Annotated in this window: 49 protein-coding genes (1 of these 49 running past the window's edge); 13 read left to right on the top strand and 36 right to left on the bottom strand. The window is 64.7% G+C overall.

From position 1 onward, the window contains the following. Positions 1 to 273 precede the first annotated feature (273 nt). A complete protein-coding gene (locus AC1DVS_RS24135) occupies positions 274 to 1,950 on the bottom strand; it encodes an ArnT family glycosyltransferase (RefSeq protein ID WP_478027041.1) in 1,677 nt (558 codons plus the stop codon). Between the two features lie 28 nt (positions 1,951 to 1,978). Here AC1DVS_RS24135 and rfbF point away from each other — a divergent pair, with 28 nt between their 5' ends. Both rfbF and rfbG read left to right on the top strand, forming a co-directional pair. Next, positions 1,979 to 2,752, top strand: coding sequence for a glucose-1-phosphate cytidylyltransferase (gene rfbF, locus AC1DVS_RS24140; protein WP_478027042.1), 774 nt, complete (start codon positions 1,979 to 1,981; stop codon positions 2,750 to 2,752). Further along, a complete protein-coding gene (gene rfbG / locus AC1DVS_RS24145) occupies positions 2,749 to 3,828 on the top strand; it encodes a CDP-glucose 4,6-dehydratase (RefSeq protein ID WP_478027043.1) in 1,080 nt (359 codons plus the stop codon). The genes rfbF and rfbG overlap by 4 nt, the downstream gene beginning before the upstream one ends. On the opposite strand, the gene AC1DVS_RS24150 is transcribed toward rfbG, so the two are convergent. From AC1DVS_RS24150 to AC1DVS_RS24195, 10 genes are read right to left on the bottom strand one after another with little or no spacing between them, the layout of a single operon-like run. After that, positions 3,786 to 4,742, bottom strand: a complete 957-nt coding sequence (locus tag AC1DVS_RS24150; RefSeq protein WP_478027044.1) for a class I SAM-dependent methyltransferase — start codon at positions 4,740 to 4,742, stop codon at positions 3,786 to 3,788. The genes rfbG and AC1DVS_RS24150 overlap by 43 nt on opposite strands. Beyond that, entirely contained in the window at positions 4,739 to 5,155 is a 417-nt protein-coding gene (locus AC1DVS_RS24155) for a GtrA family protein (protein WP_478027045.1), read from the bottom strand. Before AC1DVS_RS24155 ends, AC1DVS_RS24150 begins: the two co-directional genes overlap by 4 nt. Beyond that, the gene (locus AC1DVS_RS24160; protein WP_478027046.1) at positions 5,152 to 6,972 is read right to left on the bottom strand and encodes a thiamine pyrophosphate-binding protein; all 1,821 of its coding nucleotides are present in this window, start codon (positions 6,970 to 6,972) and stop codon (positions 5,152 to 5,154) included. The genes AC1DVS_RS24155 and AC1DVS_RS24160 overlap by 4 nt, the downstream gene beginning before the upstream one ends. After that, positions 6,969 to 7,982, bottom strand: coding sequence for an NAD-dependent epimerase/dehydratase family protein (locus AC1DVS_RS24165; RefSeq protein WP_478027047.1), 1,014 nt, complete (start codon positions 7,980 to 7,982; stop codon positions 6,969 to 6,971). Before AC1DVS_RS24165 ends, AC1DVS_RS24160 begins: the two co-directional genes overlap by 4 nt. After that, complete coding sequence (locus AC1DVS_RS24170) at positions 7,979 to 9,277, bottom strand: hypothetical protein (protein ID WP_478027048.1); 1,299 nt, start codon at positions 9,275 to 9,277, stop codon at positions 7,979 to 7,981. Before AC1DVS_RS24170 ends, AC1DVS_RS24165 begins: the two co-directional genes overlap by 4 nt. Beyond that, positions 9,274 to 10,257 carry a glycosyltransferase family 2 protein gene (locus tag AC1DVS_RS24175; RefSeq protein ID WP_478027049.1) on the bottom strand — a complete coding sequence of 328 codons (984 nt, stop codon included), beginning with the start codon at positions 10,255 to 10,257 and terminating at the stop codon, positions 9,274 to 9,276. The genes AC1DVS_RS24170 and AC1DVS_RS24175 overlap by 4 nt, the downstream gene beginning before the upstream one ends. Next, positions 10,254 to 11,369 (bottom strand): capsule biosynthesis protein, encoded by a 1,116-nt coding sequence (locus tag AC1DVS_RS24180; RefSeq protein ID WP_478027050.1) that lies wholly within the window; start codon positions 11,367 to 11,369, stop codon positions 10,254 to 10,256. Before AC1DVS_RS24180 ends, AC1DVS_RS24175 begins: the two co-directional genes overlap by 4 nt. Then, the gene (locus AC1DVS_RS24185) at positions 11,366 to 13,243 is read right to left on the bottom strand and encodes a polysaccharide biosynthesis/export family protein (RefSeq protein WP_478027051.1); all 1,878 of its coding nucleotides are present in this window, start codon (positions 13,241 to 13,243) and stop codon (positions 11,366 to 11,368) included. Before AC1DVS_RS24185 ends, AC1DVS_RS24180 begins: the two co-directional genes overlap by 4 nt. Then, positions 13,237 to 14,067 carry an inositol monophosphatase family protein gene (locus AC1DVS_RS24190; protein WP_478027052.1) on the bottom strand — a complete coding sequence of 277 codons (831 nt, stop codon included), beginning with the start codon at positions 14,065 to 14,067 and terminating at the stop codon, positions 13,237 to 13,239. The genes AC1DVS_RS24185 and AC1DVS_RS24190 overlap by 7 nt, the downstream gene beginning before the upstream one ends. A 6-nt stretch (positions 14,068 to 14,073) precedes the next feature. Then, entirely contained in the window at positions 14,074 to 14,883 is an 810-nt protein-coding gene (locus tag AC1DVS_RS24195) for an aldolase/citrate lyase family protein (RefSeq protein ID WP_478027053.1), read from the bottom strand. Between the two features lie 138 nt (positions 14,884 to 15,021). Here AC1DVS_RS24195 and AC1DVS_RS24200 point away from each other — a divergent pair, with 138 nt between their 5' ends. From AC1DVS_RS24200 to AC1DVS_RS24220, 5 genes are all read left to right on the top strand, one after another. Further along, the gene (locus AC1DVS_RS24200; protein ID WP_478027054.1) at positions 15,022 to 15,669 is read left to right on the top strand and encodes a M23 family metallopeptidase; all 648 of its coding nucleotides are present in this window, start codon (positions 15,022 to 15,024) and stop codon (positions 15,667 to 15,669) included. Between the two features lie 98 nt (positions 15,670 to 15,767). Then, entirely contained in the window at positions 15,768 to 16,280 is a 513-nt protein-coding gene (locus AC1DVS_RS24205; RefSeq protein WP_478027055.1) for a sigma-70 family RNA polymerase sigma factor, read from the top strand. A 32-nt stretch (positions 16,281 to 16,312) separates the two neighbouring features. After that, entirely contained in the window at positions 16,313 to 17,269 is a 957-nt protein-coding gene (locus tag AC1DVS_RS24210) for a FecR family protein (RefSeq protein ID WP_478027056.1), read from the top strand. A 19-nt stretch (positions 17,270 to 17,288) separates the two neighbouring features. Further along, entirely contained in the window at positions 17,289 to 19,679 is a 2,391-nt protein-coding gene (locus tag AC1DVS_RS24215) for a TonB-dependent receptor (protein ID WP_478027057.1), read from the top strand. Positions 19,680 to 19,831: 152 nt separating this feature from the next. Further along, positions 19,832 to 20,767 (top strand): HPr kinase/phosphorylase, encoded by a 936-nt coding sequence (locus AC1DVS_RS24220; RefSeq protein ID WP_478027058.1) that lies wholly within the window; start codon positions 19,832 to 19,834, stop codon positions 20,765 to 20,767. Positions 20,768 to 20,779: 12 nt separating this feature from the next. Here AC1DVS_RS24220 and AC1DVS_RS24225 read toward each other — a convergent pair whose 3' ends face one another. From AC1DVS_RS24225 to AC1DVS_RS24240, 4 genes are all read right to left on the bottom strand, one after another. Then, complete coding sequence (locus AC1DVS_RS24225) at positions 20,780 to 22,555, bottom strand: asparagine synthetase B family protein (RefSeq protein WP_478027059.1); 1,776 nt, start codon at positions 22,553 to 22,555, stop codon at positions 20,780 to 20,782. 62 nt (positions 22,556 to 22,617) lie between these two features. Then, a complete protein-coding gene (locus tag AC1DVS_RS24230; protein WP_478027060.1) occupies positions 22,618 to 22,908 on the bottom strand; it encodes a PqqD family protein in 291 nt (96 codons plus the stop codon). Positions 22,909 to 22,920: 12 nt separating this feature from the next. Beyond that, a complete protein-coding gene (locus AC1DVS_RS24235; protein WP_478027061.1) occupies positions 22,921 to 23,073 on the bottom strand; it encodes a hypothetical protein in 153 nt (50 codons plus the stop codon). A 35-nt stretch (positions 23,074 to 23,108) separates the two neighbouring features. After that, positions 23,109 to 28,502: a beta strand repeat-containing protein gene (locus tag AC1DVS_RS24240; RefSeq protein WP_478027062.1), complete on the bottom strand. Its 5,394-nt coding sequence runs from the start codon at positions 28,500 to 28,502 to the stop codon at positions 23,109 to 23,111. A 198-nt stretch (positions 28,503 to 28,700) separates the two neighbouring features. Between AC1DVS_RS24240 and AC1DVS_RS24245 the strand changes: the two genes are divergently transcribed. After that, entirely contained in the window at positions 28,701 to 29,033 is a 333-nt protein-coding gene (locus tag AC1DVS_RS24245; RefSeq protein WP_478027063.1) for a DUF6481 family protein, read from the top strand. 34 nt (positions 29,034 to 29,067) lie between these two features. On the opposite strand, the gene AC1DVS_RS24250 is transcribed toward AC1DVS_RS24245, so the two are convergent. From AC1DVS_RS24250 to AC1DVS_RS24290, 9 genes are all read right to left on the bottom strand, one after another. Next, entirely contained in the window at positions 29,068 to 29,694 is a 627-nt protein-coding gene (locus tag AC1DVS_RS24250) for a TetR/AcrR family transcriptional regulator (protein WP_478027064.1), read from the bottom strand. A 9-nt stretch (positions 29,695 to 29,703) separates the two neighbouring features. Next, positions 29,704 to 30,834: a hypothetical protein gene (locus AC1DVS_RS24255; protein WP_478027065.1), complete on the bottom strand. Its 1,131-nt coding sequence runs from the start codon at positions 30,832 to 30,834 to the stop codon at positions 29,704 to 29,706. Beyond that, entirely contained in the window at positions 30,831 to 31,967 is a 1,137-nt protein-coding gene (locus AC1DVS_RS24260) for a DSD1 family PLP-dependent enzyme (RefSeq protein ID WP_478027066.1), read from the bottom strand. The genes AC1DVS_RS24255 and AC1DVS_RS24260 overlap by 4 nt, the downstream gene beginning before the upstream one ends. Continuing rightward, complete coding sequence (locus tag AC1DVS_RS24265; protein WP_478027067.1) at positions 31,967 to 33,226, bottom strand: D-arabinono-1,4-lactone oxidase; 1,260 nt, start codon at positions 33,224 to 33,226, stop codon at positions 31,967 to 31,969. Before AC1DVS_RS24265 ends, AC1DVS_RS24260 begins: the two co-directional genes overlap by 1 nt. Then, positions 33,223 to 34,395 carry an SO2930 family diheme c-type cytochrome gene (locus AC1DVS_RS24270; RefSeq protein ID WP_478027068.1) on the bottom strand — a complete coding sequence of 391 codons (1,173 nt, stop codon included), beginning with the start codon at positions 34,393 to 34,395 and terminating at the stop codon, positions 33,223 to 33,225. The genes AC1DVS_RS24265 and AC1DVS_RS24270 overlap by 4 nt, the downstream gene beginning before the upstream one ends. An 8-nt stretch (positions 34,396 to 34,403) precedes the next feature. Next, positions 34,404 to 35,624, bottom strand: coding sequence for a parallel beta-helix domain-containing protein (locus AC1DVS_RS24275; protein ID WP_478027069.1), 1,221 nt, complete (start codon positions 35,622 to 35,624; stop codon positions 34,404 to 34,406). 22 nt (positions 35,625 to 35,646) lie between these two features. After that, the gene (locus tag AC1DVS_RS24280; protein WP_478027070.1) at positions 35,647 to 38,037 is read right to left on the bottom strand and encodes a TonB-dependent receptor; all 2,391 of its coding nucleotides are present in this window, start codon (positions 38,035 to 38,037) and stop codon (positions 35,647 to 35,649) included. A gap of 312 nt (positions 38,038 to 38,349) precedes the next feature. Next, a complete protein-coding gene (locus AC1DVS_RS24285) occupies positions 38,350 to 40,401 on the bottom strand; it encodes an NAD(+) synthase (protein WP_478027071.1) in 2,052 nt (683 codons plus the stop codon). 43 nt (positions 40,402 to 40,444) lie between these two features. After that, complete coding sequence (locus AC1DVS_RS24290; RefSeq protein WP_478027072.1) at positions 40,445 to 40,960, bottom strand: homogentisate 1,2-dioxygenase; 516 nt, start codon at positions 40,958 to 40,960, stop codon at positions 40,445 to 40,447. Between the two features lie 138 nt (positions 40,961 to 41,098). Between AC1DVS_RS24290 and AC1DVS_RS24295 the strand changes: the two genes are divergently transcribed. Then, entirely contained in the window at positions 41,099 to 42,499 is a 1,401-nt protein-coding gene (locus tag AC1DVS_RS24295; protein ID WP_478027073.1) for a M20/M25/M40 family metallo-hydrolase, read from the top strand. Positions 42,500 to 42,547: 48 nt separating this feature from the next. Here AC1DVS_RS24295 and AC1DVS_RS24300 read toward each other — a convergent pair whose 3' ends face one another. The 3 genes from AC1DVS_RS24300 to AC1DVS_RS24310 all read right to left on the bottom strand — a co-directional run bounded on the left by AC1DVS_RS24300 (position 42,548) and on the right by AC1DVS_RS24310 (position 44,349). Next, the gene (locus AC1DVS_RS24300; RefSeq protein WP_478027074.1) at positions 42,548 to 43,414 is read right to left on the bottom strand and encodes a hypothetical protein; all 867 of its coding nucleotides are present in this window, start codon (positions 43,412 to 43,414) and stop codon (positions 42,548 to 42,550) included. Next, on the bottom strand, positions 43,414 to 43,623 hold the full coding sequence (locus AC1DVS_RS24305) for a helix-turn-helix transcriptional regulator (RefSeq protein WP_478027075.1): 210 nt from the start codon (positions 43,621 to 43,623) through the stop codon (positions 43,414 to 43,416). The genes AC1DVS_RS24300 and AC1DVS_RS24305 overlap by 1 nt, the downstream gene beginning before the upstream one ends. Before the next feature lie 90 nt (positions 43,624 to 43,713). Then, positions 43,714 to 44,349 (bottom strand): TetR/AcrR family transcriptional regulator, encoded by a 636-nt coding sequence (locus AC1DVS_RS24310; RefSeq protein WP_478027076.1) that lies wholly within the window; start codon positions 44,347 to 44,349, stop codon positions 43,714 to 43,716. A 90-nt stretch (positions 44,350 to 44,439) separates the two neighbouring features. Between AC1DVS_RS24310 and AC1DVS_RS24315 the strand changes: the two genes are divergently transcribed. Further along, positions 44,440 to 45,102 carry an O-methyltransferase gene (locus AC1DVS_RS24315; RefSeq protein ID WP_478027077.1) on the top strand — a complete coding sequence of 221 codons (663 nt, stop codon included), beginning with the start codon at positions 44,440 to 44,442 and terminating at the stop codon, positions 45,100 to 45,102. 247 nt (positions 45,103 to 45,349) lie between these two features. Here AC1DVS_RS24315 and AC1DVS_RS24320 read toward each other — a convergent pair whose 3' ends face one another. After that, complete coding sequence (locus tag AC1DVS_RS24320; RefSeq protein WP_478027078.1) at positions 45,350 to 45,952, bottom strand: TetR family transcriptional regulator C-terminal domain-containing protein; 603 nt, start codon at positions 45,950 to 45,952, stop codon at positions 45,350 to 45,352. Between the two features lie 91 nt (positions 45,953 to 46,043). Between AC1DVS_RS24320 and AC1DVS_RS24325 the strand changes: the two genes are divergently transcribed. Together AC1DVS_RS24325 and AC1DVS_RS24330 are read left to right on the top strand one after the other, a co-directional pair. After that, entirely contained in the window at positions 46,044 to 47,318 is a 1,275-nt protein-coding gene (locus AC1DVS_RS24325) for an aromatic ring-hydroxylating oxygenase subunit alpha (protein ID WP_478027079.1), read from the top strand. After that, positions 47,315 to 48,931: a phytoene desaturase family protein gene (locus tag AC1DVS_RS24330; RefSeq protein WP_478027080.1), complete on the top strand. Its 1,617-nt coding sequence runs from the start codon at positions 47,315 to 47,317 to the stop codon at positions 48,929 to 48,931. Before AC1DVS_RS24325 ends, AC1DVS_RS24330 begins: the two co-directional genes overlap by 4 nt. Before the next feature lie 7 nt (positions 48,932 to 48,938). Here AC1DVS_RS24330 and AC1DVS_RS24335 read toward each other — a convergent pair whose 3' ends face one another. Further along, complete coding sequence (locus tag AC1DVS_RS24335) at positions 48,939 to 50,186, bottom strand: alpha/beta hydrolase (RefSeq protein ID WP_478027081.1); 1,248 nt, start codon at positions 50,184 to 50,186, stop codon at positions 48,939 to 48,941. Between the two features lie 6 nt (positions 50,187 to 50,192). Continuing rightward, on the bottom strand, positions 50,193 to 51,191 hold the full coding sequence (locus AC1DVS_RS24340; protein ID WP_478027082.1) for an acyltransferase family protein: 999 nt from the start codon (positions 51,189 to 51,191) through the stop codon (positions 50,193 to 50,195). Positions 51,192 to 51,395: 204 nt separating this feature from the next. Here AC1DVS_RS24340 and AC1DVS_RS24345 point away from each other — a divergent pair, with 204 nt between their 5' ends. Next, positions 51,396 to 51,806: a surface-adhesin E family protein gene (locus AC1DVS_RS24345; RefSeq protein ID WP_478027083.1), complete on the top strand. Its 411-nt coding sequence runs from the start codon at positions 51,396 to 51,398 to the stop codon at positions 51,804 to 51,806. An 81-nt stretch (positions 51,807 to 51,887) separates the two neighbouring features. Here the strand turns inward: AC1DVS_RS24345 and AC1DVS_RS24350 are convergent, their stop codons facing one another. The 6 genes from AC1DVS_RS24350 to AC1DVS_RS24375 all read right to left on the bottom strand — a co-directional run. Then, complete coding sequence (locus AC1DVS_RS24350) at positions 51,888 to 53,891, bottom strand: SPFH domain-containing protein (protein ID WP_478027084.1); 2,004 nt, start codon at positions 53,889 to 53,891, stop codon at positions 51,888 to 51,890. Between the two features lie 135 nt (positions 53,892 to 54,026). After that, on the bottom strand, positions 54,027 to 54,707 hold the full coding sequence (locus AC1DVS_RS24355; protein WP_478027085.1) for a hypothetical protein: 681 nt from the start codon (positions 54,705 to 54,707) through the stop codon (positions 54,027 to 54,029). 132 nt (positions 54,708 to 54,839) lie between these two features. After that, a complete protein-coding gene (locus AC1DVS_RS24360) occupies positions 54,840 to 55,451 on the bottom strand; it encodes a hypothetical protein (protein WP_478027086.1) in 612 nt (203 codons plus the stop codon). Between the two features lie 92 nt (positions 55,452 to 55,543). Then, a complete protein-coding gene (locus AC1DVS_RS24365) occupies positions 55,544 to 56,824 on the bottom strand; it encodes an APC family permease (RefSeq protein ID WP_478027087.1) in 1,281 nt (426 codons plus the stop codon). A gap of 67 nt (positions 56,825 to 56,891) precedes the next feature. Next, on the bottom strand, positions 56,892 to 57,413 hold the full coding sequence (locus tag AC1DVS_RS24370) for a GFA family protein (RefSeq protein WP_478027088.1): 522 nt from the start codon (positions 57,411 to 57,413) through the stop codon (positions 56,892 to 56,894). Beyond that, positions 57,410 to 57,671, bottom strand: the 3' portion of a protein-coding gene (locus tag AC1DVS_RS24375; RefSeq protein WP_478027089.1) for a VOC family protein. 101 nt of this gene lie beyond the right edge of the window; only the last 262 of its 363 coding nucleotides appear in the window; its start codon lies beyond the right edge, outside the window; its stop codon occupies positions 57,410 to 57,412. The genes AC1DVS_RS24370 and AC1DVS_RS24375 overlap by 4 nt, the downstream gene beginning before the upstream one ends.

A 57,671-nucleotide genomic window follows, 5' to 3' on the forward strand; every position in this document is an offset into this window, starting at 1 on the left:
GCAAGCGGCAAGCGCGGGCCCAAGCCCAAAGCCGCTTAGGGGTTACCGCACCTTTTTGTCGCACCCGCCGATCTGTACAATGTTCTGTACAGATCCCCCCGATACCCCCGACAGGCATGACAAAATTCTCCAACACGTCAGACGCCATTTCGCGCATTCCCCCTCGTGAAACTCCAACGCGACCGCCCAAACCCCACCTGAATTATGTCACACGTCCAACATCGGCCTCGATCGCCACGTGGAATGCGGATTGACCGGGGTCCCGCCCCCAATTCACTTCCGCCGGCCTATGGGCGGGTGCACTTGCCCTCGAGACAATTCCACGATCCGCACCACCGGTCCCGTCCGCGCGCCGGGTATCGGTCGGATGACGGCGAGCAGTCTGCCCCCGCGCAGCAGGTGTGCGTACCGGTCCAGTTCGGCGGGGAAGTGCACGGCATCGGCCCGGTAGCCGTCATAATGGGTGAGGACCGCAATATCGGCGCGGCAGGTTGAAAGCTGCGCCACGTCCACATGCGCCAGGTCGACCACGGCCCGCCCCGATCGCAACACCTCCACGCGCGAATAGCGGATTCGTTTGGACAGGATGTCGCGCGCATCGACGCATCCGGCCGAGCCGAGCGGGAACAGGAAGCGCCACGGTCCTCCGAGCAGATCGAAGGCGGCATGCTCCACCACGATGCTTTTCCCAGGCGCGACATTGGCGCGCACCCACGCACTCGCGACCTGGCGCGTGTCCTGCGCGCGCTCGATAGCGCTCGTGCGCGTTGCCTGGAGCATCGGGATCATCAGCAGGATCGCCGCCGCCGCTTCGAGAAAATGCAGCGGACGCTTCAGATGCACGCGCAGGCGATCCGCCAACCAGCAGATCGCCGCCCCCGCTGCGAGCGCTGCGAACGGCAGCATCGGCACGATCCAGCGCTCCCACAGCAAGGCCTGTGCTCCGATGACGATCAGGAAAGCGATCACGCCGGGCAGGATCGCCATCGCCGTGCGCGGACGGGTCAGCGTGCCCAAAGTTCCGGCCACGACCAGCGCGAGGCCCAGCGCGCCGAACGACACCAGCAGCGGATGAGCGACGTACCAGCCAAGATTGACGAGGAAGCCTCCGCCCGTTGCGCCCGGATGGACCGAACGGGCTTCCCCGCTCAGGTTGCGGATCACCGTCGGGTAGTCGAGCAACAGATAGGGCGATGCGATCAGGAGCGCAGCGAGCGCAGCGGCGGGGAGCAGTGCCAGGCGGCGCCATTCGCGCCGATCGAGCGAGACCCGGTACAGTCCGGCGCACAAGGGGTTGAGCACGATGATCGCCGCGGGCCATTTGGTCGCGCAGGCGAGGCCGGCCCAGAGGCCCGCGAGCAGATAGTCGCGCGGGCGTCCATCCTGCACGATCGCCACCGCCGATCGCGTGCACAGCAGCATGAAGACGGTGGCCTGCACATCGGTGCGGATGATCTGCGAGTAATGGATGTGGACTGCATTCACCGCCAGGAACGCTGCGGCCATGAGCCCCAGCCTCACGCCGCCGAGTTTCCTGCCAAGCGACCAGGTGAACCAGACGCAGCTGACGCCGCATGCGACAATGAACAGCCGTCCCGGCAGGAATATGATGCCGGGATCGGCATAGGCAGCCACCATCAGCGCATGACCGTCGGCGAAGTGCCCCGTGGCGATGCCGAGACCGCCTACTGCAAGGCTGATCAGTGCGAGACAATAGAGCGTCGTCGTGCCGGGATGGCCGAACCAGCCCGGATTGAGGCTGTGGTTCCGGAGCATCTCGAGCGCGGTCATCACGAACAGCGGCTCGTCGGGATCGTTGAGCGCCGGCAGGCCGAAGCCCACGCCGTAGATACGCAAGCCCGCCGCCACCCCGAGAATCAACAGCAACGTACCGTATTCGGCCCATCGGAGGGGTCGCCCGTTACGGGCCTGGGCGATCGATTTCGTCATGCTATCGAAGACATGACGTGGAGCGACGATGCAAACCGTAATCCTGGCTGGCGGATTGGGCACCCGGCTCGGCGAAGAAACCAATGTGCGGCCGAAACCGATGGTCGAGATCGGCGGCATGCCGATCCTCTGGCACATCATGAAGATCTATTCCGCGGCCGGATTCAACGACTTCGTCATTTGCCTCGGGTACAAGGGCTATCTGATCAAGGAGTATTTCGCGAATTATTTCCTGCACACCTCMGACGTGACGATCGACCTGCGCGGCGGCAACGGCATGGAGGTGCACTTCGCCCGCAGTGAGCCGTGGCGCATCACCCTGGTCGATACCGGCGCCGAGACAATGACCGGCGGCCGGCTGGCGGCGATCCGCCACTATCTCGATCCCGATGAGCCGTTCTGCCTCACCTATGGTGACGGCGTGGCGGACATCGACGTCGGCGAGCTGGTGCGCTTCCACAAGGCGCATGGCCACCGGGCCACGATCACCTCGGTCACGCCGCCCGGCCGCTTCGGCGCGCTCGAATTCGATGGCGACCTTGTCACCGACTTCCGCGAGAAGCCGGCCGGGGACGGCGGGCGGATCAACGGCGGCTTCTTCGTCGCTGATCCTTCGGTGCTCGATCTGGTCGATGGGCCGGAGACGGTGTGGGAGTCCGGGCCGCTCGAGCAGCTGGCGCGGCGCGGGGAGCTGATGAGCTACCGGCATGACGGTTTCTGGCAGCCGATGGATACGCTGCGCGACAAGATCCATCTCGACGAATTGTGGAGGGCCGGAAACGCGCCCTGGAAGCGCTGGTGAGCGGCGCCTGGACTGGCCGCCGGGTCCTCGTCACGGGCCACACCGGCTTCAAGGGCAGCTGGCTCAGCCTGTGGCTGAACGCGATGGGCGCTGAGGTTACCGGCTTTGCGCTGGCGCCGCCGACCGAGCCGAGCCTGTTCGAGGCGGCACGGATCGCGAGGATCATCCGGCACGTAGAAGGCGATGTGTGCGATCTGGCGGCCGTCCGCGCAGTGGTCGACGCCGCTCGGCCCGAGGTGATCTTCCATCTCGCCGCGCAGCCACTGGTGCGACTGTCCTATGCCGAGCCGGTCGAGACCTATGCGACCAATGTGATGGGTACGGTGCACCTGCTCGAGGCGGCGCGGCACACGCCGGGCGTGAAGGCGATCGTCTGCGTCACCAGCGACAAATGCTATGAGAACCGCGAATGGATCTGGCCCTATCGCGAGAGCGACCCAATGGGCGGACATGATCCCTATAGCAGCAGCAAGGGCGCGGCCGAGCTGGTCGTGTCGGCGTGGCGCCGGTCCTTCTTTGCGGATGGCGGCCCACTGCTCGCCTCGGTCCGCGCGGGCAATGTCATTGGCGGCGGCGACTGGGCGACCGACCGGCTGCTCCCCGATCTGGTCCGCGCGTTTGAGGCGGGCGTCGCACCGCTGATCCGCGCGCCCGATGCGGTGCGGCCGTGGCAGCATGTCCTCGAGGCGCTGGGCGGCTATCTGATGATCGCGGAGCGGCTGCTCGCCGGTGAAAGGCAGTTCGCCGATGCCTGGAACTTCGGCCCGTCCGACGACGACGCGCGGCCGGTATCGTGGATCGTCGAGCGGATGCGCGCGGCCTGGGGCGGCGGGGCTGAGGCATTGCGCGACACTGGTCCACGCCCGCACGAGGCGGGGTTGCTGCGGCTCGATTGCTCCAAGGCGCGGGCGGCGCTTGGCTGGCGTCCCAGCCTGACGCTCGACCAAGCGCTCGACTGGATCGTGAGCTGGCACAAGGCGGTTGCAGGCGGCGCGGACGCGCGGGTCGTCACACGCGCCCAAATCGCCGCCTATCAAGCCATCGCAAGCAGGTCCGGCACCCGTTCGGCCGCCTGAGCGGGCGCGCGCGCCAGGGTCAGCATATTGCCAAGGCGCAGGCCGATCGAAACCGCAGGCAGCGGCATGCGGTTCAACCTCACGCCGACCGTCCATGCCGCCTGGCGCGCGAGGAAGTCGATCGGGAAGTGGTTGCGGCTGCGTTCGACCGCGACATTGGCGTAACCGGCCCGGGCGAGCAGCGCACGCATCGTCGCCGGATTGTAGAGCTCGGGATGCTGCAGGCAGAAGGGCGGCCAGCGCACGCCCATCAGGCGGCGGAGCAGCGACTGTTCGTCATGCGTGACGATCATCAACGTGCCGTCCGGGCGCAGCTTCGCCCGGATCTGGGTGAGGATCGCGAGCGGATCGAGCAGATGGTCGAGCACATGGACCATGACCGCCAGGCCGACCGAGCCGTCCGGCACGGCGGACAGATCGTCCATGTCGGGCAGCACGGTGGCGGGTCGGCCGTCCGCCGCGGCGCGAAGTCGGTCATGGATCGCGCGGTTAGGTTCGAACAGCCAGAAATGGTCGAAGCTGCCCCGCCGCGCTGCCTCCGCCACGATATAGCCGATGTCCGGCCCGATCTCGAGATAACCGCCGTCGAGGGGTGTCTCGGCTGCTGCCGCCTCGAAATAACCGCGCTGTGTGGCGGCGATCGCGTCGCTCGCGACGAGATCCATATTGGGCGCCATGCTCGAATAGAGATCGGCAAGCTGCGGACCATCGAAGAAGATCGGTGTGTAGAGCAGCCCGCACGCGGTGCAGCGATGATAGGAGAAGAAGCGTTTCTCCTTGAACAGCCCGGACCAGAAGGGCCGCAGCGCATCGAACCGCATGTCCTCGGCCCGCTGCCGGCTATGGACTTCGGCGCGGGCATCATGGCTGCCGCAAAGCGGGCAGGGACGCTGCAGAAAGGCGGGCGCGGTCATGCGCTTTCTCCCGTCCGACGAAAGGTGACGTGATTGTGCCAGAACCAGCTGCCCACGATCAGGATTGCGGTGAAGCCGAGCTGCGCGAGGACCGGCGGCAGGCCGGCAAGCTCGACCAACAGCGGCAGCGCCGCCCAGTTGGCCGCGAAGTTGAACAGGTAAAAGCTGGAAAAACTGCCGAATTCGCGCGCGAAATTGCCGCGAGTCCTGAAGACGCCCAGCTTGTAGGTGGTGAAGGCGAAGCACAGGCTGATGGCCTGCGCGATGCCCAGCGCAAGCAGGTAATGGCGGTGCAGCGCATCGGAGCTCCACAGCAGCAGCGGGTAGATGCCAAGGCCGAACGCGGTGTTCGCCGCACCCGCCACAAGGAAGCGCAGCGGGCGCCGGGCGCTGCCGACCATGGCCGCCGTCATGAGTCTTCCCATAACGGTATCCGCATATTCTCGCGCAGCACCTCGCGCGGCAGAAAGGGCGACAGATCCTCCAGCGCGGGCGAGGTGATCCGGCCGTCGGGGTGGGCCTTGGCGCCGAGCTTGGGTGCAAACGATACATTCTCGTCGACGAACAGCTCGCACAGCACCGGGCCCTCGGCGGCGAGCGCCGCGGCGATGGCGCCGGGCAGTTCGTTGTGCGTCTCCGCCCGGAAATAACCGAAGCCGAACGCACCAGCGACCTTGGAGAAATCGGGGAAGGTCACATCGCTCTTGGGTCCGCCGCCCACTTCGACGCCGTCGAAGAAGTTGCGGTGAGTCTGGAAGATCGAGACATAGCCGCTGTTGTTGATCAGGAAGATCTTCACCGGCAGCTTGTATCCGGCGATGGTCTGCAGCTCCTGCAGGTTCATCATGATGCTGCCGTCGCCGGCAATGGCGATCACCCGCCGTTTGCCGCCGGTCGCCGCGCAGACGCCGATGGCGGCGGGCAGCTCATAGCCCATCGTCGCACAGCCCGAATTGGTCCACAGGCGCTGGCCGCGCTTGATCTCGGCCGTCTGGAAGCTGACCACACAGGCGCTGCCATTGCCGGTGACGACCAGATCGTCCTCGCCGAGCTGCCGGAACAGCGCATCCATCGCGACATAAGGGTGCAGAAGCGGCCCATGGTCGTGATATTCGGGCAGCACGACCGGAAAGCGGCGGACGCGCTCGCGTGCCCAGTCCATCCATTCCTCGTGCTCGGCACTGGGGCCGGCATAGGGATGGTCGAGCATAGCCGGAATCAGGTCGGCGAGATCCGCCACCACCGGCATATCGGGCACGACATTGGGTTTGCGCAGCTCCACCGGGTCGATGTCGACCCAGATCTTGAATGCCTCGCGCGCGAAGCTCTGCCAGTTGTAGCTGACCTGGCGGATGTTGAGCCGGCTGCCGAGCACCAGCAGCAGATCAGCGCTCTGCGTGACCATATTGCCGGCGCGGTCGCCGACCGTGCCGGGGCGGCCGGCATAGAGCGGATGGTCGTTCCAGAGCACGTCATGCGCGTTCCAGCCGGTCACGACGGGAATGCCGAGCTTGTCGACCAGCTTCAGGAAATCGTCATAAGCGCCGGATAGCCGGACGCCGCCGCCGGCGAACACCACCGGCCGTTCGGCGCCGCGGATCAGGTCGAGGATCGCGCCCGCGGCGGCCGTGAGGTCGGTGTCGGTACAAGGTTCGTCCAGCTCCGCAGGGTCGAAGCCTGGCAGTGTATCGGGATCGATCTTCGTGGCCTGCACATCGAGCGGGATGTCGAGCCAGACCGGGCCGGGCCGACCGCTGGTCGCGAGGTGGAGCGCCTTTTCGAGATGGTAGCGGATCGTCTGTGGATCGTTGACCATCGTCGCATATTTGGTGATCGGGCGGATCAGCTCCTCGATGTCGAGCTCCTGGTCGCCATATTGCCGCAACGGCAGGCCCGTCGCGCGCACGGTGGTCTCGCGCTTCACCTGGCCCGACAGCACCAGCATGCCGATCGAATCCACCCAGGCGCCGTACACGCCGGTGATCGCGTTGGTGCCCCCTGGCCCCGAGGTCACGTTCACCACCGCCAGCCGGTTGGTCAGGCGGTAATAGGCCTCGGCCGCCATCGACAGCGCCTGTTCGTGATGGGTGAAAGTCGTGGCGAGGCCCGGATGGGTGCCGAGCGAGTGGTTGAGGTGCATCGCGCCTCCGCCCGTGAGCATGAAGACATGCTGGATGCCGTGCCGGGCGAGCCGCTCGGCCACCCAGTCGGAGAGTTTCATCAGAGTCATGGTTTCCATCCGTTCCAGAGCGCGGTGCGCCGGATCGCCTCGTCGAGGCCGATCGTGGGGGAGAGGCCGAGCGCACCGCGCATCGCCGCGGTCGAAGGCACATAGCGGCCGGGGTTCCAGCCGGGATCGGGCTTGCCGAGGATCTCGACATCTGGCGCACCGAGCAATGCGGCAGTGCGCTGCGCCAGTTCGGCGATCGAAACGGCCTCTTCCGATCCGACATTGAACACCGCGCCGGGCTGGCCGCTGATCAGCAAGGTCCAGAGCCAGACCGTCAGGTCGGCAGGGTAGAGATAGGAGCGCACGGCAGTGCCCGCGCCGTCCACCCGGATCGCCCGGCCGGCGATCGCGTCGCGGATGAAATTGCCCGCGGCGAAGTGGATATCGAGCGAGAGGAGCGGACCGAGCAAGGCGAAGATGCGGGCGTTGACGACATCCAGCCCGAACTGCTTGCCATAGATGGCGCAGAGCATCTCGGCGGCGCGCTTGCCCTCGCCATAAGCCGAGCGCGGATCGCGTGGGTCCGGGCCGCCCATCCAGTCTTCGGTCACATGGGTGAGCTCCCAGGGCTGAGGGCCATAAACCGCGCCGGAGCTGAGGAAGAAGAAGCGTTCGACGCCGCGCTCGACGGCGAAGTCGAGCGCGTGGCGGGTGCCGGTGACGATCGTGTCGAACATGCGCCGCGGATCATTATTGTTGAGTGCAGCGCTGGCCTCAGTGGCGGCGTGGATCACATGGGTGAAGCTGCCGCCCGGCGGCGCGAAGCCGGTGATGTCGCCCTTGATCAGCTGAAAGCGCCGGGCGAGATGCGGCGCCCTGGCGGTGAACGCGGCCGGATCGCGGCTCAGGATCGTCACCTCGATCTCGCTATCCGCGCGGGCTAGTGCCTCGAGCATCCAGCGGCCGATGAATCCGGTGCCGCCGGTCATGAACACGCGCGCTCCGGACAGCCGCCACCAGAGCGGCGCGAGTGCGGCTTGCACTGCGTCGAGGTCACGTTCGAGGATCATGCCGGCATCAGCCCGAGCGAGGGGCGGTACTGCTTATGCGCGCTGACCACGCGGGCGATGCTGTCGAGCGCGAGCGACCAGAGGATCAGCGCGACCAGTCCGGGCCGGACGAAATGCCCGATGGCGAGGCCGAAGCTCGGGCTCACCGGCCGGCCGCCGAGCCAGCTTTCGAGCGAGAGGTCGAGCACCGTCGATAGCGGCCAGTCGACAACCAGGCAGAGCAGATAGGCGCAGACGATCGCGGTGATCGGGCCAACGCCGCGCCATGGCTCGAGCAGTACGAGGAACAGCAGGAAGGTCTGGGTATAGCCGCCTGGCGATTGGGTAACGAGAAAGACGCCGAGCAGGATCGTCGCGATGCGATGCGGCGGCAGGGCACGCGGTTGCAGCCACGCGGCCGCCAGCGCCAGTGCGGCCACACCCTGGCTTGCGCGGATCAGGAGCGGCACGAGCCACTCGATCCTTTCGACGGTGCGCGAGGGCACGAAGTCGAGCAGCGGGATCTGTGCGGTGCGCACCTGGAGCAAAGGCGCGTAGCTGGTCGAGTAATGGATCTCGTTCCACACCTGTCCGCCCTGGAAGGTCACCCAATTGGCGGTATTCGCTGCGATCTCCCCCGGCGTGCCGCTGCCGACGAGCGCCAGCGTGACGAGATAGAGCGCGATGGTGGCGAGCCCGGCCAGTTCGAGCGCTCGCCAGTCGCGCTTTATCGCTTGGGCCAGCACCGGGAGCAGCAGATAGGGTTTGAAGTTGATCGTCGCCGCGGCAGCGAGCGCTCGCCACACGCCCGAGCGGACGAGAGGGCCATGCGCGACGATGAAGCAGGGCAGGGTGACCAGGATCAGGTTGCCGCGCTCCAGCGTGAACAGCAGCGGCAGGCCTAGTCCAAACGCAACCGCGCGCATCGGCGCGGTGCGGGGATCGGCACGGTGGAAACTCCACCAGACTAATACGACGTCGAGCAGGTAGAAACCGACGATTGTCGCGCGGCTAAGCCAGTCGCAATCGCGGGCATAAAAGGGCGACTGGAGATAGCAGCCCGGCAGGCTGAACAGGTCGAGGAAGATGAAGGAGAGGGGCGGATAGACCGTCCGCCAGACCGAAAAGGCGCCGGGATGGTTTGCCCAATAGGCCGTGTTGAACCAGTCCATGAAGGTGTCGTTGGTATCGAACACGAAGGGCTGGGGAAGGAACCCGGTCGCGCGAAACTGCACGGCCGTCCAGGTGACGCTTGCCACGACGGCGAGTGCCAGCGCGATCTCGGGCACGAGGGAAAGGCGTGTGCGCGTGCTCACGGGCGGCGGACCAAAGTCCGGCCCGCCGGCCGGCTACGGCCTGTGGGGAAGTTCAGCCGCTCGCGTTCGATAACCAACGGAACGTTGCGGCTGCGTTCCGCCAGCATGCGAATCTGCTCCCCGATCAGGCCGAGGAACAGCAGGAGGATCGCGAACATCGCAGTGCCAACAGTCAGGCCGAGCAGCGGCCAGGCGCTGCCGCCCAGGATTGCCGCGACCACCGTTCCCGCCCCAAGCGGCACGACTGCGGCTGCCGCCAGAAAGGCAAGCGGGATCGGCAGGCGCAGCAGCGATTTGGCCGATCCGGCGAGGCCGGACAGGGCGAAGGAATAGAGCGCGGCGACATTATTCTTGGTCTCGCCGGCTGCCCGCTCAGGCCGGTCGAACGGCACGATCGCCATGCGAAAGCCGCTCTCGACCAGCATGCCGCGAAAAAAGGGTTCGGGCTCATTCCACGCCGCAAGCGTGTCGACGACCTGCCGATCGTACAGGCCGAACCCGGTCGCGCCGGGGATCACCGGATAGTCGCCATAGCGGCCGAGCAGGCCATACCCCAGCCGCCGTGCGACCGTCAGTAGCGGTGCTGTCCGTTCGGATCGCCGCTGCGCCATCACGATCTGCGCGCCGGCGCGCCATTGCTTGACGAACGCGCCGATCATCTCCGGCGGGTCCTGGAAATCGGCGCACATGCCGATCACCGCCGCGCCCTCGGCCTGATAGATGCCGTAGGTGGGCGATCGCATCTGGCCGTAATTGCGGTTGTTGAAGATCGCCCGGATGCGGGGATCCTCGGTACAAAGATGTCGCATCAGCAGGCGGGTGCGGTCCGTCGAATGATTGTCGATCAGTATGATCTCGTGGGACTGCACATGGCGCTCCGCCTCCGCCGTCACTGCAGCGCAGATCGCCTGGACATTCTCTTCCTCATTGTAGCAGGGGATGACGATCGAGAGCTCGATCGCCCCTTCGGCCGAGGTCATTGCGTACCATCCTCGCGGCGCTTCAGGCCCAGGTCGATACCGGTCGCGGGCGCGTAGATCTCGGTGAACAACGTCGCCAGGACCGTCAGGATGAGCAGCGCGACTGCGGGGATATTATATTTGCGATCCGCATCGAGACGCGGCGCCTCGATCACCTGCACGTCCGACGCGGTCTCGGATGCGAGCGTCTCGACCGCCACCTCCTCGGATGACCGGGCATAGACCTCGTACAGCGCCTGGGCGAACCGATAGTCGCGGTAGAGGTTGAGGTATTCGCCCGAGACCTGCGACAGGCCCGCAACATTGGGTCCGGTGACACCAAGCTTCGCCTCGGCGGTGCGCGCGATCTGCGCACGGATCGAGGCGACTTCCGACTGGACCGACTGGAGCTGCGGATTGTCGGGCCCCTGGAAACGCTGCAGCGTCTCCAGCTCGACCAGCTTGGCCTGAAGCTGGGCTTCGAGCCCGGCGCGGAGCGAAAGGGCCGATCCGAGCTGCGCTTCCGGCTCGGCCAGATTGTTGCGCCGGCGGAAGCTGTTGAGCGCTGCTTCCGCTGTGGTCACGCGGGTGGCTGCTTCCTTGAAGCGGTCCTGCACCACCGCGCGCTTGCGGCGCACCCGATCGCGCCCCAGCGCGATGATCCGGTCGCTGATCGCCTTCGCATAGGCGGCGGTGAGCGCCTGCGCCTTGCCGGCATCGTGCGTGCGGACCTCGACCTCGACGATGCCGCCGGTCAGCGAATGCACATCGACCTTGCGGGCAAGGGCCAACCGCGCCGCGTCGATGCTGGCATAACCCTGCGGTCCGACCAGCCCGAGCCGCCGGATCACATCGTCCGTCACCTCGGTGCCGCGTGAAATGGCCAGATACATGTCGATCGGCTGCTTGGCGCCGCCGAGCAGCGCGGCAAAGCCCTGGAGCTGCCCGCCGAGCGCGTTCATCATAGAACCCAAACCGACGCTGTTGCTGTCCTGCGGGACCATCTTCGCCCTGGCGACATAAGGGCGCGGGAAGACGCACAGCACGGCGAGCAACAGGGCAAGCGCGGCATAGGCCAGACGCCGCGTGCGGGGTTCGCGAACGGCGTCAGTCAGGCGGGTGACGATCGTCATTCCACGAGCGCCTTGATCGATGCCGCGCCGACAAGGCCGCCGAACAGGCTGCCGGTGATGTCGCGCAGCCGCGCCCAGAATTCGCCGCGGTTGGAATCCACGGGGACATAGACCAGATCGCCCGGAAGGGCCGGCGCCCGCAGCACCTTCTTGCCGTTCGACAACACCGTGCCGTTCGCGCGCACCACGAAGATCTCACTCTTGTCGCCGAACTTCTGCACGCCGCCCGCCGAGCGGATGAAGTCGCCGATCGAGCTGCCGTCGCGATACGCGAAGGAGGCGGGGCTCGGCACGGCGCCGAACACGCCCACCGTCACCGGGCGGGGCGGCACATAGATGGTGTCGTTATTCTCGACGATCACGTCGGTGGGCAGATTGGCCGCAGTGACCGGCAGGTCAAACACCAGCCGGCCGCTCGGCTCGCGCGATCGCAACTGGTCTACGATCGAGCGGACCAAGGCGAGGTTGCCCGGCTGCGCGAGCTGCGCGCGATTGGCTGAGACAACCGGCTGCGTGGTGAGCTGCAACTCCATATCCCTAATCGCGCGGTCGAAGCTCAGCTTTTGCTGCGCCTTGACGCTCTCGCGCGTGATCACGCTGGCATAAGGGAAGGCCTGGGTGGTGAGGCCGCCCGCCTGGGTCACCACGTCCGCCAGCCTGGTGCCGGGGCTGAAATAATAGCGTCCGGGCCGCGCCACTTCGCCGCTGATCGTCACCAGCACTGATTGCTGATCGAGCGGCCGGGCGATGCCGATATCGGACAGCACGCGAATCACGTCTCCGCGCCGCGCCTTGCGGGTCCGCGCCTCGACAGCGGTGACCTCACGCCAGCCCGACTCCGACTTGCCGAGGGAATCGAGCACCATCAGGCGGCTGTCATCGGCGACGGTATTGACCCCGCCGGCATAGACGACCGCGTCATTGAGCATTTCGCCGGGCGCGATCTCGAAAATCGCCTCGCGATTGACGCTGCCGATCACCGCCACCTGTTCGCCGGCCGGGGCGACATAGATCACGTCGCCATTCTGCAGCGCTGCGTCGCCAGTCTTGTCGCCCTTGAGCAGCAGGTCATAAAGATCGAAGTCGGAGACCAGCTTGCCGTCCCGCCGAAGCTGGATCGAGCGGAAGCTGCCGCCGGAGGATGGCCCGCCTGCCGCTAGGACCGCGTTGACTAGGGTCGAGAGACTGCTGACGGTGTAGGAACCGGGCGTCGCGGCGAAGCCGGTCACATAGATGGTAATGCCATGCAGCCGCCCTACTGAAACCTGAAGGTCAAACCCACGATACTGACGCGAAACCTGGCGGGCGATCACATCGCGCACATCGCCATAGCGCAAGCCGCCCACCATGACCGCGCCCACTCGCGGCACGAAGATCCGGCCTTCCTGGTCGATCGTCAGCCTCAGATCGGCGGTCTGTACCGATCCGGTCAGGCCGAGGAGCAGTTCGTCCCCGGGGTTCAGGCGATAGTCCGGCGGGACCGTCGTGGTGGGCGCCACAGTGAAATCGCGTGCACCGGGCACCAGCAGTTCGGCACCGAACCGGCGCAGTGGCTTGCCTGCGGCTTCGGAGACGAACGTCTCGAACTCATTCGCGACAGGCGACGCCGACTGTTTCGGGGTCACGGGATCAGCGCGGCTTTCCGCTAGCAGCGGGGCAGGGCGGCTCTCGATTACCGTAGGCTGGAATGAGCGGACTTCCGCCTGCGGCACGGCGACCTGCCCGGCGGCGGCGCCGCGCGAGATCGCGTCGGCACCGCTGCCTTGCTGGCCGGTCGCCGACACTGGCGGAGAAAGTTGCGCGCCCGCCTCTGCCGGGACCAGCGGCAGTGCGAAGACACAGCCGAGGAGCAGTCGCTTCCAGGATATCAGCATGACGGGCAATCTTCTCTTTCGGTCAGTCCGGCTGCCGGCCCGAGCAATATTTCGGCGCCCAGGGCCCAAAGCCGCTGGTCGGCGGCGGCAAGGATTCCGTGACCGCTGCCGACGCGATATGGCTGGCCGTTCCAGTCGGTGACGACACCGCCCGCCTCCGCCAGGAACAGGGCGCCTGCGGCATGGTCCCAGGGCAAGGTGCGCTGGAACAGCACCAGATCGTCCTGGCCGAGCACAAGGCGGGGATAGCTTTCCGCCGCGCAACGCGGGACTGGAACCAGCTCGAACTGATCCGCAGCGAGGTCGTGAATGCGTGACCGCCGCTCAGGCATCATGAAATGCGTGCCCAGCGCCGCGACMGGCATCGCGCTACCCGAAGGGCGGCTGCGTATGGGAGCGCCGTCAAGGCTCGCGCCAGCGCCGCGCTCGGCATGGCACAGCCGCCCGCTGACCGGATCCAGGATCCAGCCCGCAAGCGGTACGCCATCCTCGACGAGCGCGACCATCATGCCGAATGGCCGCCGGCCCGCGGCAAAATTGGCGGTGCCGTCGAGCGGGTCGATCAGCCAGACCAGGCCTGTGCCGATATCGTCGAGGAGCTCGGGCTGGTGTTCGGCCGCTTCCTCGCCGACGATGCGGGCGGGGATACCGATCAGCTCCAGCCCTTCCTGCAGCAGGCGTTCGGCCTCCCGATCGACGCTGGTGACGATCTCACCCGCGCTCTTCTCGGCGATCTCGCTGGCGGCAAGCGTGCGGAAGCGCGGCATCACCGCTTTCGCGGCGACACCTCGCATCAATGCCGTGACCTCGTCCTTCAGAGACATTCCGGATCAGGCAGCCACACTGGCCAGTCGTCCGCGCGCGGCAACCGCCATGCGGTCCTGGATCATCCGGATACGCGACAGATCCTCGTCAGCAATGGTGCGGTAATAATCGCGCTTGTTCTCGAGCCAGGCCAGCTCGAAGGCCACGGCATTGCCGATCGCGGCCTCGAAGCCGGGCATATCGGCTGCGCTTCCATCGAAGATCACCTTGCGGGTCTCGAACCGGTCGAGCCGGATTCGGCGCATCTCGCGCAATGCCGGCCCCGATTCCACCGCGACCGAGCCGCCGACTACGAGTTCCAGGCCATGTTCGGCGCAGGATCGTGCGACGCTGAGCACCGCGTCAGTGATCTCACGCTGGTTGATCGCCCCGCGCGGCAATCCACGCGACAGGGTGAAATCGACCCGGCCGAATACGATGCCGTCCAGCGCAGCCTTGGCGAGCGGCAGCATGGCATCGAGGTTGCGCAGCGTCGATTCCGTCTCGAGATTGAACAGGAACTGCGTGTCGGTGTCGTCCCCATAGACCTTGGCCCTGGCGTCCACGAACTTCGACAGGGCGTAGGGGGTCTCGACCATCGGCGCGATGATGTAGTTGGCGCCGTAGAGTTTGGAGGCGTACAGATCCGACACCGCTTCGCAGCCGCCAATCTTGAGCGCCACTTTCAGGTCGGCGCGCCAGGCCAGCTCGAGCAGGCGCAGCAGCTCGTCGGGGCGCGTACCTTCAGCTTCGAATTCCGCTTTCACCGCGACGACGCCGAAGCGGTCACGGCCTTTCTTGAGCATGTCGAGCATGCGGCGTTCCGTCGAATTCACTCTTCGCCTCCTGAGTTGCCAGCCTTGTCGATGAACTGGAGGACGGAGCGCGGCAGCCATTCCCGCAGCCGAACAGCCGCACAAAAAATATTTGAATCGAGGTTACGGGAACGGCGGGAGGTCTCCGTCCTTCACATAATGCCACTGCTTTCCGCCCTTCCGTTGACCGGTGCCTTGTGGCTTCTGGCGAGCAGCGGCGCGGCCGCTGACGGCGGCGAAAGGCTGCCGGGCGGGCATGATGCGGCCTTTCGACCACAAAAGATCGAAGGGCCTGCGCCTGCTCCATCGCGCGACAATTCAGCCTCGGTGCTGCAGGGGCTACCGCGCCTCTCCTCCGGCTTCGGCTGGCGCCTTGACCCGCTCCGAGGCAGGCGCGCGCTCCACACTGGGATCGACATACCGGGGCCGCTTGGATCTCCAATCCTGGCGGCTGCGGGCGGCGTGGTGCATTTTGCCGGCGGGGCTCGCGGTTATGGCAACATGATCGAGGTCGATCATGGCGGCGGCCTGGTGACTCGCTATGCCCATCTCTCCCGATTCCTGGTGGGGTCCGGCGCGCATGTCGAGCGCGGCCAGACGATCGCCATGATGGGGTCCACCGGGCGCTCGACCGGCAGCCATCTTCATTTCGAGGTGCGGCTGAACGGCCAGGCCACCGGGCCGCTCGGCTGGCTAACGCGGCAGCCTGTGCCCATGCGGGTTTCGCCGCAGCCGATCGAACCCCATATCTCTGCTTTTGCCCGCGCTCGCGCGGAGACGGAGTCGGTGGTTGGAGCAGCTCTCTGATGCTTGGCGGGGAGTCAGTGCGGACGTCGCGGCAGGCCGATCCAGCCGCGCGGCGACCGGGCTTGGCAAGCCGGCCGCCAAATGCTTTGCGTCGCGCCATGGAGGTTGAATCCATTGACGGCCTGCAGCGCGTCATCCTGAACGAGCGCGCGCGGCTGCTTCGGTTCCTTGCCGCGCGCGGTGCAGGCGACGAAGCGGAGGACGTACTGCACGATCTCTGGCAGCGCGCTGCCGTCGCGCCCGGCCAACCGGTGGCCGATCCGGTCGCCTATCTGTTTCGCGCCGCCGAAAACCTGATGCGCGATCGCCGCCGGTCTTCTGTCAGCCGCGAGCGGCGCCAGATGGACTGGCACGAGGCCGGCGCCACTCCCGAGGAGGCGCCGCTGGGGGAGCGCGTACTCATTGCGCGTGAACGCGTGCGCCAGGCTGAGGCGGTGCTGGCCGGACTCGGACCGCGCGTCGACAGCGTGTTCCGTCGCTATCGTCTCGATGGCATGGGGCAGACGGCGATCGCCCGTGATCTGGGCGTTAGTCTCAGCTCCGTCGAGAAGGATCTCCAAAAGGCATATCGCGCCCTCGCCGACCTCAAGGCGCAGTTCGATGCGGAATAGCCGTAGCGAATCCGTCACGTCAGGGAGGTGGCATGATGGAATATGAGTCCGACACTATTGGAGAAGCAGCGCGGCTTTGGGCGATCCGTGCCCATGACGCGAGCTTTGCCGATTGGGATGGGCTCACGGAATGGCTGGAAAGCGATCCCAGGCACCTGACCGCTTACGAAGCCGCCCTGGAAGATGATTCCTGGGCAGGCCAGCTCTTCGCCGCGCGCCCCTCGGTCGCGGCGACAGCGACAGCGCCCGCGTACCCCCCCCAGCGCGGGCGCTGGTTTGCTACTGGCGGCGCGATGGCGGCGGCGCTGGTCGCGGTGGTCGGTGGGACGGTGCTGTTGCGCCACGCCCCTGTGCGCGAAGTCGCAACCGCATCGGGCGAGCATCGGACGATCGATCTTGCCGACGGATCGCGGGTGATGCTGAACGGCGATACGCGGGTATCGTTCGATCCGGACACACCACGGCACATCACGCTTGCCCAAGGCGAAGCGCTGTTCGACGTGAAGCACGATGCGGGCGATCCATTCGTCGTGGTCGCCGACGGCACCCGGCTCGTCGATATAGGCACGGTCTTCAACGTGGTGCGCAACGGCGGTGCGATCGATGTCGCGGTTGCCGAAGGGGCCGTCGATTATGAAGCGGGCCCGGAGCGGATCCGGCTGAAGCAGGGCGATGCGCTGTCCCGCGCCGGGCCCGATGCGGCGCCGTCGCTGCGCAAGGCGAGTCCGGAAGGCGTCGGGAGCTGGCGATCTGGCCAGTTGCAATATGACGACGCGACGCTCGATCAGGTCGCGCAGGATCTGTCGCGCAACACCGGCCGCGCGATCCGGGTCGGGGAGGGTGCGGCACGCATGCGTTTCACCGGCACGCTGATCCTGCAGGGGCCGCCGCGCGAGGTCTTGGCGCGGGCTGGCCCGTTGCTCGGGGTGACCTTTGCCGAGCAGGGCGATAGCTGGACGATGAACCCAGCCAATGTCCGGCGGCGCTAACACCGCTCTTTCCCTACCTTTGATCGCCGCAGTCCTGCTGATCGGCGCGCCGGCCCATGCCCAGGAGCGGGCGGCGGATGTCAACGTCCCTGCTGCCCGGCTTGACCAGTCGATCAGGCTGCTCAGCGTGCAAAGCGGCACCAGCATCGGCTTTCACGATTCCCGCCTCGCTTCTCAGCGGGTGAAAGCCGTCCGTGGAAGATTTACGGCAGCCCAGGCGCTGGAGCGGATCCTCATGGGTACGCGGCTCGCGGCGCGCCGGGTCGCGACCAATACCTATCTCATCGAATATGTAGCACCTCCGCCCGTACGCAGCGTGGCGCGTCCCGCGCCGCGCCAGGCGGTGCCCGTGCCGCCGGACGAGACCGTCACCCCGGACATCGTCGTGACGGGCACCAAGCGGGGCGTGCCGCTGAATGTCTATCCGGGCGGAGTCCAGATCATCGACGGCGAGACGGTGTCGATGGCCGACGCCCTGCGCGGCACGGACGCAATCGGCGCGCGCGTCGCAAGCGTCGTTTCGACGCATCTCGGCCCCGGTCGCAACAAGCTGTTCATTCGCGGCATCGCTGATTCGAGCTTTGTCGGCCCCACCCAGGCGACCGTCGGGCAATATTGGGGCAATAGCCGGATCACCTACAGCGCGCCCGATCCCAGCCTGCGGCTCTACGATATCCGCAGCATCGAAGTACTCGAAGGGCCGCAAGGGACGCTCTACGGCGCCGGATCGCTCGGCGGCGTTGTCCGCGTGGTGCCCCGCGCGCCCGATCTGACGGCGCTCGGCGGGACGATTTGGAGCGGCGCGCAGGCTGTCCAGCACGGCCAGCCCGGCGTCGACGGCGGCGTTATCCTCAATCTCCCGATCGTCGAGGACCGGCTCGCCTTTCGCGCGCTCGCTTTCGGGTCGATCGATGGCGGCTATATCGACGACACCAGGCGCGGCTTGAAGGACGTGAACGATGTTCACACCATTGGTGGGCGCGCCGCGCTTCGGTTCGCGCCTGGGGATGACTGGACTTTCGATCTCAGCGGCGTCGGCCAGCGTATCGAGGGTGCCGACAGTCAATATGCCCAACGCGACGGCGATGGTCTCAGCCGCGCCAGCAGCATCGCGCAGCCCTATCGCAACGAATATTGGCTCGGCGACCTTGTGGTGCGCAAGCAATGGGGACCGCTCGAGCTGACCTCCTCGCTCGGCTATGCCCATCAATATGTCTCCGAGCAGTTCGAAGGCCCCGCATTGTCCGACCCCGCAGATCCCGAGTTGGAGCCGTTGGCCGATGCGTCTTCTGCAGCCTATGGGCAGACCGATCGGATATCGATGATCACCGCCGAAACAAGGCTCGCGCGGCGCGGGCCCGACGGTACGGGCTGGGTGATTGGCCTCAGCGTCCTTCACAACGAGGCACGGGCCAATCGTCGGATGAATGTCGGGCCGTTCGATATAGCCCTCACCGGCGTGCGCAACCAGGTGGACGAGCAGACGCTTTATGGCGAGACGTCGGTTCAGGCGGCCGACCGGCTGACGCTGACACTCGGCGGGCGGTTGACCCATTCCCGGCTGTCGGGCGATTCGGAGGATGTGCTTGAGGTTGTAGCCCTCCGCGTCGATCCCGGCGCCAACAGTGCGCGATCGGAAACGCGCCTGTTGCCTTCCGCCGCGCTCGCCTATCGGCCTACCGACAAGTTGACGCTGTTCGCGCGCTACCAGCAGGGCTTCCGTCCGGGTGGAATCGCGGTGCGGCGTGACTTCGTCCAGCGGTTCAAGGGCGACCGGATCGCGACGACGGAGGCGGGCGCCCGCTACAGCAGCAGCGATTTCAGCCTGTCGCTGAACGCCTCCTGGTCGCGCTGGAGCGATATCCAGGCCGATCTGATCGACGGGTTCGGTTTCCCGACCACCGCCAATGTCGGCGACGGGCGGGTCCTGTCGGTGGGACTGTCGTCCCGCTGGCAACCGTTTCGCGGCTTGTCGTTCGACGCGTCGCTCTATCTCAACGATAGCAGGGTGACCTCGCGAAACCTGGCCAATTTCCCCACCGAGCTCGTGGCAGGAGATTCCGACCGCCTGCCCAACGTAGCCAACGCGACGGGCCGGTTCGGATTCACTTATGCCACGCCGCTGTCGGGAAAGATGGATCTCGAGGTCAACGGCTCTGCACGATATGTCGGCAAGTCGACCTTGGGGATCGGCCCGATCCTGGGGCAGCTACAGGGCGATTATCTCGACACCAGCCTCGAGTTCAGGATCGGTACCGCACGCCGCGCCGTGACCCTGTCGCTGAACAATTTGCTCGACGCGCGCGGCAACCGCTTCGCGCTTGGATCGCCGTTCCTGGTACGGGACCGCAATCAGATCACGCCGCTTCAGCCGCGAAGCGTGAGGCTCGGCTTCGACGTCGCGTTCTAGGCGCAGGGCCATCGGGAAGAATTTAGCCGAGGGGTGGAGGAAGCCCGCGAGCCGGCGTCGTCGAACCCTCTCTGCCATCGTCCAGCCGGCGCGGAACGCGGAGTAATCAGCCGGGTCGACACGCCGGCAAGGGCCGCATAGCAGTGCAGCCGATGAACGCTCCGCCGCGACCCTCAGACAGGCACTTCCATTACGTGCTGTTCGGCCTGACCGTGCGATCGGAGATCGAACTTCCCGAGTTGCGACCGGTCGAGGCAGGCGATGCGGACGTCGATATCCGCTTGGGCGATCTTGGCGCGGCGGCACCTGCGAGAGAGGTAGCGGGGCTGACATTGACGCCCGAGGGCGTGGTGCTGTGCGTGCCGGGGATCAGCCGATATCTGATTGAGCAGGGCCGCCGGATTTTCGTCGATCCGGATAAGGGCGTGTCGCCGCGCAACGTGCGGCTATTCCTGCTCGGCTCGGCCTTTGGCGCCTTGCTGCATCAGCGCGGGCTGCTTCCGCTGCACGCGAATGCGATCGTGATTGGGGGCAGGGCGGTGGCGTTCACCGGCCGGTCCGGGGCCGGCAAATCGACGCTGGCATCGCTTTTCCACGATCGGGGGCACCGGTTGCTTTCGGACGATGTCTGCGTGATCGACTTTGACGGAGCGGGTCAGCCGATCGTCCATGCCGGCATCCCGCATATGCGGCTCTGGCGCGATTCGCTTGAGCGCAGCGGGCGAACCGCTGAGGATTTCGAAGCTGTGCTCGATGGCCGCGACAAATATACCGTGCCGGCGCGGTGGGGCGGGACGCCGGACGCAGTGCCGCTCGGTGCTGTCTTTACGCTGGCGAATGGCGGTGAGGATGCGGCGCGTGTCGCGATCCGGCAGCTGCGCGGTGCCGAGGCGTTGAATGCGCTGATCGCTAACACCTATCGCGGCCGCTATCTCGCAACACTCGGCGATTCACGGCGGCATTGGGCGACGAGCCTCGATATCGTCTCGAAAGTGCCGGTGTTCGAGCTTGACCGGCCCTGGAGCCCGGATTGGTTTGCGGCCACTGTCGATGCGGTGGAGGCGCATCTGCGTGGCGAGGCGGGATAGCCAGGCGGTTCGTCAGATCGTCGTGCGGATGAAATGCCCCGCTGCAATCGCCGGCAACAGCCGCGCGCGGTAGAGGCTTTCGGTGGCGGGGTCTTCCCAGCTTGCGGGCCATTCAGCGATCAGAGCCTGGACGCGTGGTATGTCCAGGATCGCGGTCGCTTCCGGACAATTGGCAATCGCCGCTACTTCGTCCAGCAGTTGAGGCTGGCGCTCGGTCAGCCCCTCATGCCAACCGGCGCCCTGATAGCCCCGGCGATGCTCTTCGAGCACGGTCTGGGGAAGGCGGTCGACAAGTCCTTGCCGGGCGAGGCCGCGCGCTGTGCCGCCGGCGAGGAAATGTTCGACCGGCAACGTCAGCGCGAATTCGACGAGACGGCGGTCCGCAGTCGGGTCCCTGATATCCAGCCCCCAGCCGGCCAATACCCCCTTGCCGAAATTGCCGATGTCAACGCGCTGCAGCGCCCGAAGGCGTATGGCAAAAGCATCAGCGCTCGGGCGAAGCGCTTTCGCTGCCTCGGCGCGGGCGAGTTTTGCGACGGCAGGCAGGGCGAGCCCGGGCTGGGCGTGGCGATTCCACGCGGGCAGGAAGGGCTCGACCGTCTGCTTCACCAGCCCGGGCCAGCCTCTCTTGCCGCGCCGCAACTCGGCCACGACCCGCGCCAGACGTCCCCATTGACCCCGGACGAACAGGTGCGAAAGCGCTTCCTGGCCTGAATAGCTGAAGCTCAGATTGCCCATCGAACCGGTCAGCAGGACTGACAGCCCGCGCTCGCGCGCAGCATCGTTGATCGCGCCGACCCAKGCATTGTTGCAGATGTTGGTGACGATCTGCTCGTTGAGACAAAGGTCGCGATCGAGGAAATCTAGCGGCGAAGCCCTTGGGATAGCGATCGGGATATGTTTGATGTTGGGGTAGCCCGCTGCGGTTGCCGCAGCGAGCGGACCTTCGTCGTCGATCCGGCCCGGGCCAGAAGGCGCGGGGTTGCGTGGCACTGCGGTGAAGGCGAGCCCTTCTCCACTCGTTGCGAGCAGACGCGCGGCGCTGGTGGTGACAGCCGCACTATCGAGACCACCGCTGAGATGCGCGCCGATCCGGTCGCCGGCGCCGCGCAGCCTTGTCGCGACCGCCTGGTCGAGGCGTGCGCGAAACGCCTCCTGTGCCTCGGCCGCAGTGCGGAAGGCTGGGCCAGTGCGGGACGGGCTCCAGTAGCGGCGCGAGGCGATCCCGCCCGCGGTGACGGTGAGGATGTGCCCCGGCTCGACGCGCTCCACAGCCTCGAAGAAACTGCCGATCGGCGGTGCGCGCTCGAGGAACCGGGTCACCGACGAGAGGTCGGGCCGGCGCGGGATCTCCGGCAGCGCGTGCAGGCCCGAGGGCATCGACGCGAAAGCAAAGAAGCCATTGCCGCGATGAAAATGCAGGGGCCGCTGCCCCATGAAATCGCGTGCGAGCAGAAGCCGCCTGCTGTCTCCATTCCACAAGGCGAGGGCGAAATCGCCGATCAGCCGGTCGACCGTCTCGTCCCGCCACTTGAGGAACCCGCGTATCAGGATGGCGGCGTCGCTAAGGGATTTCGCTTGTTCGGGGGCAATCGCGAGATCCGCGATCAACTCGGCCCGGTTATCGAGGCGCAGGTCGGCAACGAGTATGAGCGGGCCTTCGCGGATCGGTCCCGTATCGTACACATCTTCGGGAAGAGTCGGGAACAGGCGCCGGCCCAATGCGATGCCGTCCCCCTGCCATTGGACAGGTTCCGCCGGCGCATAGCGGGCCTGAGCAGCGAGCATGTCGGCGGATCGATCCGCGCTATCCGGTCTCCCCGAATACCCGAGGAAGCCGGCCAATGCTGTCATACCGGGGCTGGTTCCGGAGCGGCCAGGGCGACGAGCCCGTCCTTTTCGAGGTCGCGAAGGAGGAGGAGAATCTCGCTGGCGCACGCCTGCGCATCCACGTCGAACTCGGCGGCAAGCGTTGCGCACAGTTCCGATACGCGTCTCGGGCGATCGAGCAGCGCCCAGATCCGCGCCGCGGTTTCATTGAAGCTGTAATAAGTGCCGTTCTCGATATGGAGCGCGACCAGCTCGCCATCCACTTCGGCCTCCATGAGGCCGGGCAGGCGGTGCGCGACGAGATCGGTCATCGGCGCGTCAGATCAGGAACCGAAGCTGAGCGCGCCGTCGGGAACGATCGGATCAATGCTGTTCTCGGCATCGCCCGCCTTCAGGCGATCGACACGCGGAGCGACCCATTTGCGCTGCGGCGATGCAGCCGCCGGGGTCTTTGGCAATTGGTCGACTTGCTTCATTCTGCGCTCCTTCCCGGGGGCCTATAACGGCTCCCCTACAGGATGAAATCATTCGTGGCGAAATTATATCCGCCGGTCGTCGTTACGGCGATCGATATGTCGGCGATTCCGTCTCCGTCCACATCGCCTTCGACGATCCAGTCGCTCCCCGCGCCGACGACGCGCAATTCGCCGGCGACATGATTGAACGCTGCCTCGCCGATAAAGGCGAAGGCGTCATTGCCGGCGTTGGTTGTGCTGGCATCGATTGCCGACAGATCAATATGATCGCCGGTATTGAAGTCCATGATATGGTCCATCGCGCCCGCGGTGGATTCGCCGATCGCGCGGAAGTAGAAATTGTCATTGCCGCCGCCGCCGGTCATCACATCCTGACCGAGCCGGCCATAGAAGAGATCATTCCCCGCACCGCCGGTCAGCGTGTCGTTGCCCGCCCCCATCATGAAGCGGAACGCGCCATCGAGTTCGGCCGAGCCGTTGAAGGTCACGTCCTCGCCAGCGTGCAGGCCATTGGCATTGACGTTGAGCATCTTGCCGGCACCGACATTGGCGTCGTCGAGCGTGACATTGTAATCGAAGGCGGTGCCCGGCAGCGCGAACCGCGCGTCCGATGCCGAGAGCAGAACCAGGGTTTCGATGTTCGTCATCGTGCCTGCGCCGAACACCACGCCTGCTGAATAATCGCCGCGCAGACCAAGCTGATCGTCGGTGCCGCCCTGCCCATCGACATGATCCGCCGCGGTGAAACGTCCCCCATCGCCGAAGAAGAAGGCATCGCTGCCCTGGCCGCCCGTCAGGCTGTCATTGCCGAGACCGGCAAAGACGAGGAAGCTGCCATTGGTTTCGGCCGAGCCGTTGAAGGTCAGGTTTTCGCCGGCATGGAGGAGATTGGCGTTGACGGTGAGCGTCTTGCCCGCGTCGACATTGGCGTCGATCGTGGTCAGGTCGTAGCTGTAGCTGTTGCCGGCATTGTCGCCGAACCCGGTGGTGCTGCCGGAATAAATCACCAGCGTCTCGATATTGACGAGATTGCCCGCGCCGAAGGTCAGCGCGTTGGCGCCGGTATAATCGCCCTGCAGCGCGACCTGATCATCATCGCCGGCACCGCCATCGACATTGTCGAGCGGATCGAGCGCAGCGCCGAAATAGAAGCCGTCGCCGCTGCCGCCACCAGTCGCTGTGTCGTGTCCGCCGCCCTGGAGCATATAGATGTCAGTGCCGGGGCGGGCGGTGATGACATTGTCGCCCCCATCGCCGCCGAGCCGATCATCCACCGAGGTGACGCCGTTCACGGTTACGCTGACGGTACCGGTGCCGCCGCCGACCAGCGTGTAGGAAAAGCTGTCAACGGCACTGGTATTGACCGCGCCGGTGGCGGCGGCGGTGGCGGCGGTAATCAGCGAGTTGAACGCGCTGTGCGGATCATAGGTCAGCGTGCCGTCGGCGTTGAGCGACACCCTTGCACCGGAGAGCAGGGTGGTGAAATCGCCCGGATTGACCAGCACGGCTCCATTGACCGTGGCCAACGCCGGGGGCGGTCCATCAACATCGCTGTCATTGGCCAGCGTGTCGATCGAGACGATCGCATTTTCGGCGACGGTCGCGCCGGTGTCGTTCACTGCCACCGGGGCGTCGTCGACTGAGTCGACCGTGATCCCCACCACGCCGACCGTGTCTTCCGGCGTGTCGATATGATCATTATTATAGGCGGTGATCGATGCGTCGCCGGTATTGCCGACGATCAGGTCGAGATCGCCATCGCCGTCGGGGTCGCCAAGGGCGAGGAGCTCGGGGAACACGTCGCTGTCGAGAATGATCGGCGTCTGGAAGGTGCCGTCGCCATTGCCGCCCAGGATGGAGACAGTGCCCGGAAAATCTCCGTTGGAGACGACGAGATCGACAAAGCCATCGCCATTCAGGTCGCCGGCAACGACATGGGTCGGTATGCCACTTTCGGTTGTCTGATAGCCAATGGCAGCGCCAAAGGTTCCGTCGCCATTGCCCATGACGATCTCGACGCCGTTGGTGATGCTCGGGTCACTGGGATCGCCGAAGGAGGTGAAGGCGAAATCGAGAAAGCCGTCGCCGTTGAAATCGGCAACGGCCACGCTGGTGACGTTGGACGGGACGGTCACGACCTGGGTCGCGGCGGCAAAGGTGCCGTCGCCAATGCCTAGCATCAGATCGACTGAGCCGGGAGGTGCGAGTGTCGCCGAGTCGCCGATATTCCCGGCGAGCAGATCGAGGAAGCCATCGCCGTTGAAATCGCCAACCGCGAGCGCGCTGGTGAACTGGCTGGTGGTCGCTGAAAAGACCGCCGGCGCGAACACGCCGGGCGCGGTTTGCAAGATGATGGCGACCCGGCCGTTATCGGCATCGGCGGCTGCGAGATCGATCAGGCCATCGCCGTTGAAGTCGGCGGCGACCAGATCGGTGGCAAAGGGCACGTCATCGATCGCAACCGTGCTGCCGTCGATCGACGAGATATAACCGACATAACCGAAGCCGTCGGAATCATAGCTGGAGAAGCCGATATCGAGGACGCCGTCGCCGTCCAGATCGCCAAAGGCGAACGCGCTGGGCGCGCCGTCAATCTCGAAGCCGCCGACGATCGTGCCGCCCAGGACTACAATGCCGCCATTGAGCCCCAGCACGATCTCGGATAGGCCGTCAGCATCAAGATCGGCAAAAGCGAGCGCGGTCGCGGGTGTGCCGAGATCCAATGGACCCAGATCGGTAAACGCGATCTCAGTCGGTGGTGTGATCACCGCATGCGCCGAGATCGCCAGTTCGTCCGCGCCGAAATAATTCGCATCGCCCTGATAGGTCAGGCCGTTCGCCGCCGCGAGCGTTGCGTCGATCTGGTCCTGGGTGGCGGTGATGGTGATGTCGTTGCTGTTGTCGGCGCCGGCGGTGATGGCGCTGGCATCGATGCCGCCGACGACGTCGGTACGAATGTCGAGCGTGCCATGATCCACCTGGAGATGGACAGTCACCAGATCGGTCGCCGGATCGGCAGCGACACCGGTGACGAAGATGCCGGTGATCGCGACTGCCGCGTCCTCGTTAACGGTCACATCGGGCCCAACGACGATCTCGTTGGCTGGGATCAGGTCAAGGGCGACGGTCGATACCGCGGTATCGTCACCGCCGGCACCATCGACAAAGGTGAAGCTGACGGTGCGCGATTCCACCGCCAGCAAGTCGTCCGTGTTCTCGAACAAGATGCTGCCGGCTAGGAGTTCCACCGCACAGGCGCAGGCGTCTGCGTTGAAGGTGACCACCAAAGGTGCGCCGTTCACGCCGCCGCTCCAGGTGCCGACGACTTCACCCTCATAGGTGATGTCCGAGCCACTGACGCCGAGCTCGCCCGGGCCGGTGCCTTCATCGTCGATGGTCAGCTGATCGCCGGCGGTTGCGCCGGCGATCGACACGGTGAGCGTCGCGCCGTCCCAATTCGCGTTATCGTCATCGAACGCCGCATCATAGGCCAGGAAGACTGGCGGCGAACCTTCATAGAAGGTCGCGACGGCGTCGTTGCCCGGCGAGAAGAAATCGAGGTCGAGCAACGGCGCGTCGTTCACCGATGTGATGTCGATCGTCACCGTTGCTGAGCCGGTCAGGACGCCGCCGTTGCCACTGCTGCCGCCATCGTCGATGCTGAGTGTGAGCGTGGCGCTCGACGGCGGGAAATCGTCGTCGGCGGTATAGGTGACTACGCTGGTCGCATCGCCGTTGAGTAGCGCGTTGATGTCGGCGATCGTGCCACTCAGCGTGACAAGGCCGGTGTCGTTGTCGGTAATGACGACAGCGGTGCCGCCCGCCTCTAGATGGAGCACGCCATAATCGACGCCGAGGGTCACAGTGACCTGGTGTTCGCTCGCATCGGCGTCCGAAAACGAGATACCACTATTCTTGATGTCGAGAGCGACCTGCTCGGCCGCCGCGTAACCGATGACGAGCGTGGTCACGACTGGCGCATCGTTGATCGCGGTGACATCAATCACGACGTCCGCGCTTCCCGTGTCCGATCCGCCAAGCGCGATACCGCCGCCATCGACCAATGTGAACGACACGGTGCGCTGGTCGGTCGAGGGCGTGTCCGAGCTGTTGGAGAAGGCGATATTATCCATCGCCAGCTGAACCGCACAATGACAGGCATCGGCGTTGAAGGTGATGACAAGCGGATTGCCATTGTCGCCGCCGCTGAAGCTGCCAACGATCGTGCCTTCATAGGTTACGTCGGTGCCGGACACCCCAAGCTCGCCCGGGCCAGTGCCGATATTGTTGATCGTCAGCTGATCGTCGCTGCTGCCATTGGCGGCAAAGGTGATGGTCAGGGTGGCGCCATCGAAACTGCTATTGTCGTCGGTAAGCGCTGCGTTCGGCGCCAGCGTCAGGGACGAATCGCCCTCGGTGAAACTCGTGGCGGCGTCGTTGCCTGGCGAGAAGACATCGAGGTCGAGCACAGGCGCATCATTGACTGACGCCACCGTGACGGTGACGGTTCCCGAGTCAGTCCCTCCGCTAGTATCGCTCATGACATAGTCGAAACTGGCGTCGCCGTTGAAATCGGCGTCGGGCGTGAAGGTGACGGTGCCGTCGGGATTGAGCACCACCGATCCGCCGGATACGGCAGTGACGCTATCGATCACCAGCGTTTCCCCGGGCGCCACATCGTCATTGCCGAGGATATCGGCGGCAGCATAGGTCACGGGCGTGTCTTCGATCGCTGCGAGATTGTCATCCACTGCCTCGACAGCGGCGGCGATCACCGGGGAGACGGAAGCGATTCTCGGATCAGCGGTCGAGGCGAGCGCGCTGAGTTCGACGCTCTGTCCGTGGATATGCAGATCGGCTGAGCCGAGAAAGTCAGCGGCGGCGGTGATCTTCAGCTGGTCGGTGCCGGAGGCGAGCCCATCCAGAAAGGTTGCATCGGCCGGATCGGTGCGGTCGATCACCCGCGCACCGGTGGGGTCGCCGCCCGCGCGGCGGTCCGCCGACAGCATAAAGCCTTCGGGAAGCCGGTCGATGGTGACTGAGTTGAGTGCCTCCGAGCCGTCGAGGTCGGTTAGATTGACGGTGATGGTCGCGGTCGCGTTGCTCGACTCAGTCTCATTGCTGTCGATGGAGATATAGCTGAAGTCTGTAGCGCCGCTCCAATTGGCGTCGGGGACGAAATATAGGGGCAGCGTCCAGCGACCGAGATCAATGTCGAAATCCGAGGCGCCATAATCGTCACCAATCGTGGCCGGATTGGCGAATTGATCGAAGAGCGTACCGTGCAAGGGGAGGCTATTGAGGCGAAAAATCGCCGCGATGCCGTCGGCATCTTCCATGTCAAAGGCAGTGAGGGTTATGGTAATCAGCCCGGCGTCTTCGTCGCCCATGGTCGCGACATCGTCTGCCACTGGCACAGTGTTTGCCATTTTATATCCCCCCGATGCCGAATTCCGCCCCCAGCGGATCGTACAGACCTGAATAACTAAGTTAATTAATAAAGCGCTCCGAGTCCATGCCAGGCGCAGCGCGAACACCAGCCAGACCGGCGCAGCCTGTTTCCCCTTGCCGACGGCAAGATTTCAACTGCCATTTCCTATCGCGCGAAAAGCTTCTAAGGGGCGCCGATGGCATCGTATAAAGAACCCTCCTTCAAGGACCGCGCCGCGCTTTCCGCGCAGGCCAAGCAATCCGCACTTGAGAAACTCAAGGCAAAGGCGCCGATCGATCCGGCCGTCGCCGCCGAACGCGCAGCCGCACGTGCGGCGAAGGAAGCCGCCGAGGCCGAGAAGCGCGCTGCCAAAAAGGCGGCGATGGAGCAGGCGAAGCTCGACAAGATCGCCAAGGCCGAAGCAGCGAAGCTCGAAGTCGCACAGCAGGCCGTCCGCGCCGAGTTGACCGAAGCCGAGAAAAAGGCGGCGCGCGACGCGCGCTACGCGGCCCGCAAGAAGCGCAAATAACACGAGGCGCGGGCCGCCTGGCCCGCACTCAGCTTCAGTCGAGCGCGCGCCGCAATATATTGGCGGCGTATTGGAAGGCCGTTTCCGAAGGGATGCGGTCTTCTTCCTGCAGCATTTCGTCCACCGCAAAGCCGATCTCAATTGAGAGACGGAGGCGCTGCCAAAGCTCGTCGTGGTCGATATCGGGCATATGCCGCGCATAGGCCTCGACCAGCCGATCAGTAACATAGCGGTGCGATTCGACCCGGATATGAACGAGGCGGGGTGAGGCGTGGAGTGCGCGCAGGATCCAGACCGCGCCGGGCTCGCTCGCGGTCACGGCAGCGGTGTCGCGCATCAGATCGACGATATGCGCGCTGAAAGCATCGGGTCCGCCGTCCTCGTTACGCTCGATCCATTGCTCCAGCACGACATTCTGCCGGTTCATCAATCGGCGGGCGAGGGCCTCGAGCACGGCATATTTGTCATCGAAATAGCGATAGAGCGCGGGCGGGGTCAGCCCGGCGCGTGCGCAGATCATATTGGTCGAGATCGCGTCCATGCCGACCTCGGCCAGCAATTCGCCGGCGACGCGCAGCAACAAATCATAGGTCTGCTGGGATCGCTCCTGCCGCGGCAGGGGCCGCGACGGCGTCGCAAGATCGGGTTGGGCCGCCTTCATGGGGGCCACTTACGCCGCGCGCCTTCGGAATTGAAGGCCAACAACAATTAAAGTGCTGGCCAGGATGCACGCGGCGCCCATCCACAGCACATTGCCGACCTGCTTCTCGCCGACCAGCAGCGACGCCAGCAACGGGCCAAGGCTCGATCCGATGAGCTGCGCACCGCCGATCAGGGTCGCAGCGCGGCGGGTTGGGTCGGCGATGATCACCAGCTCGAGCTGGAACGGCATGATGAACATCCACAGGAAGCCGAACATTCCGGTGGCAGCGAGGAACAGCGCCGCCGCCGGCCCAGCGCCGAATATGGCGAGCAGAACGAGGTTCAAGGCGGCCGTGGCCAGCACCACCCATAATGCCTTTACCCGCCCGACGATCAGTGTTGCGAGGAGCGCACCCGCAACCTGCGCGCCCAGCCCGATCGGCACCGCAAGCGCGACAGCACCGGAATCGACGCCGCCCCGGATCGCGAGCGGTTCGAGATAGACCCATAGGCCGACGACAAAGGCGAGGTAGATCAGGACGCTGATCAGCGCCGCCATACCCGCGCGTGGTGGCAAGGCTGTTGCTTCCTCACCACGATCGAGCGGCGGATAGCTGCGCGGCAGGAAAGGCAGGCAGAGCAGGGCGATCAGGCTGATCGCACCCAAAGCGAGGAATCCGCCATGCGCGCCGGACACGGGGATGACATTCGCCAGGATCGCCGCGACGCCGAACTGCGCCAGCGTCTGCGTCATCAGAAAGATGCCGGCCCAGCGTTCAGGTATCGCCGTGCGGGCGATCAAACCGATCGTGATCCAGATCAGAACGCCGCTCGCCAGCCCGGCGACAACCCGCGCCAGCATGACCTCTCCACCCGACAGCGAGGGCGTCACGTAATCGGCCAGAACGACAATGATCGTTGCCGCGGCCGTGATCGTGCGCAGGCGGACAGGCTTAATCAGCAGCCCGATCCCGCCCGCCGCCAGCCCCATCGCGAGCAGTTCGATCGTTGCAGTCAGGCCTAACTGCGTATCGCTAAGCCTGCCTTCCCGTGCCAGCGCGCCGAGCAATTGCGGCTGGAGGCCGGCGATCAGCACACCGACGATCCCGACGATCATCACCGCCGAGATCGAGGATGCCGACCAGCGGCCCGGGCTCATCGCGCGCGACCGCGCGCGGAAACCGGCCAGATCTCGATCAGCGTGTTGTCGCGGACGACATGGTAGAAATCATAGAGGTTCACCGTCGGGTCGCAGTGCGGCACGACCAGGGTGACTCGCCGGCCGATCGGCAGATGCGCCTCCGCCCCGATCAGCGCTGAATGCTCGTCGCCCATGAACAGGAAATGCGCGTTGGCCGGCGCTCCGTCCGCGACCGATGGCGAGCCGCCATCGGTCGATAGAGACTTGAAACCGGCGTCGATCGTGGAAAGCCCCGGCGTGTTCGCGCTGACCACGCTCGCATCGACGAACAGCGACGTCTCGAATGGCGCCGCGCCGTCGCCGGTCAGGTCGCAGTCATTATATTGCCGGTCCATGAAGACATAGGAACCGACCTGCAATTCGGTGAACACGCCGAGGTCGAGATCGATCGCGTGCGTGCCCGTGCCGCCGCCCGTCACGATATCGGGCGCGAACCCGGCCTCGGTGAGCGCACCGATCACCACACTGAGATAGGCGGTGCGCTCCTCGATCGCGGCGCGGCGCGCGGCATAGTCTTCGATATGCTGCTGGAGCCCGCAATAATATTGGAGTCCGCGATAGCGCAGCCCCGGCTCGGCGGCGATTGTCTGTGCCAGCGCAACGGCGGCATCGGGCGAGGCGACGCCGGTGCGGTGAATGCCCGGATCGAGATCGATGAAGACGCCGATCACCTGCCCCGCCTCGGAAGCGGCATGGCCAATCGCGGCAACATTGTCGGGATTATCGACCGCCACGCTCAGCCCATCCGACACGGCGTCGAGCGCGATCAACCTGGCGATCGCCTGTGGAGTGACCACCGGCGAGGTGATGTGCAGCCCGGCGATCCCGCCCTCGGCCAGCGCTTCCGCCTCGCCGAGCTTGGCGCAGCACAGCCCGACTGCGCCGGCGGCGATCTGGCGGCGGCCGATCGCGACGCTCTTGTGCGTCTTGGCGTGCGGCCGCAGCGTCACGCCGCGTGCTTTCGCCAGCGCAGCCATCGTCGCGATGTTGCGATCGAGCACCTCGCGGTCGAGCACCAGCACCGGCGTGTTGAGTGCCGCGCGGGAGCCCTGTTGGCCGATCAGTGAGGCGTGAAGCGCATAATCGTCCATCAGGCAAACAACTCCGAAAGATGAGGATTGAGGAACTTGCCTGAAGGATCGTGCAGCCGCCTGACCGCGCGATATCGCTCCGCCTGGGGATAGAGCAGGTCGACATCGGCGCGGCTGAGCGTGTGGCGCTTCGCCCAATGCGGCCGGCCGCCATGCGCGCGGAAGATCGCCTCGGCATCGGCAAAGGCCTCCTGCCAGGGCATCTTGTGATATTGGTGCATCGAGATCGAGTTGCAGGCCCCGGCATTCATCGGGCTCATCCAGATATCATCGCCCGCGACCAGCCGATATTCGAACGGGAAGGCGACCGGCTGGCGCTTGCGGCGGATCCACGCGATCACCTCCTGCAGCGCCGCCATGCCGGCTGCCTCGGGCACTTCATATTCCATCTCTTCGAAGCGTACCGTACGGTCCGACGGGAAGATCAGATGAGCCGGCCCCCGCCGGCTGTTGTTCAGCGATTGCCGCATGATCAGCCGCTGCAGGCTCGGCGTAAGGATGGGGAGCGCCTTGCAGAGATTGCAGATCCGGCGAAATGCGGTCTCCTCGATGTCGGTGGTCGAGGCCGGCGGGTCGCAGGGGTCAGTCACGTCCAGCGTCTTGAAGATCGCCAGGTCGGCATAGGGGAAGACCCAGAATTCGACATGGCGATGCTGGTCGCACAGCTCCGAGAAATGCGTCGCGAGCTCGGCCAGCGGGCGCTTCTCGACCCGCTCGACCAGGTGATAGGCGGGAATCACATCGATCTCGATGTCGAGCGAGATACCGAACAGGCCGAGCGACAGTCGCTGCGCCTCGAACAGCTCCGGCTCTTCGGTCGGACTGACCCGGATCACGCTGCCATCGGCGCGCATCAGCCGGACGCTCCGCACCAGGGTGGCAAGCGAGCCGAGGCCTCGCCCGGTGCCATGAGTCCCGGTCGAGGTCGAGCCGGCCAGCGACTGCGGATTGACGTCTCCCTGATTGGGAAGCGACAGGCCCTCTTCCCAGAGCGCCGCGGTCAGCCGCTTCAGGCTCCAGCCCGCCGGCGCGGTGATCGTCTTGCGATCGGGCGCGATCCTGAGAGCGCCCGGCATATCCTCGAGATTCACCAGCAGGCCGTCGGTCGCGCATAGCGGCATGAAGGAGTGGCTGGCGCCTGTTGCGCGCACCTTGCCCGCAGCCGCGACGGCGGCAGCCAGTTCCGCCTCGTCGCGCGGACGCAGGATCCGCTGCGGCGTGGTCTTTACGCTGCCCGACCAGTTGGACCAGGCGTTCACCAGGCGGTTCCGGTAGCGGCATCCGGCTTTGTCTCAACGGTGCAGGCGCCTTTCAGCGTGATAATCCAGTCAGCGATCATTGCGACTCCTTCCTGATGTTCCAGAGAGCGGCCCAGTTCGGGCATCATTTCGCCCGGATCGGTGCTCGCGAGCCGATAGGAGATGATCGAGCGCTCGGGATGGCCGGGCACGATATCGAACGGCCGGTTGCCGGTGCCACGCCCAGCCGCGACCGGCGGCTTGCACGCACCGATCAGCCTTGGATCGAGCGTCTTCGCGTCAAGCCACAGCCCGGATGTCCGCGCCGGACCAGCGGCATTGTGGCAATGCGCGCAATTGACATCGAGATAGGCGCGCGCGCGTTCCCCGATCGGTGCCGCCGCGTCCTGCCAATTGGCCTCGCGCGGCACGTCGGCACCGGGAAGTCCCGTCAGATAGCCGATCGCCGCCAGCCGCTGAAGCTGGTTGATCTCCCCCCCCGGCCCGCCGAACGGGCGGTTGAGGTGCCGCGCCTTGAGCCCGATCGGGAAAAGCTTGCGGTCGTGAAAATCGGCGGTGTGGCACCCCGCGCATTGATTGGCGTTGGGCACTGAATAGACGAACGGCGTGTGCTTCGATCCGTCGACCAGATCGAGCGGAATATCCTCGCCGGTCCGGTCGAGCTTCGCCTCGGTCTGATCGGCGTTCCACACATAAGGCAGCGCCTCCCAGCCATTCGCGCGCCGCACCAGCAGCCGGGTCTCGATCAGGCGGACATGGCGCAAATCGAGGCCATCGATACCGCGCTGATAGGTCGCCGGCGTCATCTTGACGACGGTTGTGCTCTCGCCCGGCTTCGCCGCTGAATTCGGCACGGTATAATAAAAAGTCTTGGTGACGATCGTGCCGACCGGAAAGTCGAAGGCCTTTTCCGCATCATATTTTGCCGCCGCGCCTTTGGGCATCCAGACAGTCCGCCATTTCTGCGCATAGTCGCTGAACAAAGGCGTTTGCAGTTCATAGGTGACCATGCCCTGATGCGGCGAGATCCGGCCGTCCTTCACCGTGAACAGCCCCCAATCAGCGAGCGATTCCGGGTTGTCGGTGGCGTGGAAAGTCACCTGGTCGGGTCGATTGGCGCAGCCCGCGAGCAAAAGGGCGCCCAGCATGAAGGCCAGGAGGCGAGTCATGCGGGCGGTCACTTTTCCTTTGTCATCGCGTCCGGCAGTTTGATCTCCGGGAGGCGCGCCTTGGGCGCGCAATCCGCGACCTGCATATGCGGGTTGGCGAGCTTGCCCGGCAGATCGATGTTCAGCATTTTCGCAGCGCCATTCTGCACGCAGATCCCTGCGTCGGCGACCTTGGGATTGGTGAAACCGTCCCAAAGCACATCCGGCAGCCGGCCGCCGCCAAGCGCCATCAGCGGCGCGTATTTCGCCGGCGGCTTGTCGCCGCCGCCGGTGAAGCGGTTGCCGGTAACATAGATGTTCTCGGGGAAAGGATCATAGGCCGCAGCGATTCCGCCCTTGGTGCCGAACCCGGTCGAATAATAGCTCGAGATGATCACATTCGCGGTCTGGTTACCGGTGATGTCGTTATCGAAAATCTCGACCTCGTCGTTCGAATTGACGATCACGCCCGATCCCGGCGGAACCGAGCTCACCGCGCTGCCCGCTGCGCCGAAATTGACGTGGTTGTTGACCTTGACCGAGTTCTTGAACACCCGCGTCTTGCTGCCGGGCACCGGCAAATTGGGCATGTTGAACACCAGGATGCCGCCGGTATTGCCCGCCGCTGTGTTGCCATAGACATCCGCGCCGGTTGAGTTCTCGATCTCGATGCCCGCGACGTTGCCCCTGGCGCGGTTGTTGCGGACGATGATGTTGTTCGATTGGCCGACATAGATGCCGGCATCCGAGGCACCCTTCACCACGCTGCCCTCGATCAGCACATTGGTGACCTGCACCGGATACAGGCCGTACGCGCCATTCGAGGTCTTGCCGCCGCCGGTCCATTCGGCCCGAACGCGGCGGATCACTGCGTTCTTCGTGCCGTTGATCTTGAGCGCGTCGCCCTTCGAATCCTCGATCGCAAGGTCCTGGATCGTGAAGTCGTCACCCGTGACGAGAATGCCTTCAGCACCCGAGCTCTGCTTCGCGAAGGACAGGATCGACTGCTTCATCCCGGCGCCTTTAATCGTCACGCCATTGGCGGTGAGGCTGAGGCTGCGCGACAGGGCGAATTTCCCCGCCGGAATCTCGATCACGTCACCGGGCTTCGCGTCGAGCAGCTTCTCCTGGAGCTTCTTCTCGAAATCGGGGTCGATGGTGAATCCATTGGCGTCGGTCTTCGCGCCGCCACAAGCGGACAGCAAGGCGAGCGCGGCGCCGGAGGCGAGAAGCAGCGAGTGCCTGATCATGCGGGACATCCTCGGTTATTTTCTAGAACTTCAAACCGAGTTCGACGCCGAAAGTGGCCGGCTCGTCAAGCCGGACATAAGGCGTATGGAAGATATCGGCGCTGATATCGTTCAACGTCCGCGGTATCTGGTCGCCCAGGATATTGTCCCCGAACACAGAGACAGTCACATGATCGCCCGCAAAGCCGTAGCCGATCCGGGCATTGGCGATGTTGCGATCGGCATAGACTTTTTTCAGCTTCGAATAATCGACATAGGGCGCGATCCCGGCGAGCAGCACCAGGTCTGAATCGTTCATCCGGACCTTCGATGTGTAGCTGTAGCTCGCATCGGCGAAGATCCTGCCGCCGCCGCCGAGACGGTGGTTGTAATGCGCGCTCAGGACGCCGCGGAACGAAGGTTCGCCGGTCGGCTGGCCCGAAATGTCGACGCCGCGCTCAGTCCGCGTCACCCATGTCGAATCGATATAGCCGCCAGTCAGCCCGAGCGTCAGGTCGCGGGTCAGCACGAACTGGGTCTCGAAATCGATTCCCCAAGCCTGCGAATCTCCTGAAACCGTTACATATTGCGGCAGCGCGCTGCTGCTGCTGGTTTCGAGACTGATCGACTGCCGGTTCTTGTATTTGAAATAATAGCCCGACGCGTTCAGCCGCACTCGGCGATCGAACAGTTCGGATTTCACGCCGCCTTCGAAATTCCAGACATTTTCGGGCCGGAAGAAGGAGTTGATCTGCTGGCTGTTGAAGCCGCCTGCCTTGTAACCGCGCGAGGCCGAGGCATAGAGCAGCACGTCCTTGTTCGGCTTGTAATTGAGCACGAAGCGCGGGCTGACATCGTTGAAACTCTCGGTGCGCCGGAACGGCACGCCCTCGAGCGCACCTTCGTCGAAGATCACCCCGTTAGGGCCGACCGTCGCGTCGAAGAAATCGGCGACGCTGAAATTGACCGCATCGGGAAAGGCCGGAACGCCGAGGATCGCGTTGTACAGCGCGCCCGGCGCCATGATCGTCGAGAGGGCAGGGGCGATATAGGGGCCGTTCTCCCAGCCGAAGCTCTTGCGGTCATGGGTGTAGCGAATGCCCGCGGTCACTGAGAACTGCGAGTTGATATCGTAGGTGGCATCGCCATAGACCGCGAAGGATTTGTTGCGCGCGTCATTGTTCATGTCCTCGCGGAACGTGTGGCCGAACACCGGCAGGCCGGTGCTGTCGAGGATCGAGAAGATCGGGAAGCCGGCCACTTCGCCCAGCAGGCGGTCGAGCGAATCCGTCAGCAGGGTCGCCGCGCTGGTCTGGGTGCCATGTTCCCAATAATAGCTCGCACCGAGCAGCGCCTTGAGACTGTCGCCGTCATAGGAAAGGCGGAGCTCCTGATAGAAGCTCTTGTTGTGCTCGATATTCTCGGTGTCGAAATAGCGGGTCGGGTCGTTGGTGCCGTCCTCGTCCTCGCGATTATGCGTCTGGAACGCCTTGTAGGCGCTGATGCTGGTCAGCGAGACTGGCCCGAAATCATGCCGGCCGGTCAGGGTCACGGCATTCAGGATCCGCGTCTCGCGGTTGCCGATCACGTCATTGGTGAAGGGGCCGTACGGATCCTGGCTCAGCGCAAAGCTGCTGACGCCGATCGAGGCCGGCCCGTCCTTCTTCGTGTCGTCATGATCATAGGCCAGCACGAAGTCGGTCGAGGTCGACGGCGCCCAGCGCAACGCAGCCCGGCCCGACATATTGTGCTGGCGCTCGCGGTCTTCGCCGGTGACGGCGTCGTGGAGATAGCCGTTGCGCCGGTTGAACACGCCGTTGACGCGGAGATAGAGCGTGTCGCTGATCGGCACATTGCCGGTCGCGTCGATCCGCACCTTGCCATAGCTGCCGCCCTGGATCGTCCCGAATGCAGTGAGCTGATCGCTCGGCTTGTTGGTGACGATCGAGATCGCCCCGGCCGAGGTGTTGCGCCCGAACAGCGTGCCCTGCGGCCCCTTGAGCACTTCGACACGCGCGATATCGTTGAAGAAGATCAGCGCGGATCCCGATCGCGCCGCATAGACGCCGTCAACGAAGATGCCGACCGAAGGCTCGGTGCCGATGCCGAAATCATCGGTCTTCACGCCGCGGATCGTGTAGGAGGGCTGCGTCACCGACGTATCGTTGATCTCGAGCCCCGGCGTGAAATTATCGAGATCGCCGACGCTTTGCGCATCGAGCGCCTTGATCGATTCAGCGGTGAAGGCGGTTACGCTGATCGGCACGTCCTGAAGCGACTGCTCGCGCCGCTGCGAGGTGACGACGATGTCGGGCAGTTCCGGCCCGGCCTGGGTCTGATCCGTAGCGGTGGGTGTCGCCTGCTGTGCAAAGGCGGGCAGGGCCCAGACAAGTGCGCTGATCGATATGAGCGATCCCGGAATCCGCTTCCTCATCCTCTGTCTCCCCTTGCGGCGAAAAGGAAAGCTATCGCTATCGTAATGCCTTTGCCAAGCGTTATTTTGCTCCGGCCCAGCCACAAGCTTAAGGCATTCACACAATTCGGCGGAGCGCTGCTTCTCCCTCTCCCAGCGGGAGAGGGAAGGGGCCCAAGCGAAGCTTGGGAAGGGTGAGGGTGACCAGTGCAAGCGTCTCGCACTCAACCTCACCCCGCGCTGCTGCGCAGCTTGCCCCTCTCCTGAAAAGGAGAGGGGAAGAAGGCGCGCGCGCGATTATAAACGAAGTGTGGATCGCAACGGGAGCCGGAGTCAGGGCAGGTTACGCGCCAGCTCGTCCAGCCACGCCGTCGCCACTCCGTCCGAAGGCGCGCGCCAGTCGCCGCGCGGGGACAGCGCGCCGCCAGTCGAGACCTTCGGCCCGTTCGGGATCGCCGAGCGCTTGAACTGGCTCAGCACGAAGAACCGCACGAGAAATTTCTCGAGCCAGCTGCGGATCGTCGCCAGATCATATTCATTGCGCGCGGCCGCCGGGAAGTCGCGCGGCCAGCGCCCGGCCGCGGCATCGCGCCAGGCGTGGAGCGCGAGAAACGCGATCTTGGAGGGCGCCATGCCGTGGCGGATGACATAGTGCAGGAAGAAATCGTTGAGCTCGTAAGGCCCGACCCGGCTCTCGGTGCTCTGCATCGCGCCGTCAGCCCCAGCCGGCACCAGCTCGGGCGAGATTTCGGTGGCGAGGATCGCTTCCAGGATCTGGTCGGTCTCGCGGTCATATTGGTTGGTGCGGATGCACCAGCGGATCAGGAACTGGATCAGCGTCTTGGGCACGCCGGCATTGACCGCATAATGGCTCATCTGGTCGCCGACGCCGTAAGTGCACCAGCCCAGCGCCAGCTCCGACAGATCGCCGGTGCCGACCACCAGCCCGCCACGCTGGTTGGCGAGGCGGAACAGATAATCGGTGCGCAGGCCCGCCTGAACATTCTCGAAGGTCACATCATAGACCGGCTCGCCGCGCCCGAACGGGTGATCCATATCGGCAAGCATCTGCCGCGCGGCGGGGCGGATATCGATCTCGTCGCCATCGATACCGAGCGCGCGCATCAGCGCCCAGGCATTGGTCTTGGTGCCTTCGCTGGTCGCGAAGCCGGGCATGGTGAAGCCGAGGATGCGGTCGCGCGGCAGGCCGAGCCGGTCCATCGCCTTCGCCGCGACGATCAGCGCATGAGTCGAATCGAGCCCGCCCGAAACGCCGATCACCAGCCGTTCCGCCTTCGCCGCCTCGAAGCGCTTCAACACACCCTGGACCTGGATGTTGAACGCTTCGTAGCAATCCTGGTCGAGCTTTTCGGGCGTATTGGGCACGAACGGGAATCGGCGGATGTCGCGTACCAGCCCGATATCCGCGAAGTCCGGCTTGTGGGTGAAACCTATGCGACGGAAGCGGTTCTCGGGATGCCCGGCGAGCACGGCTGAATCGTTGAACGTGCCGTTGCGCATCCGCTCCTGCCGCACACGGCCACAGTCGATATCCGCAACCACCATATCCGGTTCGCTCTGGAAGCGAGTCGATTCAGCGATCAATTCGCCGAGTTCATGGATCATGCCCTGGCCGTCCCAGGACAGATCGGTCGTGCTTTCGCCCGGCCCGGCGGCGGAGAAGACATAGCCGCAGGCAGCACGCGCGCTTTGCGATGCGCATAGCAACGCCCGCTCGCGCGCCTTGCCGACGACGATGTTCGAGGCGGAAAGGTTGCAGCAGACCAAAGCCCCGGCCAGCGCGCCCATGGTCGAAGGCGGGGTAGGGGCCCAGTAATCCTCGCAGATTTCGACATGGAAGATGAAATGCGGCAGGTCGCTCGCGGCAAAGAGCAGGTCGATGCCGAAGGGTGCGGTCTGACCCGCAACTTCAATTTCAAGCCCGGTGAGCCCGCCGCCGCTCGCGAACCAGCGCTTCTCATAATATTCGCGGTAATTGGGCAGAAAGATCTTGGGCACGACGCCAAGCACTCGCCCGCGCGCAATGGCGAGGGCGCAATTATAGAGCCGCCCGTTGCGCGGCAGCGCGGCGCCGACCAGCAGCACCGGCCGCAGCTTCTCGCTCGCCTTCACGACTTTCGCGAGCGCCTCCTGCGTGGCGCGCTGCAGCGCGTCCTGGAGGTGCAGGTCGTCGATCGCATAGGAGCTGATATTGAGCTCCGGGAACACCAGCAGGTCAGCGCCGATCTTGTGGCCGTCCCTGGCCAGCGCGATCACAGCCTCGGCATTGGCGGCTGGATCGCCGACGGTCGCATGCGGCGTGCAGGCGCCGGCGCGGATCAGCTCATGGGTGTGGATCGAGTGGAAAGGGTGCGTCTTTGCCATGGCACGAGCGCTTAGCCATATTTCCTTACCAACGCCACGTACATCACGGCACCAGGGGCACGATCAGCACGCTGAGGCTGGCATCACGATTGCCCGAAATCTGCAGGACATAGTCGCCGGGCGTCAGCGCGAAATCGACCGTCTTGCGCACCGGCGTACAGGGAACGCCGTGGCTGTGGGCGCTTGAGGCGACCAGCTTGCCGTCCCGCACGACATCGATCCAGGCGCCCGCACCGAGCGCAACGCGATAGGTTCGCGCCACGGGCACAGTGAAGTGCACTATGCCGCTACTCGTGCCGGCTGCGGGAGCCTTTTCGGGAACTGCGAACTGCACCTGCGCCGCCGGCAAAAGCGCAATGTCAGCACGGCTGCCCACGGGAATCTGCGCCTTGCCGATATCGGCGGCCGTCGCGGCCGCAGCCACCGGCGTCGCGCCTGCCCAGCCGGCGAGTTCGGCCGGCAAGGGCGCCGGCGTGGCAGGGCAGGGGGCGGGTGTCACCTCCTGGGCGAACGCGGGGGCGGCAAAGGCGGTCAGCGCGAGAACATACCAATATTTCATGCGCTTCCACCTCGATGACGAGTCCGAACATGGGCGATATAAGGCACGCCAGGCCGCCCGCCAACGATTATGCCACCGCTCGCCTTGACGCGGCATCTCGCCCCGTTAGCTTGGCCGAAACGACATAAAGGGTCCGTGATGTATAAGCGTTTGACGATGACGGCGCTCGCGCTGGCGGGAATGGGACTGCCAATGGCCGCCACGGCCAAGGGAGCGGCCGGCCATCCCCAGGCCGAGGCGCAGGCGCTCGATCTCGCCAAGCGCATGATCGCGTTTCGCAGCGTACAGGGACCCGGCAACCAGACCCCGCAGCTCGCCGCCTATCTCAAATCGGTGCTGGTCGAGGGCGGCTTCGCTGACGCCGATGTCAGCATCACGCCGGTCGAGGACACCGCTTATCTGATCGCGCGCTATCGCGGCACTGACAGCAATGCCAAGCCGCTCGTCATCTCGGGCCATATCGACGTGGTCGAGGCCAAGCCTGCCGACTGGCAGCGCGACCCCTTCACCCCGGTTGTCGAGAATGGCTATCTGTTCGGGCGCGGCGCGACTGACATGAAGTTCGACGGTGCGCTGGCCATCGCGACCCTGCTCGAGCTCAAGCGCCAGGGCTACAAACCGCGCCGCGACATCATCCTCGAATTTTCGGGCGATGAAGAGACAGCGATGAAGACGAGCGCGATGATCGCCGAGAAGCTCGCCAACGCCGAGCTCGTGCTCAATATCGATGGCGGCGGCGGGCATCTCTCCGAGGATGGCAAGCCCGAATTCTTCACCTGGCAGGGCGCCGAGAAGACCTATGCCGATTTCGAACTCTCCGTCACCAATCCCGGCGGGCACAGCTCGGCGCCGCGCAAGAACAACGCGATCTACCAGCTTGCCGGCGCGCTCCAGCGGATCGGCGCCTATCAGTTCACGCCGCAGCTGAACGACCTGACTCGAAGCTTCTTCATCGAGGCGTCGAAGCAGAAGACCGGCCCTGTGGCGGATGCAATGCGCGCCTTCGCCGCTGATCCGACCGACAAGCAGGCGATCGCCACGCTTGCCGCCGACCCGGCCTATATCGGCCAGATCGGCACGACCTGCGTCGCGACGATGCTGAGCGGCGGCCATGCCCTGAACGCGCTGCCGCAGCGCGCCACCTCGAACATCAACTGCCGCATCTTCCCTGGCGTGCAGCCCGCCGACGTGATGGCGAAGCTCAAGGAAGTCGCGGCCGAACCGGCAATGACGATCAAGGATGTGACCGAAGGAGCGGTGCCCAATGATGCCTCGCCGCTCCGGCCCGATTTCGTCGCGGCGCTGACCAAGGCGATGAACAAGGTCTATCCCGGCGTGCCGATCCTGCCGAGCATGGCGGCCGGCGCCAGCGACAGCATGTGGTTCCGCTATCACCATGTGCCGAGCTATGGCGCGAGCCCGATGTTCATCAAGGAATCGGACGATTTCAGCCACGGCCTGAACGAGCGTACGCCGATCTCGAATATCCCGCCTGCGATCACTTATTATCTGTCGCTTTTCTCGGATCTGTCGAAATAAGCAGAGGCTGGCGGACGGAAATGCGTCCGCCAGCTGCTTTGTCAGACCTCAGCGCGTGAGCAGCTTCCGTCGTCCTGCTGCGATGAAACCCGCCGCAAACAACAGGATGACGGACAGCGTCAGCCAGTCGAGCGGCGCGGGCCCGGCTACGAAGCCGAGATGGGCAAGCGCCGCCCAACCACCGCCGAACAGCAGGACCAGATAAAAGGCGATATGGCCGCTCTCGCGTGAGAGGGCGTGCCCCAACTCGTCCTTCAGCGGCCGGGCAGCAACCCCCAGCACGATAAGGGCGCCGATCAGCAGCGAAGCGCCCGCCAGGCCGACCGTCTGGGACACCACCCGTCCGGGTCCGGCAAGCCCAAGCAGGATCAGCAGCAGGCCGCAGGCAGCCGTCCAGATGAAGCTGTAGAGAAACAGCCGGCTGCGTTCGCGCATATCGTCGGCAGCCACCTCGTCGTCGATGAGATTGGCGCTCGTGTGGGCACTCGCCATGACGAAGGTGCCGAGGATGGCGAGGAGGAAAAGGACTGAGCCCGTCACGACGGCGGCCCATTCCGAGGCGCCCATTGTGCGCAGGTCGCCCGCGCGGGCCAGTGCGCCGAAAGCCGCCATGAAGAGCAGCATCATGCCGATGACCACCACGTCGCGGATCACGAAGTTACGAAAAGTCAGCGCGCTGACCGGCCGCTTGCGACTGGTGAAACCGGCCACCGCCACCGCGAATATCAAGCCCAGTCCCAGCATCGCGGCGGTATGCCTCGACTGGACCATGATGCGGAGCAGCTCGCCCATGCCCTTGCCGTTCAGGAGCGCGGTGCCGACCGTAACCGCCACGATATACCCGACCGCGCCCACGGCGCCCCAGACCGCGACATTGCGCCAGTTGGGCGCGGACTTGTTATTTGCCATGGCCATCACTCTTCCTCCGGTTCCCAATGGTCGATGAACAGCCCAGGCACGGCGACGCCGAACAGCTTCGCCATGCGCAGGGCCAGCGGCAGGCTGGGATCATATTTGTCGGTCTCGACCGCGTTGATCGTTTGCCGCGAGACGCCGAGCCGCCGGGCCAACTCGCCCTGGCTCCAGCCACGTCCCTCGCGAAACGCCTTCAGGCGATTTTCCAAACCGACACTCCTTGCTGTCAAGAGCTCTTTACAAGGAGTATGGCGAGCCTGTCAAGAGCTCTTGACAAGGCTTCTGCCAATTGCCGCCAGTCAGCGGCTCGCCATCAAACGTTCCAGATAAGCGCAAACCATGTCCGCGAGCGCATCCGCATAGGCGTGGATCTCGGCGGGTGACCGCGGAGTCTCCGAAAAGCTGCTGCCCACTGCGCTCACCGTCGTCTTGAGGAGGTCGCCGACCAGCGCCAGCGTGTCTCCGCTAGCATCCTGCAGCACCTCGCGCAGGAACGACAGAAAGATCTCCGCGCTCGCTGCGCGGATATCGACCGCCTCGGGCGCATCGCGATAGAGCGGCGCTGCGTCGTTCAGCGCGCCGCGGATAGCCGCCTCCTCGCATTCCGAGCGGATGAAGAAATGCACCAGGCTGCGCACGCGTTCGAGGGGCGGCCTTTTGCGGTCCTCCAGGATCAGGCGCAGCTGATCGTGGGTGGTCCGCCACTCGTCGCTCTGAAGCCGGAACAGGATCGCGGCCTTGTTGGGGAAATATTGGTAGAGCGAGCCGACGCTCACCCCGGCGCGCTCGGCGACGCGCGCGGTGGTGAATCGCTGCGCGCCCTCCGTCGTCAAAACCTGAACAGCAGCATCGAGAATGGCCGCGACCAAGTCGTTGGAGCGGGCCTGTTTGGGCTGTTTGCGCGAGGAGACGCAGGCGCTTTGTCGGGTCGGCATGCGGGGTTCTGCCAATGCGAATAGGAAAGCTGACGAATTAGTCGTATTTCTGATGGCGAGCAAACACCTGCTCGAAACCGGAGAAAATCGATGACCATATTGACCAGCGCGCCTGTGGCGCCGCTGCTCGACCGGCTGTTCGCTGAGGCCGAAGCCCTGACGCCCCTGGCGAACCCCGCCTTCGCGTCCGTTTCAGCCGAAGAGCGCTACCGGCTCATGTCGAGCAAGACCGAGTATCGCGAACTTTATAGCCAGCTGAAAGACTATGCGCTTCCCGTCTCGCGCGAGACCGGCAAGCTGCTCTACATGCTGGCACGCGCCGGCAACGCACGATCCATCATCGAGTTCGGCACGTCGTTCGGGCTCTCGACGCTCCATCTCGCAGCCGCCTTGCGGGAAAATGGCGGCGGCCGGCTGATCACCTGCGAATTCGAACCGTCGAAGCTGGCGAAAGCCAGGGAGAATCTCGCCGCCGCCGGCCTGTCGGATCTGGTCGAGTTTCGCGAAGGCGATGCGCTGGAAACGCTGGCGTCCGATCTGCCCGATACGATCGACCTGCTTCTGCTCGACGGCGCCAAATCGCTGTACATGGACGTGCTGACCCTGGTCGAGAGCGGCTTGCGGCCGGGCGCGGTGATCGTCGCTGACAACACCGATTACTGCCCCGAATATCTCGAGCGCGTCGGCTCCGCCGCGAATGGCTATTGGTCGATGTCGTTCACCGACGATGTCGAACTTTCGATCCGCCTTTGAGAACCAGAATTGGCCGGATCGAGAAGCAAAGCTTGCGTGGCGGCTGACATTTGTCAGCCGCCACGGCAAATGTGCGAAATACTAACCAACTGATAATACTAGAAATATATTGAAGGCGGGTTGTTGGAAAAACGCCAAAATGTCAGCGCCTTGCATGACATTTCCAACAGCTGCGATCTGCATGGGCCTCGATTCAAATGCTGCGCGGCGGGCGCTAGTGACAGGATCGCGATGGGGAAATTCTTCCTCACGGTCGGGGAGGAAATAACGCATCGATATGGCGCTCGGCGATGGTGCTGGCTTCGGCGGGGGTGAATGCCTGGGGCGACAGGCAGAGCTCGAGCCACAGCCCGTCGACCAGCGCAGTGATCGCGATGGCGGCGAGCCGCTGGTCGGCGCCCGGCACGCCGCACGCGGCGAGCAACGTTTCGAGATCGCGGCGGTACGCGCCGTAGAGATCGTCGTGCAGCGCGGCGATGTCGGGGCGTGCCTTGACCAGGCTCCAGAACGCAACCCAGGTGGCGAGCAGGGCAGGGTCGGCGATCGGCGGGGCGAAGCTGGCGGTGGCATAAGCGAGCAGGCGCGCGCGAGGATCGTCGCCGGCCGCCGCGATGGCGGCGTCGAGCGCGGTGGAAACGCGCACGCCGACATGCGCATAGGTCGCCGCGACCAGGGCATCCACGCCGTCGAAATAGTGGCCGACCAGCCCCGGCGAAACGCCAGCCTCGGCGGCAATGCTGCGCACCGAGGCACCGCTCGCGCCATCCCGGGCAAGCACCCGCGCGCACGCCTCGATCAGGCTGGCGCGGCGCGCATCGGGCTCGGCTCGGGTGAAGGCGGGTTTGTGCACGGCGTCCCTTTTAGCGTTCGCGTCCAGCGGCATTAGCACAGGTTGTGAAATGGGATTAGCTGTTATACGATCGTCCAACAAGGAGGCTCGCATGGCGCATCGTCTGGCGGAAATGATCGACGCGCCGGACCCGGACGCCGACTGGAGCCTGCCCGGCTGGCTTTATACCGATCCCGAATTCTTCGACGTCGAGATGGCGCGCGTCATCCGGCCATCCTGGCAGATTGTCTGTCATCTCAGCGACGTACCGAATCCCGGCGATTACCATACGCTCGATTATATCGGCGAAAGCGTGATTGTGATGCGCGGCGAGGATGGCGCGGTGCGCGCCTTCGCCAATGTCTGCCGCCACCGTGCGATGCGCTTGGTCGAGGGGCCGGCAGGGTGCGCGAAGAAGCTCGTCTGCCCCTATCATGCCTGGGCTTATGAGCTCGACGGCCGGCTCACCGGCGTTCCGATGAAGGCCGATTATCCGGCGCTCGACATGGCGCAGAACGGACTGGCGCCGGTCGAGCTCGAGATCTGGAACGGCTTCATTTTCGTCCGCCTCGAAGATGATGGCGGTCCATCCGTCGCCGCGATGATGGCACCCTATGATCGCGAGATCGCCCCCTATCGCTTCGAGGACATGAAGACGCTCAGCCCGGTCCGCCTGCGCGAGCGCGCGGTGAACTGGAAGAATGTCGGCGACAATTATTCGGACAATCTCCACATCCCGGTCGCCCATGCCGGGCTGACCCGGTTGTTCGGCAAGAGCTATGCGATCGAGGCGCAGCCCTGGGTCGACAAGATGTCCGGCTATCTGGCCGACAAGCCCTCGAACGATCGCTGGGAGCGTCTCTACCAGGCGCATCTGCCCCGCGCGGACCATCTGCCCGAGAAGCAGCAGAAGCTCTGGCTCTATTACAAGCTCTGGCCGAACATGGCCTTCGACATCTACCCCGATCAGGTCGATTTCATGCAGTGGCTGCCACTGTCGCCGACCACCTGCGTGTTGCGCGAGATGGCGTTCGCGCTCCCTGATGACCGCCGCGAGATGAAGCTGGTGCGCTACGCCAACTGGCGGATCAACCGCACGGTCAACGCCGAGGACACCTGGCTGATCACGCGCGTGCAGCAGGGCATGGCGTCGCAGAGCTACACCGCCGGGCCGATCGGACGAAGCGAGGTGTGCCTGCGCAGTTTTGCGAAGAAGATCAGGGGACTGATCCCCGAGGCGCGCATGCACAAAGCGCCGCCGCCGGGATGGAGCGCAACACAGTCCCCCTCCCGTTTACGGGAGGGGCTAGGGGAGGGCCTGTCGGTGGTAAGGCGGCAACAAGCCCACCCCCAGCCCCTCCCACAAGTGGGAGGGGAGAAGAAGTGACCAAAAAGTACGATGCGCTCATCATCGGCGGCGGGCATAACGGCCTGGCCTGCGCTTTCTACCTCGCCCGCGCGGGTCTCAAGGTCCGCATCCTCGAACGCCGCCATATCGTCGGCGGCGCGGCCGTCACCGAGGAGTTCCACCCCGGCTTCCGCAATTCCACCGCGAGCTACACCGTCAGCCTGCTCCGTCCCAAGGTCATCAAGGACATGCGCCTCCACGAGCGCGGCTGGCGGATCATCGAGCGCACCATCTCGAACTTCTTCCCGAACGAGAATGGCTATCTCAAACTCGGCGGCGGCGAAGCACGAACCCGCGCCGAATTCGCGCGCTATTCGCCGAAAGATGCAGAGACCTTCCCGAAATATGAGGCTGCGCTGGAGCGCGTCGCCGAGGTGCTGCGCGACATGGCGCTCAAGACCCCGCCCAATGTCGGCGGCGGCGTCCGCGCGCTGATCGCGGCGGCTGCGCAGGGCAAACGGCTCGCCGGCATGGACATCGAGGCGCAGCGCGACGTGATGGACCTGTTCATGAAGTCGGCGCGCGACTTCCTCGATAGCTGGTACGAGAATGAATATGTGAAGGCCGCCTTCGGCTTCGATGCGGTGGTCGGCAATTATGCCAGCGTCGATACGCCCGGCTCGGCCTACGTGCTGCTCCACCACGTGTTCGGCGAGGTGAATGGCAAGAAGGGCGCCTGGGGTCACTCGGTCGGCGGCATGGGCGCGATCACCCAGTACATGGCAGAAGCCTGTACGGACATGGGCGTCGAGATCAGCCTCGAATCCCCGGTCGCGAAGGTGCTGGTGGATGGCAATCGCGTGACGGGCGTGAAGCTCGAAAGCGGCGAGGAGATCGCAGCCGACATCGTCGCCGCCAATGTCGGCCCGGCATTGCTCTACCGCCAGCTGGTCGACCGCGCCGATATGAGCCCTGAATTCGCGAAACGAATGGACAATTTCAAGGCCGGCTCCGGCACCTTCCGGATGAACGTCGCCCTGTCTGAACTTCCCGATTTCTCGGTGCTGCCGGGCAAGCAGGTCGCCGAGCATCACACCTGCGGCATCATCATCTCGCCGACGCTCGATTATATGGACAAGGCCTTTACCGACGCGAAGGCCAAGGGCTGGTCCGACGAGCCGATCGTCGAGATGAAGCTGCCGACCTCGATCGACGACAGCCTCGCGCCGCCCGGAATGCACATCGCCAGCCTGTTCTGCCAGCAATTCGCGCCGGTTCTCCCGGATGGCCGATCATGGGATGACGAGCGCGAGGCGGCGGCTGACCTGATCATCGATACGGTCACCAAGCACGCCCCCAACTTCAAGGGCGCGGTCATCGCCCGGCAGATCCATTCGCCGCTCGATCTCGAGCGTAAGTTCGGGCTGATCGGCGGCGACATCATGCACGGCGCCATGTCGCTCGATCAGCTCTGGGCGGCGCGGCCGGTGCTCGGGCATGGCGATTACCGCGCACCGATCAGCGGGCTCTATATGTGCGGCGCGGGGACGCATCCGGGCGGCGGTGTGACCGGGGCGCCGGGGCACAATGCGGCGCATGAGATACTCGCGGATCGCAGTCTGTTTGGCCGCATGTTCCGCAAACGCCCCTGATCGGAGGTCATCCGCCCCTGGCGCGCGAGGATCCGTTCGCCATCCGGTGGCTCGCATGTGCCTCGCGAGCGCCGGCCGGCCCCGCGTCATGATCGATCGCGAATTGCGCGATGATCTGCAGCAGCGCCTGGTTGGTGATGCCGTCATAGGTCGTGTTGAAGTCGTGGCCCGAATAGGGGAACAGGATGTGGCGCACCGGGTAGCCGGCTGCATTCGCCTTGCGCGCGAAGTCCGCGGCGCCTTCCGGCGGCACCAGCGGATCGTCGGCGCCGCCCAGAATCAGCGTCGGCGGATCGCCCGGCCCAAAGGAGCGGCGGAGATCGGCGGCGGCGTAGCGCTCCGGATATTGCTCCGGCGATCCACCCAGATAGGCGGTGAGATAGGAGCGTTGCAGCCCGCCCAATTCCCCGCCGTCATGCCAGGAGCCGGCCATGTCGATCAGCGGCACCTTCACCACAACCGCCGCGACATGAGGCACCTGCGAGCCGCATTGCGGATCGGACGGTTTGATATCGGTTGCATAAGCCGCGGCCATGGCCAGGCTGCCCCCGGCGGAGCCGCCGCTCAGCGTCAGCCGGTTGATGTCGACGCCCAGGGAATTCGCATGCGCGCCGATCCACGCCAGCGCGCACCGCACATCCGCTGTGGCGAGGTTCCAGGTCGGCCGATCCTGCCGTGCCAGGCGGTAATCGATGCTGATAACGGTCCATCCGTGATCGGCATACCAGCGCTGATTGGCGGTGCCGAAGGCGCGGCTTCCCTCGACGAAGCCGCCGCCATGGATGACGACCATGACCGGGCTGAGCGTGCCGCGCGCCTTGTGCGGATGATAGATGTCGAGCGAGAGCGCTTCGCCCTGCGGATGCGCAAAGACCTTGCTCTCGTCGGGAGCGGCACCGTCATTGAGCTCGCGCAGAGAGAGTGCCCGGACCAGATCGATCTGTGCGCCATTGCTCTCGGCGACATAAAGGATGTGCAGCATCACGCCCGAGGTCACCAGCACGGTGATCGCCGCCGTCGTGGCGAGCGCAATGGCAACCCGCGTCTGCTCGAGCGAATTGGCCAGCAGCCCGACGATCAACGCTGCGATCGACCACAGGAAGAACCAGGAGGTGCGGTTGGGGACCACGCTGATCGCGTAGAGGCGCACCCAGGGGATGACGGGCACGATCGCCGACAGCAGGACGAACAGGCACGGCAACACCATCAACCACGCAATGGTCAGCGCCGCCGTGCGGAGGAATTGGGGGCTCACACCCATCTACCCGGCCTGCTCTGGCAGCGGCGCATAGGCCGCCTGGAGCAGCTCGGTCGCGACCGGCGGATCGGCCGCCCGCACGCCCAATATGTCGCGCAGGTGCGGCACCCGGGCAATCACTGCCCCGGCGACGAGCATCGACATCAGCGACAATGCCAGCAGGGGAAGGCCGTGTACGCCCTGGCTTGCCCACAGGCCGAACACGAGCGGATGCCAGAGATACACGAACAGGCTGTCGCGGCCGACACCGGCGATCAGCGGCAGGTTGAGGGCCATCTGTCGAACCCGCGGGAGCAGGAGGATCAGCGGCACGCACAGGATCAGTTCGGCTGCCACTTCGTCGGCGCGCGCGGGATGTTCGTAAAGCCGGCACCACCAGAGCAGTCCGATCATCGCGAGCAGCAGCGGCACTTCGCGGATCGACGCGTTGAACGGCCGGCGCGCCACCCACATGCCGAAGGTGAAATAAATCGGGTAGGTGAAATAACGGTGATCAGGCACCCACGCCTGATGTTCCTCGATATTATACCCGACGCCAAAAAAATACATCGCAGCGATGCTCACCGGCACGGCGATCGCCAGCATTCTCGTTGGATCGAGCCGGCATGCCCGCGCGGCGAAGATGAAGGCCATCATCACCGGCACGAACCACAGATGGAATGGCGGCCTGAAGATGACATTCAGCGGGGCGAACGGGTTGAGCGCGCCAACGATGGTGAGGTGGACCGCGCAGGCCACGATCCAGGGAAGGATCAGCCTGCCATAATATTTCTGGAACAGCGCCGGCAGCGTCAACGACCGAGCCTGTTCGAGATTGAACATATAGCCGGTCAAGCCGATGAAAACCGGCATCCGGAACCCGAAGCCGAGCCAGGTCAGGAAGTTCTCGCGTTGCGATAGCTCGGAAAAATGGCCGAGCATGACGAAAAGGACCAGCAGTCCACGAAAGACGTCGACGCTGGCATTCCGCCCGTCGCTCGCGCGGTGCGGGATTGATTCCATTGCAACATCCCGCCCCGTCATACCCGGTTCTAACCGGATGATCGTCAGGGAAGGGTTAACGAGCGCGCACTGCGATTTTTGCCTGCACGGTCGCCACGCCATAGCGCGCCGAAAACACTCTGGACCCTTCGTGTTGAATTGTGTGTGTCAGAGTTCCGCGTAAAGTCTGTACTGCGTTCGCGGGGCTATGAACTGGAGGGATCGGTGTCGATTGTTGATGTCCTTATCGTCGCGGCCATATCGGTGCAGGCGTCATCAATGGCTCGGACCATTGAATGGGAACGGATCTGGGATCAGCCTGACACGGCTACCATCTATGTCGACCGCGCCAGCATTGCCGGATCGGGAGACTTGCGCTCGATTTCGACGCGCACTGTCTACAGGGGTGATCTGCCCGAAGGCTATATCGCCGAGCGTATCCGCACCGAAGAGTTCGATTGCAAGCGCCATGTATCGCGGATTCGGCACGTGGAGATCCTTGCGGCCGACGGTCGCGCGCCGGAGGTGATCAACTGGTTGCCCGGCGAGACAGAATGGATGCCGGACGAGCCTGATTCGCTGGGTGGGAGTAAGATCGAAATTGCCTGCGGCCTCTCGGCTGACGAACTGAAGTAACGTTGCGCTGGTGGCAGCTCCCGGCGCTTCCGAAGATAGCCAGCGCCGGGCCTGGCGCTGGCTATGATCGTATGTCGGCGCTTATTCGGCCGCAATCGGCTCCACTGGCCTGTCGTCATTGGCCGCGGGCGCTGCCGCCTGCAGCGCCAGCCCTTTTTCGGACAACAACATGCCGATCAGCGACTGCAGCATACCGCCGCCGCCCTCACTACCGCTGTTGATCTGCACGCGCGGTACGATTTCCACGCCTGAGGTCTCGAGCGCCTCGGCGACGCGTTCGACGATCTGGCGGGTGAGCTGGAACTGCGCACCGCCCGATGCCGTCACCTGGCGCTCGATCGCATCTGCGGTCGCGAGACCGGTCTTGGTGATGCGCTCGGCATCGGCGCCCGCTATCGCCACGATCTTGGCCGCTTCGCCTTCGCCGGTGAGCCGGATACGGTCGGATTCAGCCTGGGCCATCGTCCGGGTGCGGTCGGCATCCTGCTGGGCGCGCTTCGCCGCGGCCTTGCCCTCATTCTCCTGGATCGTGATCGAGAGCTCGGACTGGGTGATGCCGGTCTGCTGCTGCGCCCGCGCTTCGGCCTCGCGCAACGTACGCTCGCTGTCGGCAGCGGTCTGCTGCTTCTTGTAGGTATCGACCTTCTCGGCCGCGACCTGCCGCTGGCGCAGCTGATTCAGGACCTGCTCGATCTGGTCGTTCCCTTCGTGCGCGCGGGGCGTGCCGATCAGCACCTCCTGCATTTCGAGGTTATAATGCGAGAATTTGCCGCGCATCTCCTCGCCGGCCTGTTCCTGTATCTCACTGCGCTCCTGGAGCAGCTCGATCAGGGTCTTCTTCTGGGCGACGTTCTTGAAATAGGCCGAGACCATCGGATCGAGCGTCTGCTCGACCAGCTTCTTGATGTCGCCGAAGCGCTGGATGACCAAAGGTGCCTTGCGATAATCGATATGGACCACGACCGAGAGCGGCAGGGTCGGCTCGAATGCATCCTTGGTGATGAGGTTCACCTCGGACAAATTCTCGTCGAGCTTGTGCTGCCCGGTGGTCGCCTGATCCCATTTCAGGATGAAGTTGGTGGTCGGGACGATCACGACTTTGCCGGCATAGGTGTTGAAGGCATATTTGCCTGGCAGCAGCGGTTCGCTCCACACGCCGCGACTGCCGCGCGCGACGAGCTCGCCGTGGCGATATTCGTCGCCCGATGTATCGGTGCCGCTGTCGCCGGTATAGGAGATGACGACGCCGACATGGCCGACCTCGACGATCGTCTTGGCGACCATCTCGACCGTCGCGAACAGCCGGTTGATGAAATAGCTGCCCTCGACAAGCACCTGCAGCTGCCGACCACGGCGCCCGCCCGCCGCCAGGAACTTTTCGGGGTCCTGGAAGGAGTTGTGGAAAGTCGCTGAGTCTGCCTGATCGACACCGACCTGTGGCGCGATGATATGGTCCGAGGTCAGCGCAGCGCCGTCATGGACGGTGACGATGCCGATCATGTCATCGGCGCCCTTGATCACGACTGCACAGAAGCCGCCGCGCTCCTCGATGACATTCTTCATGTCCTCGAACAGCCCCGCATCATGATTTTCGAGCAGCAGCCCATAGATCCGCTCGGCGGTGATTACGACGAACTGCGCCAGGTTGATGGCATAGGTGCCCTCGCGCAGGATGGCGCGTTGCGGGCCCTTCTGGCCGCCGCCCGTCAGAAAGGCGCGGACGTCGAGATAGTCGGCGGTGCCGACATTGCTGGCGAGCGTCTGGGTCGCGTTCAGCGGCGCGCCGTCGCGCGCGAACACATAGCCGATCTGACCCTGCGGAATGGTGACCAGCGACTGGACATGGACGCGGTACTGGAACGGGAAGAAGAAGTGATAACCGCCGCGCAGTACATCGGGCTGGAATCCTGCTTCGCCATTGAGCGCGATAAGACCGCTCGTAATGGAGCCGCTACGACTCCACAGTTTTTCGACGATTGCGACTCGGTTGTTGTCGACATAGCGTACACAGCGGGACGCCAGGATTAAGACGAGCAAAGTGAGCACCGCGACACCGACGGCGCCGAGCATATAGAGATTAGTCATGGTGAGGTTGATCCCCGAGGTTGAAGCGAGATCGCTTCACGACATGAACATGTCGTGCTCTCTATTTACGCCTCCGAAATGGCCCGGTCTAGCGAATCCGGACGGCCGATACGTGCAATTTCAGCAAGTGCGTGTTTACAAAATGGCGTTCGGATCATCGCCATATTTGCTGGCGATATACCCAGCCATGGTCTGGGCTTTTTGGGTGGCGGCTGTGCCGGTGTCCCGGGCAAGATCGTCGAGTCGCTGTGCGAAGTGGCTGAGCGTCTCGGCGGCGAGGCGGCTGACTTCCCGTTGCTGTTCGCCCTGCGCTGAAGCAAAGGCACCCGCGTAGGTGCTGGCTGCCTTGTCCAGATCGAGCGCAACCTGCTGGTAGCGTTCGTCGCCATGATGCCATGCCGCGTCCGTGATCATGTGCAGCGCTGAGCGGATCGCGGGGTCGGCCGCCATCGCACCGAGCATGCCAACCGAATGGGCGAGTGCCTGTTGGGATCTGATCGCGGGATTCTTGCCGAGGCGCGTCAGACGTCGGTTGCGCCGCGCGCGTCCGACCAGACCCGCCACGGCGGCGATGCCGGTGCCAGCGACGGTGATGCTCGCGTAGAGCAGGATGAAATACAGGCTGACGCGCGGCAATAGCGAGAAGGCGCCATCGGCTGTGCCATGGTCGAGGACATAGACGATAAGGGCGACGATCAGGAGCAAGAGATAGGCCGGGACGCCGAGATGGATCATCAGGCCGGCCACGAACTTCCAGAGCGCGATTCCGGGTGGCGCGGCCCGATCGGGGCTGGAGCGGACTTCAACGCGCTTCATGGTCGTGCCGTCCTTCCGACTCGATGGCGGCTGACTAGCCGATTTGAACCCGGCAGTAACCTCAGGCGAATTCAGGGAACCATGCGACCTGCGTTCATGGCGTAGCGAGACGATCGCGGACATTTCCGGTGATCATATCCAGTCCTCAGCGCTGAGTTCGTCGCACTGCCCGTCGGGAGCCGCAACCTTCCCGGCCAAGCTGGACGACAGGCGAAAAAAAGCTTTCGTGACGTCTTCGCGACGCGGCAAGGCGCTTTCCACCGAGTACCGAACGGCGCCGTGACGATCGAGAACGGAAATCTGCCAGTGCGACGATTGCCACAATGCGTGCAGGGCCGTGTCGTCCTGGATATAAATCAACGCCTTGCCGTGGTCGATTCCGCTCAAGATCCTGATCGAGGGCAGGCTGATGCTGCCGTCGTCATGTTCCAGCCGGATCGTGCCTTTCCAGTCGGCTTTCTTCAGATCGATTTCCAGCGAGAGCGATTCCGGATCACCCAGAGCCTCGTCGGGCTTCCGCACAGTCCACTTAAGCGACTGGCCGTATTCCGTGAACTGAAGGGAACGTTGTTCGACATGCACGATGCGCGGAAAGGTATTGAGGCCGGGGGTTTCGACGGTTTGCGAAATGTCCATATGAGCCCCGGAGGCCAGATTCTCCTTGACCTCACAGCCCCAGCCATAGGGCGCGACCGCTTGCTGCGGCGAGACGAGGATCAGTGAAATCCATGCGAAGCCAAGCATTACCGTAACTCCCGTTTGCGCGAACGAGCAGCGTCCGAAATGAGTGCGCCGAACCCGGCCATGTCAATGGGTTGTCGCGCACGGACCGATATTTACACCGGCTGCTCGGCCATCACCCGTGTCCGCAACAGATACAGCGGCACCGCGCTGATAATCAGCACGAAGCACAGCTCGTTCGCCTCTCGTCCGGTGCCGACAAGGACCCAGCCGCAGAAGAGCAGCCCGAGCACCGCTGCGATCCGGGCGACGCCGAGCCGGAGCGCGGCCGCGCACGCGCCGACATAAAGCCACATCGTGGCTGCCGCCGTCATTCTGAGCATGAAGTCCAGCACATTGCCCGCCCCGATTACACCGCTCAGGATCAGGACGCTCGCGCACAGGCTGGTGAAGAGCAGCACGCCGGCCGGTACATCGCGGCTGTTGGTGCGGCCGATCCAGCGCGGCAACAGGTCGGCGCGCGCCATGCCGAGCGGGACCTCGCCCTGGACCAGGATCCAGCCATTGAGCGCGCCGACCGCGGCGATCACAGTGAAGCCGGCGACGGCAAGCTCGGCACCGCGGCCGAGAAAGGTGCCGACGAACATCGAGATTGGCGCCGGCGCATCGCGCACAACCGCTTCGGGGAGGGTGAAGATGACCCCCGAGCAGACAATGATATAGAGCAGGCCGGTCAGAATGCCGCCGGCAAGCGTCGCGCGCACGACGTTGATCTCGGGGCGGTCGACTCGCTCGGCTGCGACGCTGGCGCTTTCGAACCCGACGAGCGCGTAAAAGGCCAGGGCGAGGGCGGGGGTGATGCCGTTGCCGCTGAACCCCGCATGGGAGCCTGGATCGCCTGGCCACGTCACCATGCCGGTCCAAAGCGCGAAGAGGATCAGGACTACCAGCACGAGCGGCAGGACCTTCAATATCGTCGTCGCAACCTGGAACCGGCCAGCCGCGCGCGCGCCACCCAGATTGAGCAAGGTGAGCGCCCAGATCACCGCCACCGCCCCAAGTGCCTGCGGCAACGCCGGCGCGAGGAAGGGCAGGAATACGGCGAGGTACCGCACGGCGGTCAGCGCGATGATCGCATTGGCTGACCAGATGCCGACCCAATAGCTCCAGCCGATCAATACGCCCGGCAAGGGGCCGAGCACGCGTCCAGTGATCGCGATCCCGCCCGGCGCATCGGGCATGGCGATCGCGAGCCGCGAGAGCACCCAGGCGAGCAGCACGGTGCCTGCGATCCCGGCACCCCAGGCGGCAACGCCAGTCCAACCATAGGGCGCGAGTTGCGAGGGCAGGACGAAGATGCCCGATCCGATCATCCCGCCCACCACAAGGGCGGTCGCGGTCCAGAAGCCGAACGGTCGGATTGGCGATGTCGTCATCATGCCCCCTTGCGAAGGGGCAACTAAGCACGGTTAGGGCGCGGTGACCATCGCGTCTGAAAGCCTGTCACCAAACCAGCTTGGGCCGCCGAAAACCCATTGCCGCCCACGCAGCCAGCAATTTGATCATGAAACGCGCCGGGTGCCGCGGATAGGTTGGCAGATCGTCCCGGAAAACATGGCCGGTCGGCAGATCCTTCGCCATGACCCCCATTTCGAGCGGCGGCGCGTCCTCGGGCAAACGATCGCGATACAGGGTCAGCCAGTGCCCGCTGGTGAAATCGAGGAACATCGGCGTGTTGCAGCACGCCGCCACCACACGGCGGGTAGTGGAGGCCTCGGTGACCCGATACGCGTGCAGATTCTCTCCGCCGCGCACGATCTTCACCCGGTCCTTTCGAAACAGGCAATAGTCGATGCCGCCATCGCCGTTGAGAACGGCAGGCGCGCCCGGCATCTGCTCGAACTGGCGAGCGGCCGACCGGCAGCTTGCGCAATAACAGACCGCGCTCAGGATCGGCGCGCGGACCGCCTCGAGCGCTACCCGACCACAAGTGCAGGGCGCGGAGAATGGGATTGCCGCTGTCATCGGTTGCCGATCATCATGTGATTGCCCTCGCTGTCGCGAAAGGCGGCCACGGTCCGTCCTGGCTGCCAGGCGGGGCTATGCGGCTCCACAAGGATTTCGACACCCTGCGATCTCAGCCGTTCGACCGTGGCAGGGACATCGTCATCGACCAGCACCAGCACGGGTTCATCAGAGGGATCTTCCCTGGCGCGCACGAGATGCAGCGTTGTGTCGCTCTCAGGGAAACCAAGTTCGATCCACCGCCACCCATCGTTCCCC

The organism is Sphingomonas sp. P3_C5 (genome assembly GCF_056402635.1).

Excerpts from the sequence above, each read along its gene's own strand:
- AC1DVS_RS24135 (WP_478027041.1), bottom strand. The coding sequence starts at position 1,950 with ATGACGAAATCGATCGCCCAGGCCCGTAACGGGCGACCCCTCCGATGG.
- AC1DVS_RS24150 (WP_478027044.1), bottom strand. The coding sequence starts at position 4,742 with ATGACCGCGCCCGCCTTTCTGCAGCGTCCCTGCCCGCTTTGCGGCAGC.
- AC1DVS_RS24155 (WP_478027045.1), bottom strand. The coding sequence starts at position 5,155 with ATGACGGCGGCCATGGTCGGCAGCGCCCGGCGCCCGCTGCGCTTCCTT.
- AC1DVS_RS24160 (WP_478027046.1), bottom strand. The coding sequence starts at position 6,972 with ATGACTCTGATGAAACTCTCCGACTGGGTGGCCGAGCGGCTCGCCCGG.
- AC1DVS_RS24165 (WP_478027047.1), bottom strand. The coding sequence starts at position 7,982 with ATGATCCTCGAACGTGACCTCGACGCAGTGCAAGCCGCACTCGCGCCG.
- AC1DVS_RS24175 (WP_478027049.1), bottom strand. The coding sequence starts at position 10,257 with ATGACCTCGGCCGAAGGGGCGATCGAGCTCTCGATCGTCATCCCCTGC.
- AC1DVS_RS24180 (WP_478027050.1), bottom strand. The coding sequence starts at position 11,369 with ATGACGATCGTCACCCGCCTGACTGACGCCGTTCGCGAACCCCGCACG.
- AC1DVS_RS24185 (WP_478027051.1), bottom strand. The coding sequence starts at position 13,243 with ATGCTGATATCCTGGAAGCGACTGCTCCTCGGCTGTGTCTTCGCACTG.
- AC1DVS_RS24200 (WP_478027054.1), top strand. The coding sequence starts at position 15,022 with ATGCCACTGCTTTCCGCCCTTCCGTTGACCGGTGCCTTGTGGCTTCTG.
- AC1DVS_RS24205 (WP_478027055.1), top strand. The coding sequence starts at position 15,768 with ATGGAGGTTGAATCCATTGACGGCCTGCAGCGCGTCATCCTGAACGAG.
- AC1DVS_RS24210 (WP_478027056.1), top strand. The coding sequence starts at position 16,313 with ATGATGGAATATGAGTCCGACACTATTGGAGAAGCAGCGCGGCTTTGG.
- AC1DVS_RS24220 (WP_478027058.1), top strand. The coding sequence starts at position 19,832 with ATGAACGCTCCGCCGCGACCCTCAGACAGGCACTTCCATTACGTGCTG.
- AC1DVS_RS24230 (WP_478027060.1), bottom strand. The coding sequence starts at position 22,908 with ATGACCGATCTCGTCGCGCACCGCCTGCCCGGCCTCATGGAGGCCGAA.
- AC1DVS_RS24235 (WP_478027061.1), bottom strand. The coding sequence starts at position 23,073 with ATGAAGCAAGTCGACCAATTGCCAAAGACCCCGGCGGCTGCATCGCCG.
- AC1DVS_RS24240 (WP_478027062.1), bottom strand. The coding sequence starts at position 28,502 with ATGGCAAACACTGTGCCAGTGGCAGACGATGTCGCGACCATGGGCGAC.
- AC1DVS_RS24245 (WP_478027063.1), top strand. The coding sequence starts at position 28,701 with ATGGCATCGTATAAAGAACCCTCCTTCAAGGACCGCGCCGCGCTTTCC.
- AC1DVS_RS24250 (WP_478027064.1), bottom strand. The coding sequence starts at position 29,694 with ATGAAGGCGGCCCAACCCGATCTTGCGACGCCGTCGCGGCCCCTGCCG.
- AC1DVS_RS24255 (WP_478027065.1), bottom strand. The coding sequence starts at position 30,834 with ATGAGCCCGGGCCGCTGGTCGGCATCCTCGATCTCGGCGGTGATGATC.
- AC1DVS_RS24260 (WP_478027066.1), bottom strand. The coding sequence starts at position 31,967 with ATGGACGATTATGCGCTTCACGCCTCACTGATCGGCCAACAGGGCTCC.
- AC1DVS_RS24270 (WP_478027068.1), bottom strand. The coding sequence starts at position 34,395 with ATGACTCGCCTCCTGGCCTTCATGCTGGGCGCCCTTTTGCTCGCGGGC.
- AC1DVS_RS24275 (WP_478027069.1), bottom strand. The coding sequence starts at position 35,624 with ATGATCAGGCACTCGCTGCTTCTCGCCTCCGGCGCCGCGCTCGCCTTG.
- AC1DVS_RS24280 (WP_478027070.1), bottom strand. The coding sequence starts at position 38,037 with ATGAGGAAGCGGATTCCGGGATCGCTCATATCGATCAGCGCACTTGTC.
- AC1DVS_RS24285 (WP_478027071.1), bottom strand. The coding sequence starts at position 40,401 with ATGGCAAAGACGCACCCTTTCCACTCGATCCACACCCATGAGCTGATC.
- AC1DVS_RS24290 (WP_478027072.1), bottom strand. The coding sequence starts at position 40,960 with ATGAAATATTGGTATGTTCTCGCGCTGACCGCCTTTGCCGCCCCCGCG.
- AC1DVS_RS24295 (WP_478027073.1), top strand. The coding sequence starts at position 41,099 with ATGTATAAGCGTTTGACGATGACGGCGCTCGCGCTGGCGGGAATGGGA.
- AC1DVS_RS24300 (WP_478027074.1), bottom strand. The coding sequence starts at position 43,414 with ATGGCCATGGCAAATAACAAGTCCGCGCCCAACTGGCGCAATGTCGCG.
- AC1DVS_RS24310 (WP_478027076.1), bottom strand. The coding sequence starts at position 44,349 with ATGCCGACCCGACAAAGCGCCTGCGTCTCCTCGCGCAAACAGCCCAAA.
- AC1DVS_RS24315 (WP_478027077.1), top strand. The coding sequence starts at position 44,440 with ATGACCATATTGACCAGCGCGCCTGTGGCGCCGCTGCTCGACCGGCTG.
- AC1DVS_RS24325 (WP_478027079.1), top strand. The coding sequence starts at position 46,044 with ATGGCGCATCGTCTGGCGGAAATGATCGACGCGCCGGACCCGGACGCC.
- AC1DVS_RS24340 (WP_478027082.1), bottom strand. The coding sequence starts at position 51,191 with ATGGAATCAATCCCGCACCGCGCGAGCGACGGGCGGAATGCCAGCGTC.
- AC1DVS_RS24350 (WP_478027084.1), bottom strand. The coding sequence starts at position 53,891 with ATGACTAATCTCTATATGCTCGGCGCCGTCGGTGTCGCGGTGCTCACT.
- AC1DVS_RS24355 (WP_478027085.1), bottom strand. The coding sequence starts at position 54,707 with ATGAAGCGCGTTGAAGTCCGCTCCAGCCCCGATCGGGCCGCGCCACCC.
- AC1DVS_RS24360 (WP_478027086.1), bottom strand. The coding sequence starts at position 55,451 with ATGCTTGGCTTCGCATGGATTTCACTGATCCTCGTCTCGCCGCAGCAA.
- AC1DVS_RS24365 (WP_478027087.1), bottom strand. The coding sequence starts at position 56,824 with ATGACGACATCGCCAATCCGACCGTTCGGCTTCTGGACCGCGACCGCC.
- AC1DVS_RS24370 (WP_478027088.1), bottom strand. The coding sequence starts at position 57,413 with ATGACAGCGGCAATCCCATTCTCCGCGCCCTGCACTTGTGGTCGGGTA.